The organism is Streptomyces sp. SP17BM10 (assembly GCF_036322405.1).
Classification (GTDB): Bacteria; Actinomycetota; Actinomycetes; order Streptomycetales; family Streptomycetaceae; genus Kitasatospora.
The window spans coordinates 1-57,671 of sequence record NZ_JAQYXB010000343.1; the positions used below are offsets into that span (position 1 = coordinate 1).

A 57,671-nucleotide genomic window follows, 5' to 3' on the forward strand; every position below is an offset into this window, starting at 1 on the left:
ACTTTTGGCACGCTGTTGAGTTCTCAAGGAACGGACGCTTCCTTCGAGCCGCCTTCCAGCGGGCCCTCCGGGCGCTTCGTTCTTTCGTGTTTCCAGCTTATCAGATGATTTCCGCTCCGTTTTCCGGAGTTTCATTCATCGGATTTGCTTTCCGCTTTCGTCGCCCCGGTCTCCCGCGGCGACTCCGGAACTGTACGGGGCCGGGGGCGCCACATGCAAATCGCCCCCGCCCGGGGGCCGGGAGGGGGCGATTGGCGAACGGCCGGTGAACGGCCGGCGGGAACGTCGGGCCGGGGTCAGCGGACCTCGGTGATCTCCGGGCCGCGCGAGAACGGGTCGATGGAGGCGCCGCCGAAGCGGCTCTCACCCTCCGCGGCGGCAGCGGCTGCCCCGCCGCCGTCGGCCACCATCTGCGCGTCCTCGGGGAGCTTCAGGACGATCGGGTCGCGGGGTGCCATCGGGCTCTCGCCGCGCACGACGACCGTCTGCCGGAAGACCTGCTCCAGGATCCCGGCCATCTCCGGCTGCACCGCGGCCTGGCCGGAGATCACGCCGCGCAGGAACCACCGCGGGCCGTCGCAGCCGACGAAGCGCACCAGCTGCACGCCCTGGGTGCCGTCCGGCAGCTGCACGGGGACCTGGGCGCGGAGGTGCCAGCCCAGCGGGCCCTCCTCCTCTTCGATGAGGCCGCCCTGCGCGGTGATGCCGTTGGCGATCTCCTCGCGGACCTCCCCCCAGATGCCCTCCGACTTCGGGGCCGCGAAGGCCTGGAGCTGAATGGCGCTGTTGCCGAGGACGAGGGTCGCGGCGACGATCGCGTCACCGGCGACCTCGACGCGGAGCTCCATGCCCTCGACGCCCGGGACCAGGAGGCCCCCGAGGTCGACACGGCCCTCCTCCGGGTTCTCCAGCTCGGAGTGGTCCCACGGACCGTCCGGCCGCGGGGCCGGCGGCAGGCCGACCCGGTCGGCCGGGTCCAGCTCGGTCACGTTCTCGCTCTCGGCGGAACCTTCGACGTCATCGGCCGTCTCGTCGGCGCTGATGGCGTCGTCGGCGAGCTGCTCGACAGCGTCCTCGCTCTTCTGGCGACGACGGAACACGGTCACTGTCCTTCCCGGTCCAAGACCGATGCGAATACCTGCTCGGCTTCCTGCGAGGCCGCGGGCATGCTAGACCGCGGCGTGGCCACCGGTCGACCCGAACCCACCCTCGGCACGTGCCGACCCAGGCAGCTCGGCCACCTCGTGGAAGCGGGCCTTCTCGACCTGCTGGATGACCAGCTGGGCGATCCGGTCCCCTCGGCGGAAGCTGACCCCCTCGCGCGGGTCCAGATTGACGACGATCACCTTGATCTCTCCACGGTACCCGGCATCGACCGTCCCCGGGGCGTTCACGAGCGCAACTCCGCATCGAGCTGCCAGCCCGGAGCGGGGGTGGACGAAGGCCGCGTAGCCGTCCGGGAGGGCGATGGCGACACCGGTCGGCAGGACGGCCCGCTCACCGGGCGCCAGCTCTGCGTCGACGGCGGTGCGCAGGTCGGCGCCCGCGTCACCGGGCTGCGCGTACTCGGGCAGCGGCAGCTCGGGGTCGAGGCGCCGGATCAGGACGTCCAGCGGCTGGTTGGTGGTGCTCAAGGGTTCACCTCAAAGGCTCGTGCGCGCTTCATCAGGTCGGGGTCGTCGAGGACCTTCCCGATGTCCTCGGGACGACCGTGCGTGGTGAAGTGTTCCAGCTTCACCTGGATGAAGAGCGCCTGCGCCCGCACCGCGACCGGTCCGTCCGGACCGCCGATCCGCGCCTCGGCGGCGCCGTAGATCTTGCGGCCGTGCACGCCGGTGACCCAGGCGCGCAGGTGCAGCACCGAGTCGACCGGAACGGGGCGCAGGAAATCGGTCTCCAGCCGGCCGGTGACGGCGGGGACGTGCAGCAGCCAGTTCAGCGTGCCGAGCGTCTCGTCCATGGCCGTGGTGAGCACGCCACCGTGGGCGAGGCCGGGGCCGCCCTGGTGGACGTCGCGGACGGTGAACTCGGCGGTGACGTCGAGCCCTTCGCCGGCGACCGCGTCGATCCGCAGGCCGCCGGGGTGCTGCGGGCCGCAGCCGAAGCAGTGCTCGTAGTGCGAGCCGAGCCGGGTGCCGGGGGCCGGTGCCTCGGGGGCCCGCGGGGGCAACACGGCGTCCGGCGGCGGGGTGGTCGGGGTCGGCGGCGTCGCGGGCGCCGACCGGTCGGCGGGGGGCGTGGGGGCAGTCGTACCGGTCACGCTTCCCCACCCTACCGAGGCCCTACCGGGCGGTAGCAGGGCGGCGGACGGCCTCCGGACGGCGTGACGGACGCGGCGACGGGCGGGGGTGCCGTCCGGGGCCGGTCGTGAGGGCGCCCACAATGGGGGGCATGTACGACGAACGCCTCACCGTGCCCCGCTCCTGGTGGCTGCTCCCGGTCGTGACCGGGCTCGCGCTCGCGTTGATCCTGCTGCGGGTCAGCGGGCTGGGCGCACTGATCGGGCTGGTCGTCGGGATCGCCGTGGGCGCGGTCGCGATCAGCAGCTACGGCTCGGCCAGGATCCGCGTGGTGCAGGGGTCCCTGGTGGCCGGCCCGGCCCGGATCCCGGTGGACGCCCTGGGCGCCGCGCACGCGCTGAGCCCGGCCGAGGCGGTCGCCTGGCGCGGGCCCAAGGCCGACCCGCGGGCCTTCATGCTGCTGCGCAGCTACGTCCCGACGGCGCTGCGCGTCGAGGTGACGGACCCGACCGACCCGACGCCGTACCTCTATCTGTCCACGCGCTCGCCGATGAAGCTGGCCGAGGCGCTGGAGGAGGCCCGCCGGAGCGCGCGGGCGTAGTGCAGGGCGCGTGCACCGCCGGCGCACGCCGGAAGACGAAGAGGGACGGTTCCGCTGGTGCGGGACCGTCCCTACGACTTTTGTCCTGCCCGGACCTGCCGCCCGGCTCCGCTGCCCGGAGCCGGAAGGGGCTGGGTGCCGGCCCCGCGCGGATCGCGGGTGCCGGGCCGTGTCCGCCGCGGTGCTCAGGCGCCGCAGTCCCGGCAGATCGGGTTGCCGTTCTTCTCGCTGTAGAGCTGGCTGCGGTGGTGCACGAGGAAGCAGCTCATGCAGGTGAACTCGTCGGCCTGCTTCGGCAGGACGCGAACGGCGAGCTCCTCGTTCGAGAGGTCGGCGCCGGGGAGCTCCATGCCCTCGGCCGCATCGAACTCGTCGACGTCGACAGAGCTTCCGCCCTTGTCGTTCCGCCGAGCCTTGAGCTCCTCGATGCTGTCCTCGTTGACGTCGTCGTCGGTCTTGCGCGGGGTGTCGTAGTCGGTTGCCATTTTTCGCTCTCCCCCTCCGGGTTGTGCGGTGTGTGCGGTATCTCCAGCGCACGTAACGCATGGGGGGTCGGTCTTGTGCCCGACCCGAGGCGGAGATTTTGCCTTACTTCAAGCCCTGTTACTCAATCGACACTCAGCCCGGGGTCCGTTGGGGTGATCCGGCAGGGCGCGGGAGGCCTCACGCTGGGCCATCTCAGGCCCCCTTCCGAGCCCGTCGGACGGCGACTCAGAGTGAGCGCGGGCCGTGCGGGCGCCCGCAGAATCCCATGCCCAGCAGGGACGGTCGCCAACCCCGTGCACGCCGCTGGGCCGAAAATCCGGTCACGGACGGCGATCGGAGCCCGAAGGGCCATGATCACTCTCCGAGTTCGACCGGCACCGCGGAGCGACACGGTGTGAGCTTGGTCACGTTCAGAATCTTCCGGGGCAAATCACGGAAAATCCACCCACTCCGAAGCCCTCGACGGCTCCCCGGGAGCACCCGCGCGACCGTGCGCCGCCCCGGAGGGCGGCGCACCGGCGGACGTCGGCCGCGCGGGGCGTGCTAGGAGGCCCGGCGCGCGGCCCGGCGGGCGAGCAGCGCGGCCTGCCGCTCCTCGAACTTGCGGGCCTGCCCGTCCAGGCCGTCGAGGAAGACCCCGAGCTCGTCCTGGGCCATCAGGCCCTCCGCGCCGAGGCCGTCGAGCTCCATCACCCGCAGGTGGCGGAGCACCGGCTGCAGCACGTCGTCGTGGTGGATGCGCAGGTTGTAGACCCCGCCGATGGCGATCTGCGCGGCGGCGCGCTCGAAGCCGGGGATGCCGTGGCCGGGCATCCGGAAGTCCGTCACGACGTCGGCGATGGCCCGCATGGCCTGGTCCGGGGCGATCTCCAGGGCGGCCTTGAGCAGGTTCCGGTAGAAGACCATGTGCAGGTTCTCGTCGTTGGCGATCTTCGCCAGCAACTGGTCGCACAGCGGGTCGCCGGCGTACTTGCCGGTGTTGCGGTGCGAGATGCGGGTCGCGAGCTCCTGGAAGGCCACGTAGGCCACCGAATGCAGCATGCTGTGCGCGTTGTCGGACTCGAAGCCCTCGGACATGTGGGACATCCGGGCCCGCTCCAGCTCCACCGGGTCGACGGCCCGGGTGGCGAGCAGGAAGTCGCGGATGGCTATCCCGTGCCGGCCCTCCTCGGCGGTCCAGCGGTGCACCCAGGTGCCCCACGCGCCCTCGCGGCCGAACATCGTCGCGATCTCGTGGTGGTAGCTCGGGAGGTTGTCCTCGGTGAGCAGGTTGACCACGAGCGAGACCCGGCCGAGCGCCGTCACCTGGGACTGCGCCGGCGACCATGCCTCGCCGCCGAGCACGCCGTCGAAGTCGCGGCCCTGGCTCCACGGCACGAACTCGTGCGGCATCCACTCCTTGGCCACCGCGAGGTGACGGTTGAGCTCCTTCTCGACGACCTCTTCGAGGGCAAGGATCAGCCGCGCGTCGGTCCAGGCGCTCGATCCGAGCGAGGTGCTGCGCTGCACGGGGGCGATGGTCACGGGGCTTACTCCTGGGGGAGGGCACGCGCGGGACGGGCGCGTTGGGCGGACACGTCGGGGGACGCGCGGGGGACGCACTTACGGTTGCGTAGGTTACGACACCGTAAGTTGCCCGGACCGGAAAAGACAAGCCGCCCCCGCCTGGCCTTATGTCGTCTTGACGGGCCTGACGGGGGCGGCCGGGAACGGTCGCTTACGGAGGGCGGTGGCACGGGCGGCGCGGTGGGCCCCGCAGCGGCCCGCGGGCGGGATCAGGGGCCGGGGATGCGCACCCGCATCGTGAGGCCGCCACCGGGGCGCGGAGCGGCCTCGATGACGCCGCCGTGGGCGCGGACCACCGAGCGCACGATGGACAGGCCCAGCCCGACCCCCTTGTCGCTGCGGGTGCGGTCGGCGCCCTTGATCCGGCGGAACGGCTCGAAGATGTGCTCCAGCTCGTACTGCGGCACCATCGGGCCGGTGTTCGAGACGACCAGTTCGCCGCCGCCCGGCACCTCGGCCGTGGTCAGCTCGACCCAGCCGCCGGCGGTGTTGTAGCGCACGGCGTTCTGCAGCAGGTTGAGGGCGATCCGTTCCAGCAGGACGCCGTTGCCCGAGGCCACGGCCGGATCGAGCGTGGAGCGCAGCTCGACCTCCCGCTTGTCGGCCTCGGAGCGGGTCTGCTCCAGCGCCCGGGAGGCCACCTCGGACAGGTCCACCGGGCGGCGCTCGGTGAGCTCGTTGTCGCTGCGGGCGAGCAGCAGCAGGCCCTCGACCAGCTGCTCGCTGCGCTCGTTGGTGGCCAGCAGGGTCTTGCCGAGCTGCTGGAGGTCGGGCGAGGCGGCCGGGTCGGAGAGCTGCACCTCCAGCAGGGTCCGGTTGATCGCCAGCGGCGTGCGCAGCTCGTGCGAGGCGTTGGCGACGAAGCGGCGCTGGGAGTCGAACGAGCGGTCCAGCCGGTCGAGCATGCTGTCGAAGGTGTCGGCGAGCTCCTTGAGCTCGTCGTCCGGCCCGTCCAGCTCGATCCGGCGGTGCAGGTCGGAGGAGGCCACGTCGCGGGCGGTGCGGGTGATCCGGCCGAGCGGGCGCAGCACCCGGCCGGCCATCGCGTAGCCGGCCGCGAAGGCGATCACGGCGAGGCAGACCAGGACGGTGAGGGACTTGCGCAGCAGCGTGTTGGCGGCGACGGCGGACGCCGTCTCGTGCCGGCTCGCGATCAGCTGGTTGAGCTGGTCGCTGTTCATCTTCACGTTGCCGACGTTGAACGTGTCGGAGATGCGGCCGGTGCTGGGGTCGATGACCGTGAAGTCGAACTTCGGCGGCGCGACGTAGTTCAGCGCCTCCTGGACGAAGAAGTACATCACCAGCAGGAGCACGACACCGGCCATCAGGAACATCCCGCCGTAGAGCAGGGTGAGCCGCATCCGGATGGTGGGGCGGAACGGCAGCCAGGCGAGCATGCCGTCGCCGGGGACGTAGCTCTCGTGCGTCGACTGGTGCAGCCGGGGCGCGCGCGGGGGGTGTGCGGGCTTGGGCGGTACGGTGCGCGGGCCGCCGGCGGGCGCGCCGGAGGGCCCGCCGGCCGGGGGCGGGGTGGTCATGATGGTCCTCTCGGGGCGTCCGCCGGGGACGGGCGCTGTTCGGTGGGGGGATCCGCCGGGGATCCGGAGTGGCCCCCGGTCAGATGCGGTAGCCGGAGCCGGGCACGGTGACGATGACCGGCGGGTCGCCGAGCTTGCGGCGCAGCGTCATGACGGTGACGCGCACGACGTTGGTGAACGGGTCGGTGTGCTCGTCCCAGGCCTTCTCCAGGAGCTGTTCGGCGGAGACGACGGCGCCGCCGGCGCGCATCAGGACCTCCAGGACGGCGAACTCCTTGGGGGCGAGCTGGACGGTGCGTCCGTCGCGGATGACCTCGCGGCGGCCGGGGTCGAGCGAGATGCCGGCGCGCTCCAGGACCGGCGGCAGCGGGATGGTCGCGCGGCGGCCCAGCGCCCTTACCCGGGCCACGAGTTCGCTGAAGGCGAACGGCTTCGGAAGGTAGTCGTCGGCGCCGATCTCCAGGCCCTCGACCCGGTCGCTGATGTCGCCGGAGGCGGTCAGCATGATGACCCTGGTCGCCAGGCCCTGTTCGACCACCTTGCGGCAGACGTCGTCGCCGTGGACGAGCGGCAGGTCCCGGTCGAGCACCACGACGTCGTAGTCGTTGACCGCGATGCGCTGGAGCGCGGCCTCCCCGTCGTACACCACGTCGACGGCCATCGCCTCGCGGCGCAGGCCGGTGGCGACGGCCTCGGCGAGCAGCTGCTCGTCCTCGACGACGAGAACCCGCACGGTCGTTGTCCCTTCTCCAGGCCGGCCCCGGAAGCGGACGCGCGGCTCCGAACGTGCCTCCATCCTGCCTGGTCCTTCGGTAAAGCAGCGATAAGCTGCCCCTCCGGGGGGTTCGCCCGACTCCCCGCGGGTCACGGTTCGCATCCGGAGCAGTCCGATTGGACTGTGACACGGGCAGATTTCTCGGCCGGGCAGGTTTCCCGGCCCCCGGGGCGGGGAGGACAGCTGCACACCCGCGATCTGGCCCTTGGCCGGTCGCACCCACCCGCCGTGCGTTCATCCGCGCCGGCCCTGGGGCATGGGACGTCACCGGGAGCGGCCGAGGGGCCGTCTCCGCGCCCGACCGGAGCGGCACACCCGCCGGTCCCGGGCGCTTCCGTCGACCGGACCACCTCTCAGGGCGGAGAACGCACGACCGTGCACGTCCGACACAGTAAGGGGGCCCGTATGGACGCCTTCAAGGCCGGAATCCTGCAGCGCATAGCCAACGCCGAGCAGGACCTGCACCGCGCGATCGAGGCCGGGGACGAGTTCCTCGCCGAGGTGGAGCAGTCCGAGCTGGACGACCTCCGCCGACTCGCCGCCGAGCACGGCGTGGACACCGTGCTCGAGCGTCACCGCACCGCCGCGTGACGCTTCGCAGCACCTGACCCGACGCCGGTCCTCCGGCACCAGCGGCCCTGCGGGGGCCGTGCGAAACCCCAGGCCCTGGCATTCCCCGTGTGCCAGGGCTCTTCGTTTGCCCGGCCCGGGAGGGGCCCGTGCCGGCTGAGGGCAAAATTTCGCCCCTGGGACATGACCTGTCCCAGGGGCGGAATTCCGGTGACGCGCTCAGTCCGCCCAGGCCCGCAGCGCGGCCAGGCGCTCCTGGAGCGGCTCGTACACGCCGGGGGCGGCGGCGACGGTGAGTTCGCCGTCCGGGCCGTGCCCCGGCCGGCCGCCGGTCAGGACGCCGGCCTCGGTGGCGATCAGGCAGCCCGCGGCGCGGTCCCAGGGGGCCAGTCCGCGCTCGTAGTAGCCGTCGAGGCGCCCGGCGGCGACGTCGCACAGGTCCACCGCGGCCGCGCCGCCCCGGCGGATGTCCCGCACCTCGGGCATCAGGGCCAGCAGCACCTCGGCCTGCCGGACCCGCACCGCCTCGACGTAGTTGAAGCCGGTGCCGATCAGCGCCTGCCCCCACGGCGGGGCCGGGCGGGCGGAGATCGGCGCGCCGTCGAGGCGGGCGCCGCGGCCGACGACGGCGTGGAACAGCTCGCCGCGGGCCGGCGCGTGGACGACACCGACGACCGCCCGGCCGTCCACCTCGGCGGCCACGCTCACCGCCCACGAGGGCAGCCCGTAGAGGTAGTTGACCGTGCCGTCGAGCGGGTCGACGACCCAGCGCACCCCGCTGGTGCCGGGCCGCTCGGCGCCCTCCTCGCCGAGGTAGCCGTCCTGCGGGCGGCGCTCGGCGATCAGCTCCACGAGGAGCTTCTCGGAGGCGAGGTCCATCTCGGTGACCACGTCGACCGGGCTGCTCTTGGTGCCGGCCACGCCCAGGTCGGCGGGCCGGCCGTCACGCAGCAGGGTGCCGGCCCTGCGGGCTGCGTCCAGGGCCACGTCGAGCAGGTCGTCCAGCAGCCGGGCGTCGGGCAGGGCGGGGCTGGGCACGGGGATCTCCTCCGGTACGGGTCAGCGCTCGGCGGCGGCCGGGCGGGGTGCGCGCGGGTTGGGGCAGCAGGCCACCGCGCACACGTCGTGGCTGGGCCCGAGCGCCCCGAGGGCGCAGCGGGTGACGGCCTCGCCGCGCTCGGTGGCGGCCCGCTCCAGGACCAGGTCGCGCACGGCGGCGGTGAACCGCGGGTCGGCGCCGACGGTGGCCGCCCGGGCCACCGGCAGGCCGAGCTCGGCGGCCTTGGCGACGGCCTCGGTGTCGAGGTCGTACGTGACCTCCATGTGGTCGGAGACGAAGCCGATCGGGACCATCACGACGGCCGGCGCGCCGTCGGCGTGCTGGGCCTCCAGGTGGTCGCAGACGTCCGGCTCCAGCCACGGGACGTGCGGCGCGCCGCTGCGGCTCTGGTAGACGAGCTCCCACGGCCGGTCGGCCACGCCGGTGCGCTCGGCGACGGCCGCGACGACCAGCCGCGCGACGTCCAGGTGCTGGGCGACGTACGCGCCGCCGGGCTCGCCGCGGGCCGGGTCGTCCGGGGCGCCGGAGGTCTCGGCCATCGCGTCGGGGATGGAGTGGGTGGTGAACGCCAGCCGGGCGCCGGCCCGCACGTCGGCGGGCAGCTGCTCCAGGGCGGCGACGGTGGCCTCGGCCATCGGCCCGACGAAGCCCGGATGGTTGTAGAAGTGCCGCAGCTTGTCGACGCGCAGCTCGGGGCCGCCCTCCTCGGCGAGGACCGCGAGCGCGTCGGCGAGGTTCTCGCGGTACTGGCGGCAGCCGGAGTAGCCGGCGTAGGCGCTGGTGGCGAGGACGGCGATCCGGCGGTGCCCGTCGGCGGCCATCTCGCGCAGGGTGTCGGTCAGGTAGGGCGCCCAGTTCCGGTTGCCCCAGTAGACCGGCAGGTCCAGGCCGTGGTCGGCGAAGTCCTTGCGCAGGGCGGCCAGCAGCTCGCGGTTCTGCCCGTTGATCGGACTGATCCCGCCGAACATGAAGTAGTGCTTGCCCACCTCCTTCAGGCGTTCCTTCGGGATTCCCCTGCCGCGGGTGACGTTCTCCAGGAACGGCACGACGTCCTCGGGGGCCTCGGGGCCACCGAAGGAGAGCAGCAGGAGGGCGTCGTAGGGAGCGGCGCCGGAGAGGGAGGGTTTGCGCGCGTCGGACATGGCACCGATCCTGCCATTGAGGGGCCGGGGCCCGTCGGCGGGGCCGCACGGGGAGCCCGGAAAATTCCGTTTGCCAACATACGTAAGCTGTGTTCAACCGCCATGTTCCTTACCTCTCCGGAGCTTCCGCGTGCTGTCCAGCTACCGCCAGATATTCGCCGCCCCCGGCACGCTGGCCTTCTCCTCCGCCGGGTTCATCGCCCGGCTGCCGATCTCGATGACCGGCATCGGCATCGTGACCATGCTGTCCCAGCAGCGCGGCTCCTTCGGGGTGGCGGGCCTCGTCTCGGCGACGCTGGCGATCGCCGCCGCGGTGCTCGGGCCGGCCGTCTCCTGGCTCGTCGACCGGCACGGCCAGCGCCGCGTCGCGCTGCCCGCCGCCGCGTTCACCATCGCCGCGGCGACCGGACTGCTGCTCTGCGCCCACTTCGGCGCACCGGACTGGACGCTCTTCGTCTTCGCCATCGGCATGGGCGTCATGCCCAGCGCGGGCGCCATGGTCCGCGCCCGCTGGGCCCACCTCTACCGGGACAAGCCCGCCCGGCTGCACACCGCCTACTCCTTCGAGGCGGTGGTCGACGAGTTCTGCTTCATGGTCGGCCCGATCCTCGCCGTCAGCCTGGCCACCAACGTCTTCCCCGAGTCCGGTCTGCTCGCCGCCGGCCTCGCGCTCACCGTCGGGATCGTCCTGTTCACCGCCCAGCGGCGCACCGAGCCGCCGGTCCACCCGGCCGCCGCCCACGACGGCCGCAGCGCGATCCTCAACCCGGGCCTCGTCGTGCTGGTGCTCACCTTCATCGCCACCGGGGCGATCTTCGGCTCGGTCGAGATCGTCACCGTCGCCTTCGCCCGGGCGCAGGACCACGAGGGCCTCGCCGGCACCGTCCTCGCCGTGTGGGCGCTCGGCTCCGGCCTGGCCGGCATGGTCTACGGCGCGCTCAAGCCCACCAGCTCCCTGGCGAATCGTTTCGTCGTCGGCGTCGTGATGATGGCGCTCACCATGATCCCGGTGCTGCTCGTCGCCGAGTCGGTGGGGGGCCTCGGCGGGCTGCTCGCCACCGGCGCCGTCCTGCTGCTCGCCGGCCTCGCCATCTCCCCCACCCTGATCTCCGCGATGGCCCTGGTCGAACGGCTCGTCCCGGCCGCCCAGCTCACCGAGGGCATGGCCTGGACCACCACCGGCCTCGCCCTCGGCGTCGCCCTCGGCTCCTCGGCCGGCGGCTGGGTGGTGGACGGCTTCGGCGCCGCCGCCGGCTACTGGGTGCCGCTGGTCGCCGGCGTTTTCGGCGTCCTGGTCGCCCTCGTCGGCCTGCGCACCCTGCGGGCCGGCCTGCCCGCGGCCGGGCCCGGGGCGCCCGCCGTCGAACCCGTAGACCTCGGACGGTGAACTGACTAATCTCCTCCCTACTCGCGGGCCTACCCGCGGGTAGGGGTCCGCGCGGCCCCGTGCACAGGCCCTACCGGCGCCCCACCGCCCGGACCCCCGCCGACCCCGGTCGGCCACGGAGCAGGAGTCAGCACATGCCCCAGGCCAGTACCGCGACCGCCGTCCGCTGGACCAACTGGGCGGGCAACCAGAGCGCCCGGCCCGCCCGGGCCGCCGCGCCCGGCACCGCGGAGGAACTGGCCAGGGAGATCCGGCGCGCCGCCGAGCAGGGCCGCACGGTCAAGGCCGTCGGCTCCGGCCACTCCTTCACCGCGATCGCCTCCGCCGGCGACGGCGTCCAGATCCGCCCGCACGCGCTCACCGCCGTCCGCGGGATCGACCGCGAGGCCGGCACCGTCACCGTCGAGTCCGGCCTCCCGCTGCACCGGCTCAACCGGCTCCTCGCCACCGAGGGCCTCTCGCTCACCAACATGGGCGACATCGAGGTCCAGACCGTCGCCGGCGCCACCAGCACCGGCACCCACGGCACCGGCCGCGACTCCGGCTCGCTCGCCGCGCAGATCCGCGCCCTGGAGATCGTCCTCGCCGACGGCACCATCCACCGCTGCTCCCCCACCGAGAACCCGCGGCTCTTCGAGGGCGCGCGCCTCGGCCTCGGCGCGCTCGGCGTGATCACCGCGCTCACCTTCGGCGTCGAGCCGTCCTTCCTGCTCACCGCGCACGAGCAGCCGATGCGCTTCGACGAGGTCCTCGAACGCCTCGACGACCTCACCGCCGTCAACGAGCACTTCGAGTTCTACTGGTTCCCGCACACCGACCGCTGCAGCACCAAGCGCAACAACCGCAGCCAGGGGCCGGCCGCTCCACTGCCCCGGTTCAAGGGCTGGCTGGAGGACGACTTCCTCTCCAACACCGTGTGGGAGGGCGCCTGCCGGGTCGGCCGCCGCTTCCCCGGCAGCATCCCCGCCATCGCCTCGCTCGCCAGCCGGGCGTGGTCCGACCGCAGCTACACCGACACCTCGCACAAGGTGTTCACCAGCCCGCGCAAGGTCCGCTTCGTCGAGATGGAGTACGCCGTGCCGCGCGCCGCCGTCGCGGACGTGCTGCGCGAGCTGAAGGCGCTCGTCGAGCGGTCCGACTGGCGGATCAGCTTCCCGGTGGAGGTCCGCTTCGCCCCCGCCGACGACCTCTGGCTCTCCACCGCCTCCGGCCGCGACAGCGCCTACATCGCCGTCCACCTCTACCGGGGCACCCGCGACCAGGGCTACTTCACCGGCGTCGAACAGCTGATGGCCGCCCACCAGGGCCGCCCGCACTGGGGCAAGCTGCACACCCGCGACGCCGAGTACCTCGCCGGGGTCTACCCGCGCTTCGGCGACTTCACCGCCCTGCGCGACGAGGTCGACCCCGGCCGCCTCTTCGCCAACCCGTACCTGCGAAGGGTCCTCGGCGCCTAACCGGCCGGCGTCTGCGCGGCGGCCGCCGGGGCGCCGGACTCCTGGCTCGGCGCGGGCGGCTGCGGGGTGGCCCCGCCGGTCGGCTTCCCGCCGCCCGCCGACGGGGACGCGCCGGAGGTGGGCGTCCCGGTCGGGCTCGGGTCCGAGGTCGGCGTCGGCGTCGGGGACGGCGACCCGCCCGAGGTCGGCGACCCGCTCGGGCTGCCGCTCGGCTCCGGCCGCGGCTTCGACGTCGCACCACTCGACGCGCCGCCCGACGGCGTCCCGTCCGGCCCGTGCCCGCCACCGGACGGACGGCCCGTCGGATCGCCGACCGGCTCCGGCGCCGGCTTCGTCCCCACCGTGCCGCCCAGCGACGTCCCGCTGCCCGACTCGCCCTTCACCGTCGCCGACACCGGCTGCCCGGTCGCCAGCTCGAACGCCACGATCGGCGTCATCGCCAGCACGAACACCAGCCCCGACACCGCCGCGCACGTCCGCCACGTCCACCGCCGCCGCGCCCGCACCACCCGCGGCTCGTTCCACTCCGACGAGATCACCGGCGCCGCCCGCGGGAGGCGCTCGTCCACCGGCACCTGGCGCAGCCCGCTCACCGTCTGGTTCGGCCCCCGGTCCACCGCCTCGCGCAACTGCTCGCCGGTGCGCTTGAACAGGTGCTGGAACACCGCGCCGCCCGTGGTGGCCCCGACGCTCACCACCGCCGCACCCATGATCGTGCCGTAGACCCCGAGTTCGGACGCCAACAAGGCCCCCACCACCGCGGCCAGCGCGCTCGCCACGACCTGAGCGACACTCAGATCGATCCGCCTGCGCTCGTCCTTCCCGCCCTCCTCGACGGGCTCCCGCTCCGGCATCGACATCCCTCGGTCCGTACGACTTTTCTTCGAACAAGACACTCCATCTTGCCCAAAGAAGGACACAAGGGACGAAAATCCGGTTCTTCTCCCCGAGATTGTGTGAAGATGATCACCGTTCATCCGGTGGTGGTCCGCCCCCCGGGGCGCGCGCTCTTGAGATTCCCGTGAATCGCGGGAGACTTGAGCGGCGAGCCGCCCCTCCGGATGCCACGAATGGAGTACTGTTCGTAAAGCCTGAGCCTTGGGTCGACTTGTCGACTGCCAGTACCACGGCAAACTGACGAAGAGCCACGACACAGGCACGCACGGCGACGCCGGTCCCGGATCGTCGCGAACACTCCGCGTGCGAGGACGGCCGGGACACCCAGGCGCGACGTCGACGGATGACGTGGCAAAAAGGCAACCGTGCCACAGCGGTGTGGACGGGCGTGAGCCCGACACGCCGGGGAACTCAGCAAGGTTGTGGCCAGTCGCGAGCGGGCAGGCCACACTCAGTACGGGAGCAGCGACGCAGGTGACGTCGGCAGGCACCACCCGGGAGGTAACCGTGCCCGAACTGCGGGTTGTGGCCGTCAGCAACGACGGCACACGGCTGGTGCTCAAGGCTGCCGACAGCACGGAGTACACCCTCCCCATCGACGAGCGGCTGCGCGCCGCCATCCGCGGCGACCGCCCGCGCCTCGGCCAGATCGAGATCGAGGTCGAGAGCCACCTTCGCCCCCGGGACATCCAGGCGCGGATACGAGCCGGTGCCTCCGCCGAGGAGGTCGCCCAGGCCGCCGGCATCTCCGTCGACCGGGTCCGCCGCTTCGAGGGCCCCGTCCTCGCCGAACGCGCCTTCATGGCCGAGCGCGCCCGCAAGACCGCCATCCGCCGCAACGGCGAGTCCCCCGGCCCGCAGCTCGGCGAGGCCGTCGCCGAGCGGCTCGCGCTGCGCGGCGCCGAGAAGGAGACCGAGCGCTGGGACTCCTGGCGGCGCGACGACGGCACGTGGGAGGTCATCCTCTCCTACCGCGCCGACGGCGAGGGCCGCAGCGCCTCCTGGACCTACGACCCGCCCCGGCGCCTCGTCACGCCCAACGACGACGAGGCCCGCGCGCTGATCGGCGAGAACGTCGAGCGCGAGGAGGACTCGGTCTTCCCGTTCATCCCGCGGATCGCCCGGCTCCCCCAGGACCGGCCGCCCCGCCCGATGATCGACCGCCCCTCCGCCGACCGCATCATGTCCGCCCGCGAGGCGCGCGAGGCCGCGGCCGAGAGCCGGGACTCGCTCACCAGCCTGCTCGACGTCGTCCCCGCCTTCCGCGGTGACCTCGCCGTCGGGCCCGCCCCGGTCGAACCGGTGCCCGCCGAGGTCGCCGAGGAGACCGAGGAACCGGCCGCCGCCGCGGCACCCGCCGTCGGCGCCGGCTCCGCCTACGCCGACATCCTGATGCCGCGCGCCGTCGCCCCGCACCGCGAGCGCCTGGTCGGCACGACCGACCGGCAGGCCGAGGCGGACGGCGTCCGGCCCGGGCGCCGGGCCACCGTGCCCAGCTGGGACGAGATCGTCTTCGGCAGCCGGCGCAAGAAGCAGGAATAGCCGTCCACGCGGAAGGGGCGGGAGGCCGAAGCCTCCCGCCCCTTCCGCACGCCCGCACGCCGGGTGCTCAGCCCGGCTGCTCCGTGACCGCCACCGGACGGCCAGCGTCGCTCGACCACTCGCTCCACGACCCCGGGTACAGCGCGGCCGGCACGCCCGCCACCTCCAGCGCCAGGACCTGGTGCGCCGCCGTCACCCCCGACCCGCAGTACACGGCCGTGTCCCGCTCCCCCGCGCCCAGCGCGCGGAACCGCTCCGCCAGCTCCGCGGCCGGCCGGAACCGCCCGTCCGGGCCGACGTTCTCGGTGGTCGGCGCCGACACCGCACCCGGGACGTGCCCCGCGCGCGGGTCGACCGGCTCCGTCTCGCCGCGGTAGCGCTCTCCCGACCGGGCGTCCAGCAGCAGGCCGTTACGCGCCCACGCCGCCGCGCCGTCCCCGTCGATCGTCGGCAACTGACCCGGGACGGGCTTGAAGTCGCCCTCCTCCTCGGCCGGCACCTCGGCCGTCACCGGGAGCCCGACAGCCGACCACGCCGCGTAACCGCCGTCCAGGACCCGCACGTCACGGTGCCCCGCCCAGCGCAGCAGCCACCAGGCACGGGCCGCCGACAGCGAGGGCCCGCCGTCGTACACCACGACCGGGCGGTCGGCGGCGACACCGAAGCGGCGCATCGCTGCGCCGAACTGCTCCGGGTCCGGCAGGGGGTGGCGCCCGCCACGGCCGGGGGCACCGGGCGGGGCCGCGAGGTCCCGGTCCAGGTCGACGAAGTGCGCGCCCGGCAGGTGCCCGGCCCGGTACTCCTCCGCGGCCGTCGGGCCTCCCGCGGCCGCACCGACCAGCTGGTAGCGCACGTCCAGCAGCACCGGCGGACGCGACGAGGCGAGCGCCTCCCGCAGCCCGGCCGCGGAGATCAGCGGGGAACCGTCGTTGTAGGTGGTCATGCGGGCCATTGTCGCGCAGCGCGGCCGAACCGCCGCTCTTTGTGCGGTCTTTGCCGGAATTTCCGCGCGGCCGCAGGGTTGGTCCCGCGCCGGAGTGGAAGCATCACCCTCGCGTGCGCGAATTCCGTGCGCCAACCGCCCGTGAGGAGGCCCGCATTGCCCGCGGTGAAACTCCGGCTCGCCCAGGGCACGCCCTGCTGGGTCAGCCTGCTGACCGACGACCTGGCCGGCGCCCGCGCGTTCTACGGCGACCTGCTCGGCTGGAGCTACTCCCCAGGACCGGCCCAACTCGGCGACTACGTCCGGGCCGAGCTCGACGGGGAGCCGGTCGCCGGCCTCGGCGTCTCCAGTGCCATCGGCTTCCCGGTGCAGTGGACGACCTACTTCGCCGTGGACAGCGCCGACTCCGCCGCCCAGCTGGTGCGCGAGTGCGGCGGCACCGTCGCCGTCGGGCCCGTCCAGGCCGAACGCGCCGGACGGATGGCCATCGCCGCCGACGTCTCCGGCGCCGTCTTCGGCCTGTGGCAGGGCGAGGAGCACGTCGGCCGCGAAGCCGGCCCCGAACCCGGCGGCCCCGCGTGGGCCGAACTGCTCACCTCCGACGCCGAGGGCGCCGCCGCGTTCTACGGCACCGTCCTCGGCCGCGCCTTCCGGCCCGGCGGCGAGGAATCCGCGCTGCTCGTGGACGGCCGACCGGTCGCGGGCATCCGGCACGGCGCCGAACTGCGCGGCCACCCGCCCCGCTGGCGGATCCACTTCGCCGTCCGCGACACCGCGCTCGCCGTCCGGCGCGCCACCGAACTCGGCGGCCGGGTCCTGGTCGAGCCGCACGACACCGCGCGCGGCCGGGCCGCCCGGCTGGCCGACCCGCAGGGCGGGCGCTTCTCCGTCCTCGAAGTCCTCGAACCCCGCTAGCGCCGGCCGGCGGTACCGCGTTACGACTGGGGCTGCTCGAAGGGGAGCACGTCCGGGGATAGCACCGAAGCGCGGGCGGTCGCCGCGGTCAGCCGGCGGCGGTGGTGCCGGCGGCACAGCACCTCGTAGCCGACCTCGTCCTCCTTCACCGAGATGTCGCCGATCACGACCTGCGCGCCCTCGACGACCATCACGCCGCCGACCGTCCGCGCGTTGTGGGTGGCCCGCGCGCCGCACCAGCACAGCGCCTCGACCTGCAGCACCTCGACCCGGTCGGCCAGCTCGATCAGCCGCTGCGAGCCCGGGAACAGCCGGGTCCGGAAGTCCGTCGTGATCCCGAACGTGTAGACGTCGATGTCCAGTTCGTCCACCACCCGGGCCAGCTGGTCGACCTGCCCGGCCGCGAAGAACTGGGCCTCGTCGCAGATCAGGTAGTCCACCCGGCCGCCGGCCGACAACCGCTGCACCACGTGCGCGTGGAAGTCGAAGTCGTCGGTCACCTCGACGGCCTCGGCGCGCAGGCCGAGCCGGCTGGAGATGGTCGCCGCACCGGCCCGGTCGTGTCGGGTCAGGATGATCCCCTGCCGGCCGCGGGCGGTGTGGTTGTGGTCCATCTGCAGCGCCAGTGTCGACTTGCCGCAGTCCATCGTGCCCGAGAAGAACACCAGTTCAGCCATGGGTGGAGCAAGGGCCTTTCACATCAAGGGACTTCGGGCACCGGGAAAGCGGTGGCAGCGGTGCCGCGGGCGGCATCGGCGGCGTCGTCGGGGTGGGCGGCATCGGCGGCATAGCTCAGGCGCGCACTTCGAGCAACGGCACGAACTGCTCGACCGGGGTCATCGAGCCGTGCAGACCGATCATCGCCGACTCGCCGGGCTCGTTGCGGGAGGCGATGATCGCGACGTCGTCCCGGGCCGCGGCGACCACGTCGCCGATCCGCGCGTGAACGCGCTCGTCCACGACCGGGCCGAACCAGCCCGACGCGATCGCCTCGTCCCGCGTCGCCACCCACATCCGGTCACCGAGCACCTCGCTCCAGACGGTGTGGACGTCGGCCGCGGCGCCCGGCACCGCGTACACGTGCCGGGCGCGACCCTCGCCGCCCAGCAGGGCCACGCCCGCGCCGAGCTCCCAGTCCTCGTCGAAGTCGATCCGGTCCTCCGGCGCGATGTCGATCATGCCGTGGTCGGCCGTGACGTACATCGCCGAGCGCGGCGGCAGCTGCTCGGCCAGCCGCCGGGCCAGCCGGTCCACCGCGTCCAGGGTCATCCGCCACTCGTCGGAGTCCACGCCGAAGCGGTGGCCCGCGCCGTCCAGCTCGCTGACGTACGTGTACACCAGCGCCCGGTCGTGCTCGGCCAGCCAGGCCGCGGCCCGGTCCATCCGCTCCTCGCCGGTGGTCCGGCCCATGAACGTGCCGCCGGACAGCGCCACCCTCGTCAGCGGGGTCTGCGCGAACAGCGGGGACGACACCTGCGCCGTCGCCACCCCGGCCGCGTGGGTCCGCTCGAAGACCGTCGGATACGGCTGCCAGGCGGCCGGGTCCGTCGGCGGCTGCCAGCGCAACTGGTTCATCAGGTAACCGGCGCCCGGCACCGCCACCGTGTAGCCGGCCAGGCCGTGCAGCCCCGGCGCGGTGCCGGTGCCCACCGAGGCCAGCGAGGTCGCCGTCGTCGACGGGAAGCCGGCCGTCAGCGGACGGCCCGTGCCACCCATCGAACTGCCCGCGAGCGAGGACAGGAACGGCGCGTACTCCGGGTGGCGCAGCAACAGCTCCCAGCCGAGGCCGTCCACCAGGAACACCACCACGCGGTCGGCCGGGGCGATCGGCAGCGTCGCCGAGAAGCCCTCGACGCCCAACCCCGCCGCGACCGAGGGCAGCAGGTCGCAGAGCGAGCCGCTGCCGTAGGCGGGCGCGGGGGCGGAGGCGGGATCGAGGATCTCGAAGGCGTCATAGCCGTCGGAAGGTGCGAAAGACATGGATCCGGTTTCGTGGCGGTCGTCGGCGCGGTCGTCAGCGGTCGTGCGGGCGGGCGGTCGCGGCGGTCGGGTGGCGGGGCTCGGACGACGGTGGGACTCAGGCCCGCGGGCCGTTGCTCACCGTCGCGTCCGACAGCGCCCGGGCGAACACCAGCGCCTGCGCGACCGTCTCCGGGCCGTCGCCGGCCTCGCTCACCCGCAGTGACAGGTCGTCAGCCGTCGCCGAACCCGTGTAGCCGTGGTCCGCCTCGCAGTTCGGATCCGAGCAGCCCGCCGGCTCCAGGTCCAGCCGCTGCACCGCACCCCAGCCGATCGTCAGCACGACCTCGCGCGGCAGCGTGCCCGGTGTGTAGGTCTCCGGGTTCGCCACCATCCGGCTCACCACGACCGAACCGATCCGATCCAGCCGGACGCTCTCCGTCGACGTCGTCGCGAGCGGCACCGACGGGCTCGCGGCGTCCCCGGTCTGCTCGTCCGTGTGGCTCACCACGAAGCGGGTCGGGGTCAGCACCAGCACGGTCACGTGGCGGCGCACCTCGTTGGCATCGAACGTCGTCTCCTGGTGCACCAGGTACGAACTGATCGGCTCCGGGCCAACCGCGGACTCCACCGCTTCGGACACCAGGGCCGGGTAGTAGCCGCTGCGCTCGATCGCCGAGCGCAGGTCCTGAGTGGTGGTGGTACCGGTCTTCGCCATAACTCCATCCTGGCATGGTCCGCCGACGAAGCGGGCGGCGCGGCGCCGAGCTTCGGACAACAGCGCCCACGGGCAGGCGCAACCAAGGAAGGTTACAGGCTGCTCATGGCGCGCGGGCCCAGATCACTGCGGACGGGCAGCGGCGCGATGCGCACCCGTGCCCCCAGGATCGCCAGCCCGTGCGGGGCCACGACCACCGGTTCGAGATCCACCGACGCGACCTCCGGCAGGTCGTCCACCAGCCGCGACACCCGCAGCAGCAGTTCCTCCAGCGCGCCCGTGTCCACCGCCTCCGCGCCCCGCCAGCCGAACAGCAGCGGAGCCGCCCGGACCTCCCGGATCAGCCCGGCGACGTCCTGATCGGTGGCCGGAACCAGCCGGTGCGCGACATCGCCCAGGAGTTCGGCCGGAGCCCCCGCCAGACCGAAGGACAGGATCGCGCCCACCGCCGGGTCGACCGTGGCGCCGATCACGGTGTCCACCCCCCGCGGGGCCAGCCGCTGCACCACCAGCTCCGCCTGCGCGGCCCCGCCGAGCAGGGCGTCCAGCTCGCGGTGCGCCCGGCGCAGGCCCGGCTCCCCGGTCAGGTCCAGGCGGACGCTGCCCAGGTCGGGGCGGTGGCGCAAGTGCGGCGCGGTCGCCTTGAGCGCCACCGGGTAACCCAGCGCCGAGGCCGCCCGCACCGCGGTCTCCTCGTCCGGGGCGGGCAGGGTCGGCGAGACGTCGATGCCGTAGTGGGCCAGCAGCGCGCGGGCCTGCGCGTCCGGCAGCGTGATCCGGGCGCCGCCCGGCTGCGTGCGGATCAAGAGCGAGCGGCGCGTGGCGCCTCGAACGAGGGTCGTGGTGGGCGACGGGCGGGAGACAGCGACCCGCGTGTTCAGCACCGCGTCCACCAGCACCCGGGCCCCCGGCTCGTCGATCCGGTCCAGCTCCGGCACCCGGGCCGTCTCCTCCGCCTCCGCCGTCCGGCGCCGCCACTGCGCGTAGTGCACCGCGTGGGCGAGGGCCCGCACCGCCCGCTCGGGCGCCGCGAACGCCGGGATGCCGCCCGGGCGCAGCCGCAGCGGCAGATCGGTCAGCGCCAGGTGCGCCAACACCAGAGGCTTGCCCAACTCCCTTGCCCGCTCGCCGGCTTCGAGCAGCGCGGTGGCGATCTCCGGATCGTCCGAACCCATCTCCGGATCCTCCGGGCCGGCCAGCCGGCCGCCCATGAACGCGTGCGCCGACGTGCCGATCGGCGGGATCGCGACGGCGATCACCGCGTCCACGGCGGGATCGGAGAGCGCGACGTCCAGCGCGATCCGGAAGTTCTCGCCGGTCGCGCCGGTGGTCAGGTCGACGGGCGTCCGGGGGCGCAGGCCCGCGCTCAGGCAGGCGTCGTACGTCAGCAGGCCCAGCGAGTCCGAATTGCCGACCACGGCGACCCGGTCCCCCGGCGGCAGCGGCTGCTGGACCAGCAACTCACCCGTGTCGTACAGCTCGGTGATCGTCTCCACCCGGGTGACCCCGGCCTGCTCGAACAGCGCGTCCACCGTCGCGTCCTGCAGCCCCGTCGCCGTGGCCGGGACGGCGTGGCCCGGCGGCAGGCTCCCGGTGTGGCGCGCGCCCTTCACCACGACCACCGGCTTCGCCTCGGCCAGGCGGCGGGCGATCCGGGTGAACTTGCGCGGGTTGCCGAACGACTCCAGGTAGAGCAGCACCACCTCGGTCGCGTCGTCCTCCGCCCAGTACTGCAGGAAGTCGTTGCCGGAGACGTCCGACCGGTTGCCGACCGACGCGAACGACGAGACGCCCAGCCCCCTGCGGTGCGCCGCCTCCAGCAGCGCCACCCCGATCGCGCCGGACTGGCAGAAGATCCCGAAACCCCCGCGCCGCGGCAGGTGCGGCGCCAGCGAGGCGTTCAACGGCTGCTCGGGATCCGTGTTGATCAGGCCGAAGGCGTTCGGGCCGATCACCCGCATCCCCGCCGCCCGGGCCTGGCGCACCAGCGCCCGCTGGCGGTCGCGGCCCTCCGGACCCGTCTCCGCGTACCCCGCCGTCACCACCACCAGGCCCTGCACCCCGTGCGCGCCGCACTGGGCGACCGTCTCCGGCACCGCGCTCTCGGGAACGGCGATCACGGCCAGGTCCACCGGGCCCGGGACCTCCAGGATCGAGCGGTACACCGGGACGCCGTCCAGCTCCGTCCCGACCGGGGCCTTGCGGTTCACCGCGTAGACCGGACGCACGGCGCGCTTCCCGTCCCCGTTTCCTTCGACCGGCTCACCCTCGAAACGGCGACTGTCGAACTCGGCGTCGAAACTACCGAGCAGATCCCGCAGCAACGCCCGGCCCACCGTCTGCGGATTGCGCGAGACCCCGATCACCGCCACCGACCGCGGCGTGAGCAGCCGCTGCACCGAACGCGCCTCCGCACGGTGCTCCCGCGCCCGCATCACCGCCAGCGAGCGGTCCGTCTGCTCCAGGTCGAACTCCAGGTGCACCACGCCGTCCGCGAAACTCCGGCGCTGCGTGTAACCGGCATCCGTGAAGACCTTCACCATCTTCCGGTTCTCCGGCAGCACCTCCGCCTGGAAGCGACGGATCCCCCGCTCCTGCGCCACCGCCGCGATGTGCTCCAGCAACGCCGACGCCACCCCGCGGCCCTGGTGCGCGTCCTGCACCAGGAACGCCACCTCGGCATCCGTCCCGGTTTCCGACGGACGGCCCTCGGCGTCGATCCGGTCGTACCGCACCGTCGCGATGAATCGGTCCCGGACCACCACGGCCAGCGCCACCCGGTTCACGAAATCGTGGTGCGTGAACCGGCGCACGTCCCTGTCCGAGAGCTTCGGATAGGGCGCGAAGAAACGGAAGTACTTCGACTGGTCCGAGACCTGCTCGTAGAACTCCACCAGCCGTCCGGCATCGGCGGGAGTGATCGGCCGGATCCGGGCCGTGCCACCGTCGCGCAGCAGGATGTCGGCCTCCCAGTGCTGCGGATAGTCCGGATGCCCTGGGTGCTGCGCCGCCGCGGAGTCGTCCACGATCGTCAGGTTATCCGGCGGCGGGCCGAATGGCGCCCGGCGTGCACGCGCGGCAGGGTGGGCAGGGCCGCTGGCCGGGCCTTATGCGCGGAAAATGCCCCGAAAAGAAACAATCACAACTCCCGAACGCGGCGGCTCGCAGAGGTCGACTGCATGCAACACTGGTCTAGACAACATGGCCGCTTCCCCGAGCACGGCCGTGACCAGCTGCACCGGAAAGGCACGTCTCATGGCCGAGCGCCGCGTCACCATCGGTTGGCCCGAGGGCCTGCACGCCCGTCCCGCATCCATCTTCGTCCGGGCCGTCACGGCCACCGGCGTGCCGATCACCATCGCCAAGCCCGGCGGCAACCCCGTCAACGCCGCCTCCATGCTCGGCCTGCTCGCGCTCGGCGCCCAGGGCGGCGAAGAGGTCGTCCTCGCCACCGAGGCCGAGAACGCCGACGAGGCCCTCGACCGCCTCGCCAAGCTCGTCGCCGAAGGCCTCGAAGAGCTCCCCGCCGCCGCCTGAGCGGGCGGACCAGCCCGAGAGGGGTGCACCGCAGCGCGGTGCACCCCTCTCGGCATCGCGACTGCCGATGTCAGCCCTTGACGCAGACGACCTGCTTCAGGTGGGCGACCACCTCGACGAGGTCCTTCTGCTGCTCGATGACCTTCTCGATGGACTTGTAGGCACCCGGGATCTCGTCCACGACGCCGCTGTCCTTGCGGCACTCCACGCCCTTGGTCTGCTCGACCAGGTCGCTCGTGGTGAACCGCCGCTTCGCGGCGGTCCGGCTCATCTTCCGGCCGGCGCCGTGCGAGGCCGAGTTGAACGCCGCCGCGTTGCCGAGGCCGCGGACGATGTAGGAACCGGTACCCATCGAGCCCGGGATGATCCCGTAGTCGCCGGAGCCGGCCCGGATCGCACCCTTGCGGGTCACGAGCAGGTCGACGCCGCCGTAGCGCTCCTCGGCAACGTAGTTGTGGTGGCAGCTGATGACCTCGTCGAAGGTGACCTTCGCCTTCACGAACTCCCGGCGGACGACGTCCTGGAAGAGCGTCATCATCATCGCGCGGTTGTTCGTCGCGTACTCCTGGGCCCAGAAGAGGTCCTGGCGGTAGGCCGCCATCTGCGGGGTCTGCGCGATGAACACCGCGAGATCCCGGTCCACCAGCCCCTGGTTGTGCGGCAGCGAGCGGGCGACGCCCATGTGGTGCTCCGCGAGCTCCTTGCCGATGTTGCGCGATCCCGAGTGCAGCATCAGCCACACAGAACCTGACGTATCGACACAGACCTCCACGAAGTGGTTGCCTCCGCCGAGGGTTCCCATCTGCTGCATGGCTCGTTCCCGGCGCCACTTCACCTCCGGGGCCACACCGTCGAACCGCTGCCAGAAGTCGTCCCACCCCGCCGTCGCGAAGCCGTGGAGCTTGCGCGGGTCGACCGGGTCGGTGTGGAGGCCGCGGCCCACCGGGATGGCCTGCTCGATCTTGGCGCGGAGGCGGGACAGGTCGTCCGGGAGGTCCTTGGCGGTGAGGGAGGTCTTCACCGCACTCATTCCGCAGCCGATGTCCACGCCGACCGCCGCCGGGCAGACGGCGTCCTTCATGGCGATGACGGAGCCGACCGTCGCGCCCTTGCCCAGGTGGACGTCGGGCATGACGGCGAGGCCGTGGAGCCACGGCAGCGAGCTGATGTTGCGCAGCTGCTGCATGGCCTGGCCCTCGACGGTGGCCGGGTCGGTCCACATCCGGATCGGGACCCGGATTCCGGGCACCTCGGTGTACGACATGGGTGTTCGACCTCCAAGGTCGCTCGGTCCAGAAGGAGTTGCCACACGAAAATGAGAATCCCGGTGTGGCGCGGGGAAGTTCAGGGGTGGGGCTCAGACGCCCAGGGCGGCACAGCGGGAGTACGGCCTTGGGGAGCGTCGTCGTATGGTTCGCTCGACCCGCATGGTGACCGCCTCCCTTCGTTCGTCGCAGTTCGCTTCGCACGTGTTGTGTGCCGGGGAACATCTATCCACGGAACGGCCGGGGCCCGCAACGGATTTAGAAACGCGCCAGGCCCGCCGGAGCGGCGAGCGCTCCGGCGGGCCTGGCTGCGGCCGGCGGAAGGGGTCAGCTGACGACCGTGACCTCGCCGATGCCGAGCTTGCGCACGTCGTCCGCGATCACGGCGGCGTCGCCGACCAGCACGGTGACCAGGCGGTCCGGCGGGAAGGCGGCGACGACGGCCTCGGTGGCCTCGGCGGTGGGCAGTTCGGCGAGGCGGCGGTAGACCTCGGCCTGGTAGTCGTCGGGCAGGTGCTGCTCGACCTGGTCCGCGAGGGTGCCGGCGACCGAGCCCGCGGTCTCGTACTTGAGCGGGGCGACGCCGACCAGGAACTGCACGGCCTCGTCGCGCTCGGCGTCGGTGAGGCCCTCGGCGGCGAGGGTGCGCAGGATCGTCCAGGCGTCCTTGAGCGCCGGGGCGGTGGAGGCGGTGTCCACCGAGCCGCTGATGGCGAGCAGGGCGCGCCCGCTGCCGTCGGCGGCCGAGCGCAGCGGCTGGGCGAAGGAGCGGACGCCGTAGGTGTAGCCCTTCTCCTCGCGCAGGACGCGGTCGAGGCGGGAGGTGAGGGTGCCACCGAGGCAGTAGGTGCCGAGGGTCTGGGCGGGCCAGTCGGGGTGGTGGCGGTCGGGGCCGATGCGGCCGATGAGGAGCTGGGTCTGGACGGAGTCGGGCCGGTCGACGATGACGACGCGGCCGTGGTCGTCGGCGGTGACGGGGGCGTGGACGGAGGGCGCGGCGGCGGTGCCGGTCCAGGTGCCGAGGGTGCTCTCCAGGAGCGCGGGCAGGTCGACGCCGGTGAGATCGCCGACCACGACGACGGTGCTGGTGGCGGGCCGGACGTGGGCGTCGTAGAAGGCCTTGACGGCGGCGCGGTCGATGGACTTGACCGTGTCGGCGGTGCCGCTGCGGGGGCGGGAGAGGCGGTCGGCGGCGTCGAAGAGCTCGGCGTAGAGGGCCTTGGCGGCGCGCCGGGCGGGGTTGGCCTGCTCGTGGACGATCTCGTCGAGGCGGTTGGCGACGAGCCGCTCGATCTCGTCCTCGGGGAGGGCGGGGGCGCGCAGGGCGTCCGCGAGGAGGGCGAGACCGCGCTGGAGGCGGGAGGCGGGGACTTCGAGCGAGACGCGGATGCAGGGGTGGTCGGCGTGGGCGTCGAGGGTGGCGCCGGCGCGCTCGAGTTCGCCGGCGAACTCCTCGGCGGTGAGGGTGTCGGTGCCTTCGCTGAGGGCACGGGCGAGGATGGCGGCGACGCCGTCGAGGCCGACCGGTTCGGCGGCGAGCGGGGCGTCGAGGAGGACCTCGACGGCGACGAGCTGCTGGCCGGGGCGGTGGCAGTGCAGGACGGTGATGCCGTTGGCCAGGGCGGTGCGCTCGGGGGCGGGGAACGCCCAGGGGCTGGGGGTGCCGGGCCTGGGCTGGGGGTGGAAGGTCATCGCGGGGACGTAGTCGGTGCTCATACGGCGGCACCCTCCTCTTCGGAAGCGGCGTCGGAAGCGGCGTCGGTGTCGGCCGTGGTCGGCTCGTAGACGAGGACGGCCCGGTTGTCGGGGTGGAGCCGGGCCTTCGCGACCGCCCGGACCTCCTCGGCGGTGACGTCGAGGACCTTGGGGAGGGCGTCGTTGAGCAGCTTGGGGTCCCCGAACAGGACGGCGTAGCGGCAGAGTTCGTCGGCGCGGCCGGCGACGGTGGTGAGCCGGTCGAGCCATTCGCGCTCGATCTGGGCCTGGGCGCGTTCGAGTTCCTCGGGGGTGGGGCCCTCGGCGGCGAAGCGGGCGAGTTCCTCGTCGACGGCGGTGTCGATCTGCTGGACGGTGGCGTCGCCGGAGGTCTTGACGTCGAGCCAGCCGAGGCTGGGGGCGCCGGCGAGGCGGAGCAGGCCGAAGCCGGCGGCGACGGCGGTGCGGTCGCGGCGCACGAGGCGGTTGTAGAGGCGGCTGGATTCGCCGCTGCCGAGGATGGTGAGGGCGAGGTCGGCGGCGTCCGCCTCGCGGGTGCCGTCGTGCGGGAGGCGGTAGGCGGCCATGAGGGCGCGGGAGGGGACGTCCTCGTGGATCTCCTCGCGCAGTTCCCGCCCGATGGTGTCGGGGAGTTCGCCGGAGCGCGGGGGCTGCTTGCCGTCGTGGCCGGGGATGCTGGCGAAGTACTTCTCGACCCAGGCGACGGTCTGCTCGGGGTCGATGTCGCCGACGATGGAGAGCACGGCGTTGTTGGGCGCGTAGTAGGTGCGGAAGAACGTGCGGGCGTCCTCCAGCGTGGCCGCGTCGAGGTCGGCCATGGAGCCGATGGGGGTGTGGTGGTACGGGTGGCCGTCGGGGAAGGAGAGCGCGGTGAGCTTCTCGAAGGCGGTGCCGTAGGGGACGTTGTCGTAGCGCTGGCGGCGCTCGTTCTTGACGACGTCCCGCTGGTTCTCCATGGAGGTCTCGTCGAGTGCGGCGAGGAGGGAGCCCATGCGGTCGGCCTCCAGCCAGAGGGCGAGCTCCAGCTGGTGGGCGGGCATGGTCTCGAAGTAGTTGGTGCGCTCGAAGCTGGTGGTGCCGTTGAGCGAGCCGCCGGCGCCCTGGACGAGCTCGAAGTGGCCGTTGTTGGAGACGTTGGCCGAGCCCTGGAACATGAGGTGTTCGAAGAGGTGGGCGAGGCCGGTGCGGCCCTTGACCTCGTGGCGCGAGCCGACGTCGTACCAGAGGCAGACCGCGGCGACCGGCGTGAGGTGGTCCTCGGAGAGGACGACGCGCAGGCCGTTGGCCAGGCGGTGCTCGGTGATGGCGATGCCTCGGCTGGAGGCGGGGGCCGGGTTGGCCATGCGCTCGGGTCCTTCCCGTCGTCGATGTCGGGGTTCGTGTGGCGTCCCCCATTGTGGTGCAACGCGCGGGGGGCGCGGATGTGTCCGCGCGGAGGGGGCGTTCGCCAGGGGCGGAAGAGGGGCGCTGGCCGGGAGTGTCGGTGCGAGGGTCCACAATGGGGGCGCCGCGCCCTGTCCCCCGTCCTTTCAGACAGGGACAGCCGGCATGACGACAGAGACTGACCGAGACACAGAGCAAGCGAGACGTAAGGGAGCCCCGCCGCGATGGCCCGCCGCAGTTCGCAGACCCCGCCGCCCGGAGACTTCGAGGAGCGGATCCTCGATGTCGACGTCGTGGACGAGATGCAGGGCTCCTTCCTGGAGTACGCCTACTCGGTGATCTACTCGCGCGCGCTGCCCGACGCGCGGGACGGTCTGAAGCCGGTGCACCGGCGGATCCTGTACCAGGCCAACGAGATGGGCCTGCGTCCGGAGCGCGCGCACGTGAAGTGCGCCCGTGTGGTGGGCGAGGTGATGGGCCGGCTGCACCCGCACGGCGACGCGTCGATCTACGACTCCGTCGTCCGGATGGCGCAGCCGTTCTCGATGCGGCTGCCGCTGATCGACGGGCACGGGAACTTCGGTTCGCTGGGCAACGACGACCCGCCGGCGGCGATGCGCTACACCGAGTCGCGGCTGACGGCCGCGGCGATGGCGATGGTGGAGTCGATCCACGAGGACACCGTCGACTTCGGGCCCAACTACGACGGCAGCGAGCAGGAGCCGCTGGCGCTGCCGGCGGCGTTCCCGAACCTGCTGGTGAACGGCGCGACGGGCATCGCGGTGGGCATGGCGACGAACATGCCGCCGCACAACCTGTCCGAGGTGGTGGCCGCGGCGCGGCACCTGATCAAGCACCCGAACGCGGACCTGGACACGCTGATGCGGTTCGTGCCGGGTCCGGACCTGCCGACGGGCGGGCGGATCGTGGGCCTGGCGGGGATCCGGGACGCGTACGAGTCGGGCCGCGGGACGTTCAAGATCCGGGCTACGGCGACGGTGGAGGCGGTGACGGCGCGCCGCAAGGGCATCGTCGTGACGGAGCTGCCGTACAACGTCGGCCCGGAGAAGGTCATCTCGAAGATCAAGGACCTGGTCAACGCGAAGAAGCTGCAGGGCATCGCGGACGTCAAGGACCTGACCGACCGCGAGCACGGGCTGCGGCTGGTGATCGAGGTGAAGAACGGCTTCGTGCCGGAGGCCCTCCTGGAGCAGCTGTACAAGCTGACGCCGATGGAGGAGACGTTCGGCATCAACAACGTGGCGCTGGTGGACGGCCAGCCGCTGACGCTGGGGCTGAAGGAGCTGCTGGAGGTGTACGTCGACCACCGGTTCACGGTGGTGCGGCGGCGCAGCGACTTCCGCCGGCGCAAGCGCGAGGAGCGCCTGCACCTGGTCGAGGGCCTGCTGGTGGCGCTGGTCGACATCGACGAGGTGATCGCGATCATCCGGTCGAGCGACAACGCGGGGCAGGCGAAGGAGCGTCTGATGGAGCGCTTCTCGCTGTCGCAGACGCAGACGGCGTACATCCTGGACACGCCGCTGCGCCGGCTGACCCGGTTCGACCGGGTCGAGCTGGAGCAGGAGCAGGCGAAGCTGCTGTCGGAGATCGCGGACCTGCGGGAGATCCTGGAGTCGGACGCGAAGCTGCGCAGCGTGGTGTCGTCCGAACTGGGCGCGGTGGGCAAGCAGTTCGGGACGGAGCGGCGGACGGTGCTGCTGGAGGCGGGCGCGGTGCCGACGGCGGCGCTGGCGGTGCCGCTGGAGGTGGCGGACGATCCGTGCCGGGTGCTGTTGTCGTCGACGGGTCTGCTGGCGCGGACGGCGGACGGGGAGCCGTTCGAGGTGTCGGAGGCGCGGGCGAAGCACGACGTGATCGTGTCGGCGGTACCGGCGACGGCGCGGGCGGACGTGGGCGTGGTGACGTCGGCGGGCCGGGTGCTGCGGCTGCCGGTGATCGATCTGCCGGCGCTGCCGCCGACGCCGTCGCCGACGCTGGCGGGCGGGGCGGCGGTCGGGGAGTTCCTGCGGCTGGAGACCGGTGAGCGGGTGCTGGCGCTGACGACGCTGGACGAGTCGTCGCCGGGGCTGGCGCTGGGCACGGTGCAGGGCGTGGTGAAGCGGGTGGTGCCGGAGTGGCCCGCGAACAAGGACGAGTTCGAGGTGATCGCCCTCAAGGAGGGTGACGAGCTGGTGGGTGCGGTGGAGTTGCGCACCGGCGAGGAGGACCTGGTCTTCATCACGTCGGACGCGCAGCTGCTGCGGTACCCGGCGGGTCAGGTGCGTCCGCAGGGTCGTCCGGCGGGTGGCATGGCGGGGATCAAGCTGGCGGACGGGGCGCGGGTGCTGTCGTTCACGGCGGTGGATCCGGCGGCGGACGCGGTGGTCGTGTCGGTGGCGGGTGCGTCGGGGACGTTGACGGGCGAGGAGCAGTCGACGTGGAAGGTGACGCCGTTCGAGCAGTACCCGCGCAAGGGGCGGGCGACGGGCGGTGTCCGCTGCCAGCGGTTCCTGCGCGGTGAGGACGTGCTGGCGTTCGCTTGGGCGGGTGCGGTGCCGGCCCGGGCGGCGACGGCGAAGGGTGCTCCGGTGGAGCTGCCGGAGCGGGATCCGCGCCGGGACGGTTCGGGCACGCCGGTGACGACGCCGATCGCGGTGGTCGCGGGTCCGGCGTGACCGGCGGGTCGCTCGTGAGCGCGTGAGCGGAGGAGGGGTGCCCGTCGGGTGCCCCTCCTCCGCCGTTCCGGGGCCGGTGGGCGGTGCCCGTCACGCGCGGGGCGGCCGGGAGGGCTGAGGGTAGCCTTGCCCGCGTGAGCACCTGTGCGACGCGGTCGCGTGAACTTTCGGAGCCGCTGGCCGCCACGGCGGCGGTGGCGACCACCTGGCTGCTGGTGGAGCAGAACGGGCCGTGGGGCGCGAAGGCGCTGGGCGAGAGCCACCTGGACGCGGGGACCGGGCGCGCGTTGGAGGCCGCCACGGCCGGGACGGGCGTGCGGGTGGCCCTGATCCGCCGGCCGGGCCGGCACGCGGACTGCCTGCCGACGCCGCAGCACGAGGTGATCGTGGCGCACACGGTGCCGGGCCGCGGCTGGGTGCGCCGGGGCGCGGTGGCCGATCCGGCGGAGCTGCTGGCGCTGGACTTCGCGGCGCTGGGCGTGGGCGACCACACGGGTTTCGGCGCGGAGCACGTGGGCGGGCCGGTGGCGCTGGTGTGCACGAACGGGCGGCGGGACCGCTGCTGCGCGCTGCTGGGCCGGCCCTTGGCGGCGGACCTGGCGGCGGCGGGTCACAGCGAGGTGTGGGAGGTGACGCACCTGGGCGGTCACCGCTTCTCCCCCACGATGCTGGTGCTGCCGTCCGGTTACGCGTACGGGCGGCTGACGGCGGAGACGGCCAAGGAGGTGCTGGCGGCGACGGCGGCGGGGCACATGGCGCCGCAGTGGTCGCGGGGCTGCTCGGGCTGGGAGCGGCCGGGCCAGGCGGCGGACCACGCGGTGCGGCTGGCGATCGGCGAGACGCGGGTGGACGCGCTGACCGTGGTGCAGCGGCCGGACGGCGAGGGCCGCTGGCTGGTCACGGTGCTGCACGCGGACGGCCGGGCGTGGGAGGTGGACGTGCTGGAGGGCCGGAGCGAGCCGCCGCGTCCGGAGAGCTGCGGGAAGGCGGAGGGCACGCCGTCGCGGATGGACGTGCTGAGCGTGCGGGGCGTCTGAGGCGGACGCACCCGAAAGCTGCGGCCCCGCGCCCGTGGGGGTGAGCGCGGGACCGCCGTTCCGGTCCGGGGTCAGCCGGTGGCCTTGCCGACGAACTCCGTGGTGTAGGTGCGGGAGAGGTCGATCGAGCCCTCCTTGCCCTTCACGTCCGGGTGGAAGGCGGCGAGGACGGCGAGGACGGTCCTGGGCCCGTCGGCCGGCATCACGCCGTCCGTGGTGAACATCGGCAGCGTCGACTTGATCGCGGCCGCGTACTGCTCGGCGCCGCCCTGCGCGTAGTCGGCGGGCATCTTCGCGGCGATCTCCTCGGGGGTGTGCGTGGACATCCACTTGAGGGTCTTCACGAAGGCGTTGGTGAGCTTCTGGGTGGTGTCCTTGTTCTTCTCCACCCAGTCGGTGACCATGTAGAGCGAGGACGACGGGTAGAGGCCGCCGAGCGCCTGGCGCGAGCCCTCGGGGGTGCGCATGTCGTAGAGGACCTTGCCGAGGCCCTTGTCGAGGACGTTGGCGACGGTCGGGTCGGTGGTCATCCCGGCGTCGATGCTGCCCTGCTGGAGCGCGGCGACGAAGGTCTGGCCGGCGCCGACGGCGATCGGGCTGAAGTCGCTGACGGAGGCGCCGTTCTTGACCGCGAGGTACTTGGTGAGGAAGTCGGTCGAGGAGCCGATGCTGGTGACGCCGAGCTTCCTGCCCTTGAAGTCGGCGCCGGACTTGATCGCGTCGGCCTGCTTGGCGGAGACGAGTTCGACCTCGCCGGGGGCCTGGGCGAACTGGACGACGGACTCGACGTTCTTGCCCTTGGCCTGCAGGTCGATGGTGTGGTCGTAGAAGCCGACGGCGCCCTGGACGTCGCCGGCGAGCAGGGCGGTGGTGGCGTTGACGCCGGCGGGCTCGGTGAGCAGCTCGACGTTGACGCCGGCGTCGGCGAAGTAGCCGAGCTGCTGGGTGAGCATCGCGGGGAGGTAGATGACCTTGTCCAGGCCGCCGACCATGATCTTGACCTTGGGGCCGTCGACCTGCCGGCCGGCCGGGGCGGCGGCGCCGTGGGCCGAGGTGGCGGCGTCGTTGGCGCAGGCGGAGAGCGGGAGGAGGAGGGCGGCGGCGAGGGCGGCGGCAGCGGCTCTGCCGGTCGGGTTCGGGCGCATGGGTGGGGGTGCCTCTCTACTGCGGAGGGGGATTCAGCGGCCGTCGCCCGCGTCGGCGGGCTTCCAGCGGAAGAGCTTCTTCTCGGCGAAGGTCAGCAGGCCTTCGGTCAGCAGCGCGACGACGGCGAGGATCGTCATCGCGGCGTACACACCGGCCGCGTTGAAGGTGCCCTGGGCGGCGGCGACGAGCAGGCCGAGGCCCTTGGTGGCGCCGATGTACTCGCCGACGATGGCGCCGATCAGCGCGAAGCCGAAGCTGACGTGGAGGCTGGTGAAGATCCACGTGGTGGCGGCCGGGATGACGACCTGGAGGGTGACCTTGCGGTTGTCCGCGCCGAGGATCCGGGCGTTGTCGACGAGGTTGCGGTCCACCTCGCGGGCGCCCTGGAAGGCGTTGAAGAACACCGGGAAGAACACCAGCACCACCGCGGAGGCGACCTTGGAGGCCGGGCCGAGGCCGAACCAGATCAGGAAGATCGGCGCGAGGACGATGCGCGGGATCGCGTTGAGCACCTTGACGTAGGGCCCGAACACATCGGCAAGGAAGCGGATCCGGCCGAGCGCGATGCCCAGCAGCACACCGGCGACGACGCCGATCACCCAGCCGGTGAGGGCCTCGTAGAGGGTGTAGCCGATCTGCTCGCCGAGCGAGCCCTGGGCGGTGCCGTGGGTGATCCACTGCCAGATCTGGTCCCAGATCCTGGACGGCTGGGAGAAGTTGAACGGGTCGATGACCTTCGTCCGGGCGCACACCTCCCACAGGCCCAGGAAGGCGGCGAGCACCGCGAACCGGGCGGCGTACACGCCCAACCTCCGGTTGCGGGCGGCCCGTTCGCGGGCCTCGGTTCTACTGGTGGGGGCGGCCGGTGCGCCGGGCACGGCCGACGCGGTCTCAAGCGGCACGACCCGCTCCTCTCTCCCGGGTGATGCGCACCTCTTCGCCGAGCGAGGCCCAGATCTCGCGGTACAGCTCGACGAACCTCGGTTCCAGGCGGACGGCCTCCACGGTGCGCGGTCGCGGCAGGTCGACGGTGAAGACCTCCTTGACGGTCGCCGGACCGGCGGTCATCACGACCACGCGGTCGGCGAGCGCGATGGCCTCGTCGAGGTCGTGCGTCACGAAGACGACGGACGCCGCGTTGTTGGAGGAACCGGTACCGGCCCACAGCTCCAGCAACTGGTCGGACATGAGCGCACGGGTCTGCACGTCCAGCGCCGAGAACGGCTCGTCCATCAGCAGGATGTCCGGGTCGTTGACGAAGGTCTGGGCGAGCGCGACGCGCTTGCGCATGCCGCCGGACAGCTGGTGCGGGTAGCGGTCCTCGAAGGCGCCGAGCCCGACCCGGCCGAGCCAGTCGCGGGCCCGTTCCCTGGCCTCGGCGGCGGGCACGCCGCGGAAGCGCGGGCCGGCCATGACGTTCGACAGGACGGTGCGCCAGGGGAAGACGGCGTCCTGCTGGAAGACGAACCCGACCCGGGGGTGGATCCCGTGGACCGGCTCCCCGTACACCCGGGCCTCGCCCTCGGTGGGCTCCTCCAGGCCGCTGACCAGCGTCAGCGTGGTGGACTTGCCACAGCCGGTCGGGCCGACGACGGCGACGAACTCGCCCTGGGCGACGGTCAGGTCGAGATCGCGGACGGCGGTGTGCAGGGCCCCCGAGGGGGTGCGGAACCGTTTGGTGGCGCCGATCAGCTCGATCGCCGGTGTGGTACTCATCGTGACCTCCGGGGTCAGTGCTTGCCCCGAGAAGGTAGGAGCGGGCCGGGCCCCGGCGGGAGGCTTCTCCGCGTAGTGCGACTTCTCCGCATTGAGGGGTGTTCTGCTCGTTTTGCTTCCGCTACAACTGCGGGGACGCGGCTGACAGAAACACGCCGGAAACGTAGGGTGTCCCGACCCCCAGTCCAGCCCCAGTCCAGCCCCGGTCCCCGCCCACACGCCCACGGCCGCCGAGAGGAGGCCCGGATGAAGCTCCCCCGCTGGCCCCGCCGGGTCTTCGCGCAGCTACTGCTCAGCCAGACCGTCGTCACCGTCGGTGTCACCGCCGTGACCGCCGGGCTGTTCCTCGCCCCGGTCAGCAGCGAGCTCGACCACGACGCGATGCAGCGCGCCCTGTCCATCGCCCAGGCCACCGCCACCGACGAGGTGATCGCCCGGGCCGCCGCCGCCCGTGACTCCGCGACGGTCCAGCGCAACGCCGAGCAGATCCGCCTGGCCACCGGCGCGAGCTTCGTCGTGGTCACCGACCTGGACGGGATCCGGCTCTCGCACACCGACCCGGACCGGATCGGCCAACGGGTCAGCACCGACCCGGAGCCCGCCCTCAGCGGGCTCAGCGTCACCGCGATCCAGCAGGGCACGCTGGGCCGCACCGCGCGCGGGAAGGTGCCGCTGCGGCTCGCGGACGGGCGGATCGTCGGCGAGGTCTCGGTCGGCATCAGCGACGACTCGATCCGCCGTCGGCTGCTGAAGATGCTGACCGGGATCCTGCTGTGCGCGGGCGCCGGCCTGGCCGCGGGCACCGTCGCGACGCTGGTGCTGGCCCGGCGGCTCAAGCGCCGGACGCACAACATCGCGCTCGCCGACATCTCGGCGCTGCTGGTGGAGCGGGAGGCGATGCTGCACGGCATCCGCGAGGGCATGGTGGCGCTGGACGAGCGCGGCCGGATCCGGCTGGCCAACGACGAGGCGGTGCGCCTGCTGGGCCTGCCGCCGGACTGCACCGGCCGCCGCACCGACGAGGTGCTGCCGCCGGGACGGCTGGCGGACGTGCTGGCCGGGCGGATCACCGGCCCGGACCTGCCCGCCGTCCGGGACGACCGGGTGCTCGTCGTGAACCGCACGGCGACCGCCGAGGGCGCGGTGGTGACGCTGCGCGACCGCACCGAGCTGGAGTCCCTCGTCCGCGAGCTGGACACGACCCGCAGCCTCACCGAGGCGCTGCGGGCGCAGGACCACGAGCACGCCAACCGGATGCACACGCTGCTGGGACTGCTGGAGCTGGGCCGCCACGAGCAGGCGGTGGCGTTCATCTCGGAGCAGTCCGGCTCCCACGCGGCCGTCGCGGCGCGGATCGCCGAGCAGGTGCAGGACCCGCACGTGGCGGCGCTGCTGGCGGGCAAGTCCGCGGTGGCGGGCGAGCGCGGGGTGCGGCTGGTGCTGGCCCCGGCGGCGCACCTGCCGGACGCGGTGGTGGACGCGCGGGCGCTGGTGACGGTGCTCGGCAACCTGGTCGACAACGCGGTGGACGCGCTGGCGCCGGGCGGGGGCGGCCGGGTGGAGGTGACACTGGCGGCGGCGGGCTCCACGCTGCTGCTCCAGGTCGCGGACAGCGGCCCGGGCGTGCCGGAGGAACTGCGCGAGCAGGTCTTCGAGGAGGGGTGGAGCAGCAAGGACGCGCCCGCGCACCGTCCGCGCGGGCTGGGGCTGGCGATGGTGCGGCGGCTGGTGGAGCGCACCGGCGGCCGGATCGTGCTCGACGCGGGGCCGCTGGGCGGCGCCCGGTTCACGGTCGAGCTGCCGGAGGCCCTGCTCACCACCCGGCTCGTGGAGGCGTGATGATCGACGTACTCGTGGTGGACGACGACTTCCGGGTCGCGGACGTGCACGCCGCCTACGTGGCGAAGGTGCCCGGCTTCCGGGTGACGGGCACGGCGCACTCGGCCGGGGAGGCGCTGGCGGCGCTGGAGCGCCGTCCGGTGGACCTGCTGCTGCTCGACCACCACCTGCCGGACGAGACGGGCCTGGCGCTGGTGCGCCGGCTGCGGGAGCGGCAGGTGGCGTGCGACGTGATGATGGTGACGGCCGCCCGGGACGTGTCGACGGTGCACGCGGCGATGCAGCACGGCGCACTGCAGTACCTGGTCAAGCCGTTCACCTTCGCGGGGCTGCGCGAGAAGCTCACGGCGTACGCGCAGCTGCGGCACGCGCTGGCCGGTCCGGCGGCGCGGGAGGCGGGCCAGGAGGAGGTGGACCGGCTGTTCGCGACCCTGCGCAGTGCCGCGTCCCCGGCCGGCGCGCTGCCGAAGGGGCACTCGGCGCCGACGACGGACCTGGTGCTCGGGGTGCTGCGCCGGGCGGGCCGGCCGCTGTCCGCGCAGGAGGTGGCCGACGGGACGGGGCTGAGCCGTTCGACGGCGCAGCGCTACCTCAAGCAGTTGGAGCGGGAGAGCCGGCTGCGCCTGACGCTGCGCTACGGCGACACCGGGCGCCCGGAGCACCGGTACGGTCTGGCGGCCCGGTCCTGAGCACGGGGGAACCCCGGCGGCCCCAGGCCCGCCGGGGTTCCCCGGGGTGCGGCTCAGACGGCGCCCGCACCGGTGAGGGCGCGCACCTCCAGCTCGGCGAAGCGGTCGGAGTCGGCCGGTTCGGGCGAGGTGAGCGTCCCGATCCAGCCGGCCAGGAAGCCGAGCGGGATGGAGACGATGCCGGGGTTCTCCAGCGGGAACCAGTGGAAGTCGACGCCGGGGAAGAGCGCGACCTTGGTGCCGGAGACTACGGGCGAGAAGGTGACGAGCACGATGGCCGGGATGAGGCCGCCGTACACCGACCAGACGGCGCCGCGGGCGGTGAAGCGCCGCCAGAACAGCGTGTACAGCAGGACCGGCAGGTTGGCGGAGGCGGCGACGGCGAAGGCCAGGCCGACCAGGAAGGCGACGTTGAGATGCTGGGCGAAGAGGCTGATCGCGATGGCCGCCGCGCCGATCCCGACGGCGGCGATCCGGGCGACGACGATCTCCTGGCGGTCACTCACGGGCTCCTCCGGCCGCGGCGCCCCGTCGTCCGTGCGCCGGCGCAGCGACCAGCCGCGGAAGGCGCCGGCCCAGATGTCGTGGGCGAAGGCGGCGGAGGAGGCCAGGGTGAGGCCGGCGACGACGGCGAGGATGGTGGCGAAGGCGATCGCGGAGATCAGCGCGAACAGAACGACCCCGCCGGTGCTGCCGTTGCCGCCGCCGAGCACCAGGGCGAGCAGCGGCACGGCGGTGTTCCCGGCCGAGTTGGCGTGCCGCACCTCGGCCGAGCCGACCAGGGCGGTGGCGCCGAGGCCGAGCGCGATGGCCATCAGGTAGAAGCCGCCGACCAGGCCGATCGCCCACATCGTGGAGCGGCGGGCGGCCCGTGCGGTGGGCACGGTGTAGAAGCGGGACAGGATGTGCGGCAGGCCGGCGGTGCCGAGCACGAGCGCGAGGCCGAGGCTGAAGAAGTCGAGCCGGCTGGTGGAGGTCGCGCCGTACTTGAGCCCGGGTTCGAGGTAGCGCCGGCCGGCGCCGCTGTGTCCGGCGGCCTGGCGCATCAGCTCGAGGAGGTCACCGTGGTAGTGGACCATCAGCAGCACGGTCAGCAGCACCGATCCGGCGATCAGCAGGAAGGCCTTGACGATCTGGATCCAGGTGGTGGCCCGCATGCCGCCGACGGTCACGTAGACGATCATCAGGCCGCCGACCGCGACGATGGTCCAGGTCCTGGCGGAGGCGCTGTCGGTGCCGAGCAGCAGGGCGACGAGCGAGCCCGCGCCGACCATCTGCGCGACGAGGTACAGCAGCGTCACGACGACGCTGGCGCCGCCGGCCGCGGCCCGCACCTTGCGCCGGCGCAGCCGCAGCGCGAGCACGTCGGCGAGGGTGTAGCGGCCGGCGTTGCGCACGAGTTCGGCGACGAGCATCAGGACGACGAGCCAGGCGACCAGGAAGCCGATGCTGTAGAGCACGCCGTCGTAGCCGTAGAGGGCGATCAGCCCGGCGACGCCGAGGAAGGAGGCGGCGGAGAGGTAGTCGCCGGAGAGCGCGAAGCCGTTCTGCAGCGGGGTGAAGTCCCGGCCGCCGGCGTAGAAGTCCTCGGCCGCGCTGCCGCGGCGTCCGACCCACAGGGTGATGCCGAGGGTGACCAGGACGATCACGGCGAAGAGCACGATCGCGAGGTCGTGGTGGTCGCCGGTGGGGGCGACGGGCGGCGGGGTGGCGATCGACGCCGCGGTGGTCATCGGAGCTGGTCCTGGGTGTCCCAGCGCAGGCCCAGGGCGGCGCGGTCGCGCTTGGTGCGGGCGTTGCGGGCGTAGAGCCAGGTGAGCAGGAAGGTGCTGGCGAACTGCAGCAGGCCGAGCAGCCAGGCGATGTTGAGCGGTCCGGCGACCGGGGTGCGCATCAGCTCGGGGGCGGCGGCCTGGGCGGCGACGTAGGCCAGGTACCAGGCGAGGAAGGCGCTGCTGACCGGGAAGACGAACGACCGGTGGCTGCGCCGGATGTCCTGGAAGGCCTCGCTGGCCTGGACCGTCCGGTACACCTCGGTGCTGTCCACGGTGCCGGCCGGCACGGAGGCCGGTACGGCGGCGGGAGCCGCGGCGGGCACGATCGGTGCGGCGGGCGGGACGGGCGGCACCGGCTGCGTCGGCACCGTGCGCTCCGTCCGGGTGGCGGCCGACCGGGTGCCCGGGGTGGGCCGACCGGCGGCGGGCGGGCTCGCGGTGGCCGGAGCGGCCCACCAGTCGAATCTCTGCCCCTGCCCGGGACTGCTCGTCTGCTGCTGTGGCACTGCTGCTCCTGGACCGGCGGGCACTCTGACCCGAACCATCATGGGGGCCTCTGAGCAGCGGATTTGACCATTGCAGATACGTTCACTCGATGAGGTGATCGATGATCCGACAGACACTCATCCGACTACTGGTGCGTACCGGTGATTCCGTGCCGGAAGGCGTACGCGACGGCCTGCGCCCGGTCCCGCACGGCGGTCTTCGCGAAGAGGTTGTTGATGTGCGTCTTCACGGTGGCCGGGCTGACGAACAGCCGCTGGGCGATCTCCGTGTTGGAGAGGCCCTCGGCGATGAGCGCCAGCACCTCGGCCTCCCGGGCGGTGAGCCCGTCGGGCAGTTCCGCGCCCCGGGCGGCGGGCTGCGCGGGGGCCGGTGCGGGCGCGGGCTCGGGGCTCGCCGGGGAGGCCTTCTGCCCCTCCGAAAGCCTTTCCAGCAGCCGGAGTTGGACCTGCGGCGAGAGTCCGGCCGCGCCCGAGCGCACGTCCGCGATGGCCCGGGCGATCTCCTCGCCGCCGGCGTCCTTGGTGAGGTAGCCGCGCGCGCCGGCCCGGAGCGCGGGGAAGAGCGAGTCGTCGTCGGCGTAGGTGGTGAGGACGACGACCTCGGTCTCCGGGTGCGCCGCCCGGATCCGCCTGGTCGCCTCGACGCCGTCGACGCGCGGCATCCGCAGGTCCATCAGCACCACGTCCGGGTGGTGCCGCTCCACCAGGGCGACGGCCTGCTCCCCGTCCGCCGCCGCGCCGACCACCTCGATCCCGGGCAGCAGCCCGAGCAGCATCACGATGCCCTCGCGCACCACCGTCTGGTCGTCCGCGACCAGGACCCTGGTCGTTCCCGCGCTCACGCCGGCACCCGCAGCAGCACGCGCCACCCTCCGTCCTCCTGGCCCGCCAGCAGGGTGCCGCCGAGCAGTTCCGCGCGTTCGCGCATCCCCAGCAGACCGTACCCGCTGCCGCTCGCGGCCAGTTCCCCGGACGCTCCGCCGCGCGGGGACGCGGAGTTGCGCACCTCCAGCTCCACCGCGTCCGGCAGGTAGCGCAGTTCGACCTCGCACCGGGCTCCGGGCGCGTGCTTGCGGACGTTGGTCACCGCCTCCTGGGCGGTGCGCCGCACGGCGAGCGCGGCCTCGGCGGCCAGCGGCCGGGGCGTGCCGGCGACCTTGAGCACCGCCCGTTCGCGTCCGGTCAGTTCGACCAGGAAGTCCCCCACCGGGGTGAGTTCGCCGCGCAGCGCGGACAGCGCCTGCCGGGTCTCGGCCAGCCCGTCCTGCGCCATCCGCCGGGCGGCGACGACGCGTTCGCGGACCTGCTCGCGGTCGGTGCCGGCGTCCAGCATCAGCCGGGCCGCCTCCAGGTGGACGAGCTGCGCGGAGAGGCTGTGGGCGAGCACGTCGTGGATCTCCCGGGCGATCCTGGCCCGTTCGGCGAGCGCCGCGCTCTCCGCCTCGGCGGCCCGGGCGGCCCGCTCCTGCGCGAGCAGGCGGCGGGCGGTGCCGCGGGCCTCGATGTCCAACCGCAGCAGGAAGCCGAGGAGCCCGAGCCCGCCGACCGACGTCACGACGCTGAGCCAACTCGCCCAGCTGGCCGCGGTGTACGAGCCAAGTGCCGCCACCGCGACGAGGACCGCGGGCGCGGGCGGCAGCCGGACCAGCGCCATCACGGCCAGCCCGAGCCAGGTGAGGTCCGCCAGCACGAGGGCGTGGCCCCAGTTGGCCAGCCAGGCGAGGACCACCAGGGCGGCGGCCGCGGCGAGCGAGGGCACGAGCCGCTGCGCCCGGCTGGTGTTCAGGTAGACGGTGCTCAGCCCGACCATGGCCACCAGGCCGCCGGCCGCGGCGGCCGCCGCCCAGCCGGTGAAGCGACCGTCGGCGAAGGTCCCCCAGGTGACGCTGATGAGGATCACGATCCGGCCGAGCACGGTGAGGACCCGCCGCGGGCCGCTCTCGGCCTCGCGCTCCAGTCCCTCGCGGGACGGCCAGCGGGTCCAGTACCCGGTCACGGGCTCCTCCTCGGGGGTGTCGTACACGGCGGCTGCTCGATCGCGGCGGCGGCGCGGCGGCGCGGTCAGCCGATCGCGGCGACCTGCCGGGGCAGCTCGGCGGTCCGCGCCCTCCAGTTCACCACGAGCGAGCGGACCAGCAGCATGACCGCGAGGCCGAGCATCAGGGCGCTGCCCGCCTGGTGGACGTGCATCGCCGAGCCGATCCCGTACAGGCCGAGGCGGATGGCGATCATGCCCACCCAGGCGGCGACGGTGGCCCTGGTGCCCTTGGCCCAGATCGAGCCGTCCGCGGCCCGCCACAGCCGGACGGTCCAGCCCCAGACGGAGCCCATGGCGAGCACCGCGACGAGGGAGGCGCCGAGCAGGACGGCGGAGAGCGCAGCGTGGTCGTGGTCGATCAGCTGCGGGTCGCGCAGCGCGAGCGCCCCGAGGATCAGCGGCAGCAGCCAGAAGCGGCGCTCGGTGTCCAGGCGCTGCGCGCGCATCTGGCGCTGGACCACCAGGACCAGTACCGCGATGATCACGACGATGTTGACGAGGGCGGTCATCGGATTCTCCGTCCCGACGGGGGCTGTGTGCTGACCTCACCGACGCTACGGATCCGGCGCCGCCCGGTGATCGGAGCCGGGGTGGACCGGGGGTGGAAGCGCAAGCGCGAGGGCCCTCCACCCGTGGGTGGAGGGCCCTCGCGCGAGCGAACGGGTCAGGTGGGGTCAGGCGTCGATGCGGGAGCGGTCCAGGGTGGCCGCCGAGTCCACGATGAACTCCTTGCGCGGGGCGACGTCGTTGCCCATCAGCAGGTCGAAGATCTTCTCGGCCTGCTCCAGGTCGCCCAGGTTGATCCGGCGCAGCGTGCGGTGGCGCGGGTCCATGGTGGTCTCGGCCAGCTGGTCGGCGTCCATCTCGCCGAGGCCCTTGTAACGCTGCACCGGCTCCTTCCAGCGCATCCCCTTGCGCTGGAACTCCAGCAGCGTGGAGCGCAGTTCGGCGTCGGAGTAGGTGTAGTGGTACTTCTCCTGGCCGCGCTTGGGGGCGGTGAGCTCGATGCGGTGCAGCGGCGGCACCGCGGCGAACACCCGGCCCTGCTCGACCATCGGCCGCATGTAGCGGTGGAAGAGGGTCAGCAGCAGGGTGCGGATGTGCGAACCGTCGACGTCGGCGTCGGCCATGAAGATGACGCGGCCGTAGCGGGCCTGGTCGATGTCGAAGGTGCGCCCGGAGCCGGCCCCTATCACCTGGATGATCGCGGCGCACTCGGCGTTCTTGAGCATGTCGCTCACCGAGGCCTTCTGGACGTTGAGGATCTTGCCGCGGATCGGCAGCAGCGCCTGGAACTCGGAGTTGCGGGCGAGCTTGGCGGTGCCGAGCGCGGAGTCTCCCTCGACGATGAACAGCTCGCTGCGCTCGACGTCGTCGCTTCGGCAGTCGGCGAGCTTGGCCGGCAGCGAGCTGGTCTCCAGCGCGGTCTTGCGGCGCTGGGCCTCCTTGTGCTGGCGCGCGGCGACCCGGGTGCGGGCCGCGGCGACGACCTTCTCCAGGACGGCCCTGGCCTGCAGCTTGTCGTCCTTCCTGGCCGAGGTGAGGAAGGCCTTGAGCTCCTTGGCGACGACGGCGGCGACGATCCGGTTGGCCGCCGAGGTCCCGAGCACCTCCTTGGTCTGGCCCTCGAACTGCGGCTCGGCGAGGCGGACGGTGACGACGGCGGTCAGGCCCTCGGTGGCGTCGTCCTTGGTGATGTCGTCCTCGGCAACGCGCAGCAGCTTGCTGGCGCGCAGCACCTCGTTGACGGTCTTGGCGAGCGAGCGCTCGAACCCGGTGACGTGGGTGCCGCCCTTGGGGGTGGCGATGATGTTGACGAACGAGCGCAGGGTGGTGTCGTAGCCGGCGCCCCAGCGCAGCGCGATGTCGACGCCGAGGTGGCGGGTGACCTCGGTGGGCGTCATGTGGCCGAGCTCGTCCAGGACGGGCACGGTCTCCTTGAAGGTGCCCTCGCCGCGCAGCCGCAGCACGTCGCAGACCGGCTTGTCGGGGGCCAGGAACTCGCAGAACTCGGCGATGCCGCCGTCGTAGCGGAAGACCGTCTCCTCGACCTTCTCGCTCTCGGTGAGCCGCTCGTCACGCACGACGATGGTCAGGCCGGGGACGAGGAAGGCGGTCTGCCGGGCCCGGTTGTGCAGGTTCTCCAGGGAGAGGCGGGCGTCCTTGAGGAAGATCTGCCGGTCGGCCCAGTAGCGGATCCGGGTGCCGGTGCGGGTCTTGGGCACCTTGCGGGTCTTGGTCATGCCGTTGGCGGCCTCGAAGGGCGCGTCCGGGCCGGCCTCGGTGAAGATGCCGGGGGTGCCGCGGCGGAAGCTCATCGCGTGGGTGTGGCCGCCGCGGTCGACCTCGACGTCCAGGCGGGCCGAGAGGGCGTTGACGACGGAGGCGCCGACGCCGTGCAGGCCGCCGGAGGCCGCGTAGGAGCCGCCGCCGAACTTGCCGCCGGCGTGCAGCTTGGTCATGACGACCTCGACGCCGGACAGCCCGGTCTTGGGCTCGACGTCGACCGGGATGCCGCGCCCGTTGTCGCGGACCTCGACCGAGGAGTCGGGGTGCAGGAGGACCTCGATGCGGTCGCAGTGGCCGCCCAGGGCCTCGTCCACCGAGTTGTCGATGATCTCCCACAGGCAGTGCATCAGGCCGCGGCTGTCGGTCGAGCCGATGTACATGCCGGGGCGCTTGCGGACCGCCTCCAGCCCCTCCAGGACGAGCAGGTGCCGAGCGGTGTAGTTGGAGCCGTCGTCACCGGCCAGCAGTGCGGACGGCACGGTCGTTTCGGCACTCACGCGGCACTCTCCTCGGTGAAGTTCTGTCTCATGGGTCACATCCGGAACGCGTCCGGACCGTCCGCCAGTGCAGCACGCCGCACCGACAGCCGTCGCCCGGCGTGTGCGCACCCCTCCGCTGGGTGCCCAGCACGGCGGCCCCGTCCCGCGCAGCTTGTACGCGCTGCGCGAACAAGGGCTGGGCCGCGGTCCGGGGCTCCGGGGCGCCATCTCCTCCCGGTACCACCGGTCCTGGCGGTTCGTGGGGTCCGGCGCAGGCTCCGGAACTGCCGTTATGCAGGCTACCGGGGCCTGGGACGGGGCTTATGCTCCAACCCGGCAGAGGATTATGCTACGCGGACCTCGCACCCGGTCCCGATCGGGCGTTCGAGCGACGGGCGGATCCTGGGATCCCGGTACGCATGAACCACCGGCCCCCGGGGCACGTCCTCATCAACACAGCAGAATCCTCAGAGAAGAAAAGCCACGAGCGGGAACGTTTTCGGCCTGGTTGGATGTTGACCCTGGTACGACAGCTCGTCGAGCTAGAGAAGAGGCGACGTGACTACTGTTCTGACACCTGCGAGCCCGCTGACCGCGGCTGACCGCTGCGACCGCTGCGGCGCCCAGGCCTACCTGCGCGTCGTACTCGCCAGCGGCGGAGAGCTGCTCTTCTGCGCCCACCACGGCCGGAAGTTCGAGCCGGAGCTCAAGAAGATCGCCGTTGAGATACAGGACGAGAGCGGCCGCCTGAGCAGCACCACCGCCGCGGCGACCGCCGACGACGAGCGCTGATCCCGGGCGCCACCAGCAGCCAGCGTCGAGCTGTGTGTCCGGTCGCGCACCGAGCGCGACCGGTGGGCCGGGCGACCACCCCCTTCGGGGCCGGTCGCCCGGCTCTGCTGTTCCCCGAGGCGCCCGCCCCTTCCGACGTCACGTCAGAACGTGATCGCGCGGTCACTTTGCGACGTCACAGCGCCGAATGCACCGCGTCCGAGAGGGCGGCGATCCTCGTGTACACCCCTGGGTGATGCGCCTCGGCGCAGCCCGTCCCCCAGGACACCAGGCCGGCCAGCCGCCCGCCGATGACCAGCGGCCCGCCGCTGTCCCCCTGGCAGGCGTCCTTGCCGCCCTGCTCCTCCTCGCCCGCGCACACCATCGCCCGGGCGTCGAACTTCCCGTCCTGCCCGCCCGGGTAGTCGCGCGCGCACACCGAGTCCGCGACGACGGGCACGTCCACCATGCGCAGCGGGGCCGAGTAGTCGCCGTGGCCGGTGGTGTCGCCCCAGCCGTACACCTGTGCCCTGGTCCCGGCCGCGTACGGCTCGGTCTCGCCCTGGTTGAGCAGGTCGATCACCGGCCGCGAGCCCTGGGACTCGCCGAGCGTGACCACGGCCACGTCGTTCATGTTGGCGGCCCAGCTGTAGTCGGGGTGGATCCAGATCTTCCTGACCGGCACCTCGCGCCCGGCCGTGCCGCGCATGTCGTCCCGGCCGACGATCACCTTGAGGCCGGGCCGGTCCACCCGGACGCCCTTGGGCTCGTCGAAGAAGCAGTGCGCGGCCGTCACGACCTTGGTCGGGGTCACGAGGGCTCCCCCGCAGAACTGCCCGGAGCGCCCGGACCCGAACTGCTGGCGGCTGGACAGCGCCACCATCCAGGGGTGGTCCGCGGTGTTCGCCACCTCACCGCCCACCACCCGGCGCTGGGCCTCGGCGGGCGCGGCGGCACCGAAGGCCGCCAGCGGGACGGGCACGGCCACCAGCAGCGCCAGTACCGCGGCGCGCCTTCGGCGGCCCGGACGGGCGGCGGCCGGGGTCGCCGGGGGCGGGGCGGCGGTCGTCAGGTCCGCGCGGTCCGGGTTGGGCAGCACCGTTTCTCCAGGTGGCTCGGCAGCAGGCAACCGGCACAGCGTAGGTGAACGGCTACACTGTGCGACCGCTTCCCGCAGGACGGCCACCCGGACGAGCGACAAGCACCACTCGGACGGTGACGAACCCCCTCCGGACGGCCGAGAAGGCCCGGAGCCATGGGGCTCCGGGCCTTCTCGGGAGTGCGTGCGCGGCAGGGTTCCCGCGCGGCGTCGGATCAGTCCAGGTAGTCGCGCAGCACCTGGGACCGCGACGGGTGGCGCAGCTTCGACATGGTCTTCGACTCGATCTGGCGGATGCGCTCACGGGTGACCCCGTACACCTTGCCGATCTCGTCGAGGGTCTTCGGCTGGCCGTCCGTCAGGCCGAAGCGCATCGAGACGACGCCGGCCTCGCGCTCGGACAGGGTGTCCAGCACCGAGTGCAGCTGCTCCTGGAGGAGGGTGAAGGAGACCGCGTCGGCCGGCACGACCGCCTCGGAGTCCTCGATGAGGTCACCGAACTCGCTGTCGCCGTCCTCGCCGAGCGGGGTGTGCAGCGAGATCGGCTCGCGGCCGTACTTCTGGACCTCGATGACCTTCTCGGGGGTCATGTCGAGTTCCTTGGCCAGCTCCTCCGGGGTGGGCTCGCGGCCCAGGTCCTGGAGCATCTGACGCTGGACGCGGGCCAGCTTGTTGATGACCTCGACCATGTGCACCGGGATGCGGATGGTGCGGGCCTGGTCGGCCATGGCGCGGGTGATCGCCTGGCGGATCCACCACGTGGCGTAGGTGGAGAACTTGTAGCCCTTGGTGTAGTCGAACTTCTCGACCGCGCGGATCAGACCGAGGTTGCCCTCCTGGATCAGGTCCAGGAAGAGCATGCCGCGGCCGGTGTAGCGCTTGGCCAGCGAGACCACGAGGCGGAGGTTGGCCTCCAGCAGGTGGTTCTTGGCGCGGCGACCGTCCTCGGCGATGATCTCCAGCTCGCGCTTGAGCTTGGGGGCGAGCTTGTCGGCGGCCGAGAGCTTGTCCTCGGCGAACAGGCCGGCCTCGATGCGCTTGGCGAGCTCGACCTCCTGCTCGGCGTTGAGCAGCGGGACCTTGCCGATCTGCTTCAGGTAGTCCTTGACCGGGTCGGCGGTGGCACCGGCGACCGCGACCTGCTGGGCCGGCGCGTCGTCCTCGTCGTCGTCGGAGAGGACGAAGCCCTCCGACTCCTCCTCGGGACCGGTGGCCTCGGTCTCGGCCTTGTCCCCGGGCAGGGCGACGTCCTCGAGCAGCTCCTCCTCGCCGAGGATCTCCTCCTCGCCGCCCTTGGCGCTCTTGGCCGCGGTGGTCTTCTTGGCGGCGGTCTTCTTGGCCGGCGCGGCGGCCTTCTTGGCCACGGCCTTCTTGGCCGGGGCGGCCTTCTTCGCCGGAGCGGCCTTCACCTCGGTGACGACCGTGGTCGTCTCCGCTGCGGTGATCTCGGCGGACACGGTCGGCGCGGGCGCGGCGGCGGCCGCCACGGCCGGGGCCGCGACGGGGGCGCCGGGCGCGATGCGCACGGGCGGCTTGGTCGGGGCCGACGGCGCGGCCGGGGTCCGGGTGGTGACAGCCTTGGTGGCGGTGCGCTTCGCGGGGCTCTTGGCGGCAACGCTCTTGCGCTTGGCGCCGGCCGGCTCGGCCGCGCTCACCATGAGGTCCACCCCCTCCTCAATCAGCACCTGATTGAGGCTGCGCATGACGTTCTTCCACTTGGTGACCGGGATCTGGTCCGCCTCGAACGCCTGGCGCACGTCGTCACCGGCGATCTGCCCCTGGGCCTTGCCCCGCTCGATGAGCGCCAGCAGAGCCGCGGACTCGGCGATCTCGGGGGGAAGCGAACGGGATGTGCTGGCCGACACGAACAACCTCTCGGACGATGAGTGGACTCGAACCCGTACCGGCCGCCCGAGCGGGCGGGGAAGGAAATCGCGCGTCGGACGCGCGGTGTCGATTCCGACCGACTCGGGCTTGAGGACAGGGTTTGCAGGACGGCAGCAGCGCCGCGGACCAACACAGCCACGTGGCGTGCTGGAAAATTCCGGAGCTGCTTCCGCTCAGGACACATCGCTGCTACTCGTCAAGTGTTACGCATGGCCTTCGTGTCGCGGGTCACACCGCTCGGGCGCCCGCGGCCCGGGGCCGGACTCCATCATCGCGCACTCGCGCCGCAACCTGACGCCATGGACATGCTCACCCCCCGGAAAGCCCCCTGCCCATCTCGCGGAACGGCCCTCCGGCTACACCTGGCGGTGCGACCGGAGGGCTGTCGGCGGGCGTCCCGAACCAGACCGTTCAGTGCTCCCGGGGAGCCGGGACGGACGGCTCGATCTCGGGGTGGACGGTGAGCAGCGCCCGCATCGCGGCCTCGCCCGCGGTGCCGTCGCCGGTGCCGAGCGCGTCCACCAGCCGGGAGTGCAGGCTGACCGAGGCCTCCGAGGGGCGTTCGCAGGCGGTCGTCGGGCCGCCCGAGACCTGGAGGGCGCAGGAGACGATCCCCGAGAGGTGCTCCAGCATCCGGTTCCCGGCCATCTGCAGCACGAGGCCGTGCAGCTCGGCGTCGGCCCTGGTGTAGGTCGAGTGGTCGGCCTGGGCGGCGGCGTGGCCCATGATCTCGACCAGCTCGACCAGGCGCTGCTGGACGTCCTCGCGGCCGTGGCCGGCGGCCAGCCGGGCGGCCAGCGGCTCGATGGCCCAGCGCAGCTCGAAGAGCTCCCGGCGCTGCTCGTCCCGCTGGGGACCGAAGGCGCGCCACTCGATGATGTCCGGGTCGAGCAGGTTCCAGTCGCCGACCGGACGGACCCGGGTGCCGACGTTCGGCCGGGCGCTGACCAGGCCCTTGGCCTCCAGCACGCGCAGCGACTCGCGGACGACCGTGCGGGAGACCTCGAAGCGCTGGCCGATCTCCTCGGGCACCAGCGGGCGGTCGGCGCCGAGGTCGCCGGAGACGATCATCTGACCGAGCTGCTGGACCAGCTGGCCGTGCAGACCTCGACCGCGGCTGCTGGTGGTCTTGCGGCCGACCCGGCCGAGCTCGGACTCGGCGCCCTCCCAACGGGGCGCCGGCGGGGTCGGCCGGTCGGCGTACGAGAAGCGGTCCAGGTCGCCGGGGCCGTGGATGGGCCCGTCGGCGGAACGGGCGGGGGTCATGGTGGGGTGCGCAAGGGTACTCACAGGTCCTTTGTCGGCGATCGGCGGGCGCAGCTTGAGAATTCTCGTGAAAAGCACACGAAAGGGTGATCGGCCGTGACTGGATAATTGACTTCTTATCAGGAAGAACCGCGCATTGCGGTCACTGCTGGTCGATCTTGGTGGTTCGGGACGGCGGCCCGGGGATCACAGCGCGCGGCGCCGGGACTGGACCACCAGCGCCGCCGCCAGCAGGACGGCCGCCGGGGCGGCCACCGCCGCGAGGAGCGCCGGGTCCGTCAGCGCGGTGCCCCCGGGCGCCACCCGCCGGTCGCCGCCGTAAACCCACCCGTACGCCCATTCGACGCCGGACTGGAACGGCAGCAGTTCGGCCGCCCGGGTGGGCCAGGGCGTGCCGGTCTGCCGCAGCACCAGCGCCACGCCCGACTCCAGCAGTGGCGGCAGCGCGCACAGCACGAGCACGCCGGCGACGGCACTGCGGGTGAGCGAGGCCGTCAGGACGCCGGTCCAGCCCGCCACGACCGTCAGCAGGACGAAGGCCAGCAGTGCGCCCGGCACCCCGTGCCCGGCGACCAGGGCCACCGGCCCGAACGCTCCCGGCAGGTCGGCGAGCCCGGACAGCCCGGCGGAGGCCAGCGCCCCTGCCACCCGCCCGGACAGCGCGGACGGGTCCGCCCAGGCCGCGACCGTCACCCCGGCGGGCAGCGCGAGGTGCACGGCCGCCGTGTCGACCAGCAGGGTGGCCAGCGCCAGCAGGGCCGCCACCGGGCCGATCACCAGCAACTTGGCCACCAGCATCCGCACCCGGCGCGGGTACGACACGCACGCGGCCGGCAGCCCCGGGAAGCGCACCTCGTGGCCGTACGCGACGGCGCCCAGCACCCCGGCCCCCAGGGCCGCGAACGGCAGCGGCAACAGCGGGAAGGCCGCGGTGAGCAGCCGCACCCCGGCCGGGCCGGGCAGCGGGCCCTCCGGCCGCTGGCTCGCCAGGACGGCGGCCACGACGGCGTCGCAGAGCAACACGGCGGCGAGGAGCAGCCAGGTGGAACGGAGGCCGCGCAGCCGGCGCAGCTCGTAGGCCAGGACGCGCACGGTTCACTCGCTCCGGAGGTCGTCGGGGGTGGCGGTAGCGGAAATGGAGGGGGCCGCCTCGGACGTCACGCGGCCGAGCCGGACGGTGTCGTCCGACAGCAGGGCGGCCGGAGCCGCGGGCCCGGTCCGGAAGGGCCGGTCCACGGCCACGGTCGTCGCGGAGCCGTCGGCGGAACGGAGATCGGGCTTGGGCACGAGCCCGGAGCGCACGGGCTCCGCTGCGGGCTCGTGCGCGGAGTCGCACTCGTCGGAGCGGGTGTACGCGTCCGAGGGGCCACCCGTGGGCGGGGGCTCGGCCGACCGCTCACGGGTGGCCCCGGCGACGGCGAGGGCGGAGAGGGCGGTCGCCACGGAGGTGACGGAGGTGACGGAGGTGACGGAGGCGGCGGAGGCGGCGGGCAGGTGGGCGGTGGGCAGGTGGGCGGTGGGCAGGGCGCGGGTCGGCAGGGCGGCGTCGCCCTGGGGTTCGGCTTGTTCGACCACCTCGGTCGGCCCACCCTGCTCGGCCGGCTCGACGGACGCCTGGGGCCGCGTGGCGGGCTTGCGCCCGTCGGCGGGCTTCGGCTGGACGTGGATCTGGCCGGAGCGGCCCGAGGCGGCCGGCAGGACGGCCTTCGGGGCGGGCTGCTCGACCACGCGGTCCGCCAGCTCGTGCAGCAGGATGCCGTGCCGGTAGGCGAGTTCGCCGATCTCGGTGCGCCCGATGCCGGCCACGGCGAGACCGGCGCCGCCGTCCCGGCGCACCTGGGCGCCCTGGCTGGCCAGGAGGTCGGCGAGGCGCGCCATCTGCGGCCCGCGGACGGCCACTTCGGGGCTGAGCCGGGTGCGGCGGAACTCGGCCACGGGCTGGTCGGCCACCAGCCTGCCGCGGTCCAGCGTGATCACGCGGTCGGCCAGCTGCGACGCCTCCTGCGGGGTGCGGGTGGTCACCAGGACCGTCCCGCCCGCGACGGCGAAGGACCGGAGGAAGGCGTGGAACCACTCCACGTTGCGCGGGGACAGTCCGTCGGTCGGGGCGTCGAGGAGCAGCGTGCCGGGGTCGCCCAGCAGCGCGGCCGCGAGCGCCAGCCGCCGGTGCATGCCGGGCGAGAAGGTGCGCAGCCGCTGCCCGGCGACGGTGGCCAGCCGGGTCTGCTCCAGCAGTTCGTCGGCGCGCCGGGTGGGCACGCCGACGGCCGCGGCGAGCATCCGCAGCTGACCGCGCGCCGTGCGGCCCGGGTGTCCGGCCACGGCCGAGTGCCCCTCCCCCCGCCCCTGCAACAGCACGCCGACCTCGCGCTCGGGGCGGCGCAGGCGGCGGTAGGTGCGGCCGTGGAAGAGCGTGACCCCCTGGCCTCGTTCGAGTTCGACCATCAGCCGCAGCGCGGTGGACTTGCCGGCGCCCTCGGGGCCGAGCAGCGCCGTCACGAGGCCGGGTCTGGCGTCGAAGGTCAGGTCCAGCAAGACCGGCGGAGCGCCCTTGCCGCGGACCTTGGTCAGTCCGGTGATCTGGATCATCGCTGCCTGCTCCCATGCCCTCGACCGGCCCCGCGCCAGCACATTAGGGGTCGGCGGAGGAGATTCCGGGCATTACGGGAGCGGCGCGGGCCCGCGGGCCGCCCGCCTCACCCGATCAGGGGACAATCCGATCCTGCGATTCCCCGGTCGGCCGGTCGGAGCGGTCCGGGGGGCACGCGAGCGCGCGGCGTCAGGACTCCGGGCGGAGCATGGGCGGGTTGAGCACCGTCGCGCCGCCCGCGGTGAACAGCTGGGCCGGGCGGCCGCCCTGACGGGTCGTCGTGCCACCGGAGGGCAGCAGGAAGCCCGGGGTGCCGGTGACCTTGCGGTGGAAGTTCCGCGGGTCCAGGACCACGCCCCAGACGGCCTCGTAGACCCTCCGCAGCTCGCCGACGGTGAACTCGGCCGGACAGAAGGCGGTGGCGAGCGAGGAGTACTCGATCTTGGAGCGGGCTCGCTCGACCCCGTCGGCCAGGATCAGTCCGTGGTCGAAGGCGAGCGGGACCCCGTCGGCCGGGCTCTTCCCGAGCAGTTCGGCGACCGGCGCCCAGCGGGCGCTGCTGGCGTCGCCGCCGGCCCGCGGCGTGGGCAGGTCGGGCGCGAGGACCAGGTAGGCGACGCTGACCACCCGCATCCGGGGGTCGCGCTGCGGGTGGCCGTAGGTGGCCAGCTGTTCCAGGTGGGCACCGGCCGCGCCGGGGCCGACGGCGTCGTGCCCGGGCGCGGAGTGCGCCCGCAGCCCGGTCTCCTCGGCGAGCTCGCGGGAGGCCGCCTCGGCCAGGCCTTCATCCGGCCGCACGAACCCGCCGGGCAGCGCCCAGTACCCCTGGAACGGAGGCTCGCCCCGTCTCACCAGGAGGGCGCACAGTTCGTGGTCGCGCACCGTCAGCACCACCAGGTCAACCGTGACTGCGAACGGGGGGAAGGCCGACGGGTCATAGCGCGACATGGCGACGATCATAGTCGTCTCTCTGACGATAAGCACAGGCCCGTGTACAACCCGTGCCCGGGGCTCGCGGACGGGCCCCGGTCAGCGCGCCACGAGCTGGAGGTCCGCGGGCGCCTCCTCGACCATGGCCACGCCGATGCGGCTCACCCGGACGGAGAAGCGCTCTCCGGCCACCCGCAGGTTGGTCAGTTCCAGCTCGCCGAGCGGGGCCGTGCTCGCCGGGCGGACCTTGACCCGGCCGCCGGGGACGTCCGGGCGGACCCCGGCGAGGGCGAAGACCGCGTGGGCGGCCCCGGCGGCCGAGAGCGCCGCCGGACGGCACGCGGCCGGGTGCGGGACGGGCGGGCAGCCCGGGATGCGCTGCTCGCCGGCGTACATCTCGGGCACGCGGCCCTCGAAGTGGGTGGCCGCGGCGAGCAGGCCCTCCAGCAGGGTGCCGGCCTCGTTCTCGTGGCCGGCCTCGGCGAGCCCGGCGATCGCGAGGGCGGTCTCGTGCACGCGCACGGTGCCGCCCCGGTGGCCCAGCGGGTTGAAGCGGGGCGACTTGGCGCTCAGGGTGCGCAGGCCCCAGCCGCTGTCCAGCTCCGGCGCCACGAGGCGCTGGGCGAGCAGCCGCGTCTGCTCGCGGTCCAGCAGGCTCTCGTGGCGGCCGCCGTCGACCGCCAGGCCGGTGTCGAGCAGGTGGACGAAGGAGGAGGCGACGGCCGGGAGCGGCTGCCCGCCCGGGGCGAGACCCGCGGCGGGGCGCCCGCCGGAGAGGTCGTCGATCCAGAACCGCTCGCGGAACCGCCCGCGAAGCCCGGCGGCCCACGCGCGCCACTCCTCGGCGCCAGCGCGGCCGAAGGCCTCCAGGAGCTCGGCGCCGTGCAGGGCGGCGCGGTGCGCCTGGGCCTGGACCTCGGCGCGGGCGGCCACCGGGTGGGCGGCGCGGTCCTCGGCCGGACGGCTCAGGTCGGTGACGAAGCCGTCGACCAGGCCGTCGCGCAGGGCCCCGAGGGCCCGTTCGGCGGCCGGGAGCAGGTCGGCGACCTCGGTCCTGGGCAGGCCCCAGCGCCAGGCCTCGGCCAGCACCGTGACGAACAGCAGGGTGGCCTCGGTCGCGGTGCAGGTGGGCGGGAGCTCGGGACCACCGTGCCGCAGCGCGCCGGGCAGCAGCCCCTCGGTGCGGCCGGGCGCCGGGGCGAGCTGCTGGCGCCGGGCCAGCGCCCGCAGGGTGCCGGCGGCGAGCCGGGTGCCGAGCGGGAGGGTCAGCCGGGCGGCCCACAGCGCGTCGGCCGGGGCGAGGACGAAGCGCCAGGGCGCACCGGAGGCCGAGTAGAGGTCGGTCGGGCGGTCCGGGTCGCAGAAGAGCAGGCCGCCGAGGGCGTCGAGGGAGCGGGTGACCAGCAGCGCCGCCCGGTCGTCGTCGGCGCGGACCTCGGGTTCGGACCAGGGCAGCGGGACGCCCGTGCCGCGGCCGCCCGGCGGACGCGCGCCGGGCACCGTGCTCTCCAGCTCGGCGCGCAGCTCGACCGACCAGCGGGCGCCGGGCTGCACCTCCAGGTCCCAGCGGAGCACCCCGGCGCCGGCGAGGACGGCGTGCGGGGACGGCTTCGCGGACACCACCGCGCTGTGCGCGGGACCGGCCCAGCGCAGACCCGCGGACTGCACCTGGCCCGGCAGGTCCGGCGGGCGGTGCCCGGCGGCGATCTCGCCGACCGGGCCGAGGTCGGTGCCGAGCGCGATCTCCAGCGGGAGCCGCGCGGGCCGGGAGCCGGCGTTGCGCACGATCACCGTCTCCACGCCGTCCGCGTGGCGCAGCCGCTCCACGGTGAGCGCCGGGTCCGGGTCGAGGTCGCCGGGGAGGCGGACGGCGCCGAGGAACCGGGCCTCCGCGGCGCTCGTCTGGGCGCCCTGGAGGGGCACCGGCTCCATGCCGCCGAGGCGCAGCTCCATCCGTGCGACGACCCGGACGCCGTTGCGGTAGAAGCCGTGCAGCCCGTGCCCGCGCAGCTGGCCGTCCGCTCCGGAGGCGGCCATCCCGGGAGCCTTGACGCAGAGCACCGCGTGGTGGACGGCGGCGGGCTGCGGCCGGGGCGGGCCGGCCGGGACCTGGTCGGCACGGCCGACCGGTCGCGGCGCGCCGACCACGCTCTCGGCCGGCGCGGCCTGGGGCGGCCTTATGGCGGTCACCGGACTCTCCTCCCCTCGGCGGTCCGGTGGCCGGGTCAGGCCGGTGGGCCGCGAGCATGCTCGATCGCGTGCTGATGGTGCCGGGCCGGCGGGGTGTCCCGTCGGCGGTTTTGCCGTGTCTGGCCGTACCCGGCGCCGGGTCGTGCCATGCGGTGCGCGGTACCGGGCCGGCACCGCGCGCCCGGTCGTCGCGCCGGGCACGTCGGTGTGCCCGGCCCGCCGTCAGGCCTCGCGCACCGGTGGACCGGTGGCGCCCCTCGTGGCCCGGCGCCCCGTTCCGCCACCCGCGCGCAGCAGCCGGTCGCGGTGCCGTGTACGGCCGCTCGCGGTCCGGGGCCCGCGGCGCCGGGGCGCGGGTCCCGCCGCGGTGCGCGCACAGGGCCCCCAGATTCAACGCCGCACACCGGCCCCAGGTCACGCCCCGCCGGAGCCCCGGGGCTCCGGCGCACCCGCCGCGCCGCGCCCGGACGGTCGGTGTCGGGCCGTCACCGCGACCCCGGCGACGTACCGCGCGACCCCGGCGGCGGCCGGTCCCGGGCGCGCCCCGGGGAGGAGCACGGCCGTCGAACCGGTGCTCGACGGCGGCCAGGATACGGTGCGGGTGTCGCGGTGCCCGCACCCGGTGAGACCGTGAACGGCGTCGTGACCGCTGTGACCTGCAGAGACCGAGGAGTTGTATGTCCACCGCCAGCCGGCTGCCCGGGATTGTCACGACCGACCACGTCTTCCAGCTCCCGCTGGACCACGCCGCCCCCGAGGGCGAGCAGATCTCGGTGTACGCCCGCGAGGTGGTGGCCGCCGGCCGCGAGCGGGACGACCTGCCGTGGCTGCTCTTCCTGCAGGGCGGCCCGGGCGGCAAGGCGGCCCGCCCGCTCGGCCGGGACGCCTGGCTGGACCGGGCCCTGGACGACTACCGGGTCCTCCTGCTCGACCAGCGCGGCACCGGGCGCTCGACGCCCGCGACCCGCCGGACCCTCGCCCTGCGCGGCGGCGCCCGGGAGCAGGCGGACTACCTGGCGCACTTCCGCGCGGACTCGATCGTGCGCGACGCCGAGCTCATCCGGCGCCACCTGATCGGCGCGGACCGGCGCTGGAGCGTGCTCGGCCAGAGCTTCGGCGGCTTCTGCACCCTCACCTACCTCTCGATCGCCCCCGAGGGCCTGACGGAGGCCTTCATCACCGGCGGCCTCGCCGGCCTGCGGGGCTCGGCCGACGACGTCTACCGGGCCGCGTACGCGCGGGTGGTCCGCAAGAACGAAGGGCACTACGAGCGGTTCCCGCAGGACGTCGAAGCGGTGCGGCGGATCGCCGCGCACCTCGCCGCCGCTCCCGCGACGCTGCCCGACGGCGGCCTGCTCACCGTCGAGGCCTTCCAGTCCCTCGGGATGATGCTGGGCGGCGGAAGCGGCTCGGGCTCCCTGCACTACCTGCTGGAGGAGGCCTGGGTGGAGGGCCCGGACGGACCCGAGCTCTCCGACACCTTCCTCTACGGCGTCCAGGCCAGGACCTCCTTCGCCGAGGGCCCGCTGTACGCCGTGCTGCACGAGTCGATCTACGGCCAGCGGTCGGTGGACGCGGGCGGCACCGCCTGGTCGGCCGAGCGGGTCCGCAAGGAGTTCCCGGAGTTCGACGCCCGGGCCGCGCTGGACTCGGACGCCCCGGTGCTGTTCACCGGGGAGATGATCTACCCCTGGATGTTCGACACCGACCCGTCGCTGCGGCCGCTGAAGGAGACCGCGGAGCTGCTGGCCGCCCGGGCCGACTGGCCCGATCTCTACGACCCGCAGCAGCTCGCCGCCAACGAGGTGCCCGCGGTGGCGGCCGTGTACCACGACGACATGTACGTGGAGACCGCCCACTCGTTGGAGACCGCCCGCGCGGTGCGCGGCATGCGGACCTGGATCACCAACGAGTGGGAGCACGACGGCCTGCGGGTGAGCGGCGGAAAGGTGCTGGACCGCCTGATCAAGATGGCGCACGGCGAGCTGTAGCCCGGCCCGACCCCGGGGAGCCCGGAGCGGGCGGACGAGGACGTCAGCGCGCATGACGGGCTCCCCTGGACGACCGGCCGGTGCAGCGGTGAGCCCCGCTCCCGAGCGGCACCACCCGCCCGGTGCACGCCCGGCCGCGGCCCAGCCGCAGGCTCCCGTCGGAGCGCTCAACCCGGCGGCGACCCGGCTCCGTGACCAGGGCGGTCGGCCCGGAGCCGTCCGCCTCCGGCGCGGCCTGCGCGGGCCCACCGGGAGCACCGCCCGCAGGGCCGGGACCGACGGCCGAGGCCGCCCGACGGCCGCCCCGGCGCCGGCGCCTGGCCTTTCCCCGCCCGGGTGCCCCGTCCCGGGAGCCGCCCGGCGGGCCGTCCGGCGTCCCGTCCGGCCCTCCACCCGGACCCGCGGCCGGGCCGCCGCACTCCTCGTCGGTCGGCTCCGCCGCCGCCTCGCCCGCCTCGCCCGCCTCCTTCGCGCGCTTCGCCTCCCGGCGGAGCCGCTGGCCCTCGACGGCCGCAAGCAGCGCCTCCGGGGTCATGCCGTCGTTGAGCGACTCGTGCAGCAGATCGGCCAGCAGGTAGGACGGGTCGAGGTCGAGGGCGCGGCCGAGCACGACCCGGGCCGTCGCGGTGTCCCCCGCGACCCAGGACGCCCAGGCCAGCAAGGTCAGCGGGGCGACCGCGCAGTTCTCGTGGGGCGGCACGGCCCGCCGGGCCAGGAAGCGCCAGAGCCGCTCGGCGGGCGCCAGCTCGGCGGGCCGGACGTACTCGGCGCCGCGGTCGCGGGTGCGCCGGTCCCGCAGGGCCAGCAGCAGCCGAGCCGTGCGGTCCTCGTCGAGCTCGCGGGCACCGGCCGCGAACTCGGCGAAGGCCTGGTCGAGCAGGGCGATCCCGGGCGCCGACGGATCGGCCGTCCCGGCCCGCGCGAGGGCCGCCCGCTGGGTGTCGGCGGCCGGCGGCCCGATCGGGGCCAGCCCGGCGACGATCGCCTTCCGGCTGCCGCGCGGGGCGAGGCCCGCGAACGTCGCCGCGGCGGCGGCCGGACCGGGGGCGGGGGCGCGGCGG

The 57,671-nt window shown here is 73.6% G+C and carries 48 protein-coding genes (1 of these 48 running past the window's edge); 14 read left to right on the plus strand and 34 right to left on the minus strand.

The window, feature by feature from the left end:
• Positions 1-296: 296 nt before the first annotated feature.
• From PUR71_RS02380 to PUR71_RS02390, 3 genes are all read right to left on the minus strand, one after another.
• Entirely contained in the window at positions 297-1,100 is an 804-nt protein-coding gene (locus PUR71_RS02380) for a DUF3710 domain-containing protein (RefSeq protein ID WP_329924612.1), read from the minus strand.
• Between the two features lie 69 nt (positions 1,101-1,169).
• A complete protein-coding gene (gene dut, locus PUR71_RS02385) occupies positions 1,170-1,634 on the minus strand; it encodes a dUTP diphosphatase (protein WP_329924613.1) in 465 nt (154 codons plus the stop codon).
• A complete protein-coding gene (locus PUR71_RS02390) occupies positions 1,631-2,260 on the minus strand; it encodes a PaaI family thioesterase (RefSeq protein WP_443077325.1) in 630 nt (209 codons plus the stop codon). Before PUR71_RS02390 ends, dut begins: the two co-directional genes overlap by 4 nt.
• 131 nt (positions 2,261-2,391) lie before the next feature.
• Here PUR71_RS02390 and PUR71_RS02395 point away from each other — a divergent pair, with 131 nt between their 5' ends.
• Complete coding sequence (locus PUR71_RS02395; protein ID WP_443077326.1) at positions 2,392-2,841, plus strand: DUF3093 domain-containing protein; 450 nt, start codon at positions 2,392-2,394, stop codon at positions 2,839-2,841.
• Between the two features lie 185 nt (positions 2,842-3,026).
• On the opposite strand, the gene PUR71_RS02400 is transcribed toward PUR71_RS02395, so the two are convergent.
• The 4 genes from PUR71_RS02400 to PUR71_RS02415 form a co-directional block, all read right to left on the minus strand.
• Complete coding sequence (locus tag PUR71_RS02400; protein WP_329924615.1) at positions 3,027-3,326, minus strand: DUF4193 domain-containing protein; 300 nt, start codon at positions 3,324-3,326, stop codon at positions 3,027-3,029.
• A gap of 544 nt (positions 3,327-3,870) precedes the next feature.
• Positions 3,871-4,851, minus strand: coding sequence for an acyl-ACP desaturase (locus PUR71_RS02405; protein ID WP_329924616.1), 981 nt, complete (start codon positions 4,849-4,851; stop codon positions 3,871-3,873).
• Between the two features lie 251 nt (positions 4,852-5,102).
• Positions 5,103-6,431 carry a sensor histidine kinase gene (locus PUR71_RS02410; protein ID WP_329924617.1) on the minus strand — a complete coding sequence of 443 codons (1,329 nt, stop codon included), beginning with the start codon at positions 6,429-6,431 and terminating at the stop codon, positions 5,103-5,105.
• A gap of 79 nt (positions 6,432-6,510) precedes the next feature.
• A complete protein-coding gene (locus PUR71_RS02415) occupies positions 6,511-7,164 on the minus strand; it encodes a response regulator transcription factor (protein WP_030057689.1) in 654 nt (217 codons plus the stop codon).
• A 447-nt stretch (positions 7,165-7,611) separates the two neighbouring features.
• Here PUR71_RS02415 and PUR71_RS02420 point away from each other — a divergent pair, with 447 nt between their 5' ends.
• Positions 7,612-7,797 (plus strand): hypothetical protein, encoded by a 186-nt coding sequence (locus PUR71_RS02420; RefSeq protein WP_030057688.1) that lies wholly within the window; start codon positions 7,612-7,614, stop codon positions 7,795-7,797.
• Between the two features lie 198 nt (positions 7,798-7,995).
• Here the strand turns inward: PUR71_RS02420 and PUR71_RS02425 are convergent, their stop codons facing one another.
• A complete protein-coding gene (locus PUR71_RS02425) occupies positions 7,996-8,814 on the minus strand; it encodes an inositol monophosphatase family protein (protein WP_329924618.1) in 819 nt (272 codons plus the stop codon).
• 21 nt (positions 8,815-8,835) lie between these two features.
• Positions 8,836-9,978, minus strand: coding sequence for a ferrochelatase (locus tag PUR71_RS02430; protein ID WP_329924619.1), 1,143 nt, complete (start codon positions 9,976-9,978; stop codon positions 8,836-8,838).
• Between the two features lie 130 nt (positions 9,979-10,108).
• Between PUR71_RS02430 and PUR71_RS02435 the strand changes: the two genes are divergently transcribed.
• The 4 genes from PUR71_RS02435 (at position 10,109) to sepH (ending at position 15,261) form a co-directional block, all read left to right on the plus strand.
• Positions 10,109-11,365, plus strand: a complete 1,257-nt coding sequence (locus tag PUR71_RS02435) for an MFS transporter (RefSeq protein ID WP_329924620.1) — start codon at positions 10,109-10,111, stop codon at positions 11,363-11,365.
• A 134-nt stretch (positions 11,366-11,499) separates the two neighbouring features.
• Positions 11,500-12,822 carry a D-arabinono-1,4-lactone oxidase gene (locus PUR71_RS02440; protein ID WP_329924621.1) on the plus strand — a complete coding sequence of 441 codons (1,323 nt, stop codon included), beginning with the start codon at positions 11,500-11,502 and terminating at the stop codon, positions 12,820-12,822.
• A 66-nt stretch (positions 12,823-12,888) separates the two neighbouring features.
• The gene (locus PUR71_RS02445; RefSeq protein ID WP_329924622.1) at positions 12,889-13,545 is read left to right on the plus strand and encodes a hypothetical protein; all 657 of its coding nucleotides are present in this window, start codon (positions 12,889-12,891) and stop codon (positions 13,543-13,545) included.
• Positions 13,546-14,193: 648 nt separating this feature from the next.
• The gene (sepH, locus tag PUR71_RS02450; RefSeq protein ID WP_329924623.1) at positions 14,194-15,261 is read left to right on the plus strand and encodes a septation protein SepH; all 1,068 of its coding nucleotides are present in this window, start codon (positions 14,194-14,196) and stop codon (positions 15,259-15,261) included.
• Positions 15,262-15,328: 67 nt separating this feature from the next.
• On the opposite strand, the gene PUR71_RS02455 is transcribed toward sepH, so the two are convergent.
• Positions 15,329-16,204 (minus strand): sulfurtransferase, encoded by an 876-nt coding sequence (locus tag PUR71_RS02455; RefSeq protein WP_329924624.1) that lies wholly within the window; start codon positions 16,202-16,204, stop codon positions 15,329-15,331.
• A gap of 165 nt (positions 16,205-16,369) precedes the next feature.
• Here PUR71_RS02455 and PUR71_RS02460 point away from each other — a divergent pair, with 165 nt between their 5' ends.
• Positions 16,370-17,119: a VOC family protein gene (locus PUR71_RS02460; protein WP_329924674.1), complete on the plus strand. Its 750-nt coding sequence runs from the start codon at positions 16,370-16,372 to the stop codon at positions 17,117-17,119.
• 20 nt (positions 17,120-17,139) lie between these two features.
• On the opposite strand, the gene PUR71_RS02465 is transcribed toward PUR71_RS02460, so the two are convergent.
• The 4 genes from PUR71_RS02465 to PUR71_RS02480 all read right to left on the minus strand — a co-directional run bounded on the left by PUR71_RS02465 (position 17,140) and on the right by PUR71_RS02480 (position 22,822).
• Positions 17,140-17,796 carry a thymidine kinase gene (locus tag PUR71_RS02465; RefSeq protein WP_329924625.1) on the minus strand — a complete coding sequence of 219 codons (657 nt, stop codon included), beginning with the start codon at positions 17,794-17,796 and terminating at the stop codon, positions 17,140-17,142.
• A gap of 115 nt (positions 17,797-17,911) precedes the next feature.
• Positions 17,912-19,099: an alkaline phosphatase family protein gene (locus tag PUR71_RS02470; protein WP_329924626.1), complete on the minus strand. Its 1,188-nt coding sequence runs from the start codon at positions 19,097-19,099 to the stop codon at positions 17,912-17,914.
• A 97-nt stretch (positions 19,100-19,196) separates the two neighbouring features.
• Positions 19,197-19,796: a DUF5998 family protein gene (locus tag PUR71_RS02475; protein ID WP_329924627.1), complete on the minus strand. Its 600-nt coding sequence runs from the start codon at positions 19,794-19,796 to the stop codon at positions 19,197-19,199.
• 92 nt (positions 19,797-19,888) lie between these two features.
• Positions 19,889-22,822: a bifunctional acetate--CoA ligase family protein/GNAT family N-acetyltransferase gene (locus PUR71_RS02480; protein ID WP_329924628.1), complete on the minus strand. Its 2,934-nt coding sequence runs from the start codon at positions 22,820-22,822 to the stop codon at positions 19,889-19,891.
• A gap of 229 nt (positions 22,823-23,051) precedes the next feature.
• On the opposite strand from PUR71_RS02480, the gene PUR71_RS02485 reads away from it, so the two are divergent.
• Positions 23,052-23,333 carry an HPr family phosphocarrier protein gene (locus PUR71_RS02485; RefSeq protein ID WP_329924629.1) on the plus strand — a complete coding sequence of 94 codons (282 nt, stop codon included), beginning with the start codon at positions 23,052-23,054 and terminating at the stop codon, positions 23,331-23,333.
• Between the two features lie 70 nt (positions 23,334-23,403).
• On the opposite strand, the gene PUR71_RS02490 is transcribed toward PUR71_RS02485, so the two are convergent.
• The 3 genes from PUR71_RS02490 to PUR71_RS02500 form a co-directional block, all read right to left on the minus strand.
• Positions 23,404-24,597, minus strand: coding sequence for an RtcB family protein (locus tag PUR71_RS02490; protein ID WP_329924630.1), 1,194 nt, complete (start codon positions 24,595-24,597; stop codon positions 23,404-23,406).
• Positions 24,598-24,925: 328 nt separating this feature from the next.
• Positions 24,926-26,290, minus strand: a complete 1,365-nt coding sequence (locus PUR71_RS02495) for a M16 family metallopeptidase (protein ID WP_329924675.1) — start codon at positions 26,288-26,290, stop codon at positions 24,926-24,928.
• A 20-nt stretch (positions 26,291-26,310) separates the two neighbouring features.
• Complete coding sequence (locus PUR71_RS02500) at positions 26,311-27,657, minus strand: M16 family metallopeptidase (protein WP_329924631.1); 1,347 nt, start codon at positions 27,655-27,657, stop codon at positions 26,311-26,313.
• A gap of 264 nt (positions 27,658-27,921) precedes the next feature.
• Between PUR71_RS02500 and PUR71_RS02505 the strand changes: the two genes are divergently transcribed.
• On the plus strand, positions 27,922-30,372 hold the full coding sequence (locus tag PUR71_RS02505; protein ID WP_329924632.1) for a DNA gyrase/topoisomerase IV subunit A: 2,451 nt from the start codon (positions 27,922-27,924) through the stop codon (positions 30,370-30,372).
• Positions 30,373-30,506: 134 nt separating this feature from the next.
• On the plus strand, positions 30,507-31,409 hold the full coding sequence (locus PUR71_RS02510; RefSeq protein WP_329924633.1) for a sucrase ferredoxin: 903 nt from the start codon (positions 30,507-30,509) through the stop codon (positions 31,407-31,409).
• A gap of 71 nt (positions 31,410-31,480) precedes the next feature.
• Here PUR71_RS02510 and PUR71_RS02515 read toward each other — a convergent pair whose 3' ends face one another.
• Genes PUR71_RS02515 through PUR71_RS02525 form a run of 3 tightly spaced genes read right to left on the minus strand, consistent with a single transcriptional unit; the run spans position 31,481 to position 34,271 of the window.
• Positions 31,481-32,554 carry an ABC transporter substrate-binding protein gene (locus tag PUR71_RS02515; protein WP_329924634.1) on the minus strand — a complete coding sequence of 358 codons (1,074 nt, stop codon included), beginning with the start codon at positions 32,552-32,554 and terminating at the stop codon, positions 31,481-31,483.
• 33 nt (positions 32,555-32,587) lie between these two features.
• Entirely contained in the window at positions 32,588-33,457 is an 870-nt protein-coding gene (locus PUR71_RS02520) for an ABC transporter permease (protein ID WP_443077327.1), read from the minus strand.
• Positions 33,447-34,271, minus strand: coding sequence for an ABC transporter ATP-binding protein (locus tag PUR71_RS02525; RefSeq protein WP_329924635.1), 825 nt, complete (start codon positions 34,269-34,271; stop codon positions 33,447-33,449). The genes PUR71_RS02520 and PUR71_RS02525 overlap by 11 nt, the downstream gene beginning before the upstream one ends.
• Before the next feature lie 246 nt (positions 34,272-34,517).
• Here PUR71_RS02525 and PUR71_RS02530 point away from each other — a divergent pair, with 246 nt between their 5' ends.
• Positions 34,518-36,110, plus strand: a complete 1,593-nt coding sequence (locus PUR71_RS02530) for a sensor histidine kinase (protein WP_329924636.1) — start codon at positions 34,518-34,520, stop codon at positions 36,108-36,110.
• Positions 36,110-36,799 carry a response regulator gene (locus PUR71_RS02535; protein ID WP_329924637.1) on the plus strand — a complete coding sequence of 230 codons (690 nt, stop codon included), beginning with the start codon at positions 36,110-36,112 and terminating at the stop codon, positions 36,797-36,799. The genes PUR71_RS02530 and PUR71_RS02535 overlap by 1 nt, the downstream gene beginning before the upstream one ends.
• 53 nt (positions 36,800-36,852) lie before the next feature.
• Here PUR71_RS02535 and PUR71_RS02540 read toward each other — a convergent pair whose 3' ends face one another.
• The 6 genes from PUR71_RS02540 to PUR71_RS02565 all read right to left on the minus strand — a co-directional run bounded on the left by PUR71_RS02540 (position 36,853) and on the right by PUR71_RS02565 (position 43,904).
• Complete coding sequence (locus PUR71_RS02540) at positions 36,853-38,532, minus strand: solute symporter family protein (protein WP_329924638.1); 1,680 nt, start codon at positions 38,530-38,532, stop codon at positions 36,853-36,855.
• Positions 38,529-39,080 carry a DUF485 domain-containing protein gene (locus PUR71_RS02545; protein WP_329924639.1) on the minus strand — a complete coding sequence of 184 codons (552 nt, stop codon included), beginning with the start codon at positions 39,078-39,080 and terminating at the stop codon, positions 38,529-38,531. Before PUR71_RS02545 ends, PUR71_RS02540 begins: the two co-directional genes overlap by 4 nt.
• A gap of 125 nt (positions 39,081-39,205) precedes the next feature.
• A complete protein-coding gene (locus tag PUR71_RS02550; RefSeq protein ID WP_329924640.1) occupies positions 39,206-39,922 on the minus strand; it encodes a response regulator transcription factor in 717 nt (238 codons plus the stop codon).
• The gene (locus tag PUR71_RS02555; RefSeq protein WP_329924641.1) at positions 39,919-41,103 is read right to left on the minus strand and encodes a sensor histidine kinase; all 1,185 of its coding nucleotides are present in this window, start codon (positions 41,101-41,103) and stop codon (positions 39,919-39,921) included. Before PUR71_RS02555 ends, PUR71_RS02550 begins: the two co-directional genes overlap by 4 nt.
• A 38-nt stretch (positions 41,104-41,141) precedes the next feature.
• Positions 41,142-41,627 carry a DUF1453 domain-containing protein gene (locus tag PUR71_RS02560; protein ID WP_329924642.1) on the minus strand — a complete coding sequence of 162 codons (486 nt, stop codon included), beginning with the start codon at positions 41,625-41,627 and terminating at the stop codon, positions 41,142-41,144.
• A gap of 165 nt (positions 41,628-41,792) precedes the next feature.
• A complete protein-coding gene (locus tag PUR71_RS02565; protein WP_329924643.1) occupies positions 41,793-43,904 on the minus strand; it encodes a DNA gyrase/topoisomerase IV subunit B in 2,112 nt (703 codons plus the stop codon).
• Positions 43,905-44,444: 540 nt separating this feature from the next.
• Here PUR71_RS02565 and PUR71_RS02570 point away from each other — a divergent pair.
• Positions 44,445-44,678: a DUF7455 domain-containing protein gene (locus tag PUR71_RS02570; protein WP_329924644.1), complete on the plus strand. Its 234-nt coding sequence runs from the start codon at positions 44,445-44,447 to the stop codon at positions 44,676-44,678.
• Between the two features lie 175 nt (positions 44,679-44,853).
• On the opposite strand, the gene PUR71_RS02575 is transcribed toward PUR71_RS02570, so the two are convergent.
• The 7 genes from PUR71_RS02575 to PUR71_RS02605 all read right to left on the minus strand — a co-directional run bounded on the left by PUR71_RS02575 (position 44,854) and on the right by PUR71_RS02605 (position 54,619).
• Positions 44,854-45,648, minus strand: a complete 795-nt coding sequence (locus tag PUR71_RS02575) for a S1 family peptidase (RefSeq protein ID WP_443077328.1) — start codon at positions 45,646-45,648, stop codon at positions 44,854-44,856.
• Positions 45,649-45,971: 323 nt separating this feature from the next.
• Entirely contained in the window at positions 45,972-47,627 is a 1,656-nt protein-coding gene (locus PUR71_RS02580) for an RNA polymerase sigma factor (protein ID WP_329924646.1), read from the minus strand.
• Between the two features lie 427 nt (positions 47,628-48,054).
• A complete protein-coding gene (locus PUR71_RS02585) occupies positions 48,055-48,933 on the minus strand; it encodes a FadR/GntR family transcriptional regulator (protein WP_329924647.1) in 879 nt (292 codons plus the stop codon).
• Between the two features lie 162 nt (positions 48,934-49,095).
• Positions 49,096-50,001: a hypothetical protein gene (locus PUR71_RS02590; RefSeq protein WP_329924648.1), complete on the minus strand. Its 906-nt coding sequence runs from the start codon at positions 49,999-50,001 to the stop codon at positions 49,096-49,098.
• Positions 50,002-50,004: 3 nt separating this feature from the next.
• On the minus strand, positions 50,005-51,498 hold the full coding sequence (locus PUR71_RS02595) for an ATP-binding cassette domain-containing protein (RefSeq protein WP_329924649.1): 1,494 nt from the start codon (positions 51,496-51,498) through the stop codon (positions 50,005-50,007).
• 190 nt (positions 51,499-51,688) lie between these two features.
• Positions 51,689-52,447, minus strand: coding sequence for an NUDIX hydrolase (locus PUR71_RS02600; RefSeq protein WP_329924650.1), 759 nt, complete (start codon positions 52,445-52,447; stop codon positions 51,689-51,691).
• Positions 52,448-52,528: 81 nt separating this feature from the next.
• Positions 52,529-54,619 carry a glycogen debranching N-terminal domain-containing protein gene (locus PUR71_RS02605; RefSeq protein WP_329924651.1) on the minus strand — a complete coding sequence of 697 codons (2,091 nt, stop codon included), beginning with the start codon at positions 54,617-54,619 and terminating at the stop codon, positions 52,529-52,531.
• A 677-nt stretch (positions 54,620-55,296) separates the two neighbouring features.
• Here PUR71_RS02605 and PUR71_RS02610 point away from each other — a divergent pair.
• Positions 55,297-56,610, plus strand: coding sequence for an alpha/beta fold hydrolase (locus PUR71_RS02610; RefSeq protein WP_329924652.1), 1,314 nt, complete (start codon positions 55,297-55,299; stop codon positions 56,608-56,610).
• Between the two features lie 43 nt (positions 56,611-56,653).
• On the opposite strand, the gene PUR71_RS02615 is transcribed toward PUR71_RS02610, so the two are convergent.
• Positions 56,654-57,671 carry the 3' portion of a DUF4192 domain-containing protein gene (locus PUR71_RS02615; RefSeq protein WP_329924653.1) on the minus strand. It continues 545 nt past the right edge of the window, so only the last 1,018 of its 1,563 coding nucleotides appear in the window; its start codon lies off the right edge, out of view; the stop codon is at positions 56,654-56,656.

Coding starts and splice junctions, on each gene's coding strand:
- PUR71_RS02395 (WP_443077326.1), top strand. CDS start 2,392: ATGTACGACGAACGCCTCACCGTGCCCCGCTCCTGGTGGCTGCTCCCG.
- PUR71_RS02400 (WP_329924615.1), bottom strand. CDS start 3,326: ATGGCAACCGACTACGACACCCCGCGCAAGACCGACGACGACGTCAAC.
- PUR71_RS02410 (WP_329924617.1), bottom strand. CDS start 6,431: ATGACCACCCCGCCCCCGGCCGGCGGGCCCTCCGGCGCGCCCGCCGGC.
- PUR71_RS02420 (WP_030057688.1), top strand. CDS start 7,612: ATGGACGCCTTCAAGGCCGGAATCCTGCAGCGCATAGCCAACGCCGAG.
- PUR71_RS02430 (WP_329924619.1), bottom strand. CDS start 9,978: ATGTCCGACGCGCGCAAACCCTCCCTCTCCGGCGCCGCTCCCTACGAC.
- PUR71_RS02440 (WP_329924621.1), top strand. CDS start 11,500: ATGCCCCAGGCCAGTACCGCGACCGCCGTCCGCTGGACCAACTGGGCG.
- PUR71_RS02455 (WP_329924624.1), bottom strand. CDS start 16,204: ATGACCACCTACAACGACGGTTCCCCGCTGATCTCCGCGGCCGGGCTG.
- PUR71_RS02465 (WP_329924625.1), bottom strand. CDS start 17,796: ATGGCTGAACTGGTGTTCTTCTCGGGCACGATGGACTGCGGCAAGTCG.
- PUR71_RS02470 (WP_329924626.1), bottom strand. CDS start 19,099: ATGTCTTTCGCACCTTCCGACGGCTATGACGCCTTCGAGATCCTCGAT.
- PUR71_RS02475 (WP_329924627.1), bottom strand. CDS start 19,796: ATGGCGAAGACCGGTACCACCACCACTCAGGACCTGCGCTCGGCGATC.
- PUR71_RS02485 (WP_329924629.1), top strand. CDS start 23,052: ATGGCCGAGCGCCGCGTCACCATCGGTTGGCCCGAGGGCCTGCACGCC.
- PUR71_RS02490 (WP_329924630.1), bottom strand. CDS start 24,597: ATGTCGTACACCGAGGTGCCCGGAATCCGGGTCCCGATCCGGATGTGG.
- PUR71_RS02495 (WP_329924675.1), bottom strand. CDS start 26,290: ATGACCTTCCACCCCCAGCCCAGGCCCGGCACCCCCAGCCCCTGGGCG.
- PUR71_RS02500 (WP_329924631.1), bottom strand. CDS start 27,657: ATGGCCAACCCGGCCCCCGCCTCCAGCCGAGGCATCGCCATCACCGAG.
- PUR71_RS02505 (WP_329924632.1), top strand. CDS start 27,922: ATGGCCCGCCGCAGTTCGCAGACCCCGCCGCCCGGAGACTTCGAGGAG.
- PUR71_RS02515 (WP_329924634.1), bottom strand. CDS start 32,554: ATGCGCCCGAACCCGACCGGCAGAGCCGCTGCCGCCGCCCTCGCCGCC.
- PUR71_RS02525 (WP_329924635.1), bottom strand. CDS start 34,271: ATGAGTACCACACCGGCGATCGAGCTGATCGGCGCCACCAAACGGTTC.
- PUR71_RS02530 (WP_329924636.1), top strand. CDS start 34,518: ATGAAGCTCCCCCGCTGGCCCCGCCGGGTCTTCGCGCAGCTACTGCTC.
- PUR71_RS02535 (WP_329924637.1), top strand. CDS start 36,110: ATGATCGACGTACTCGTGGTGGACGACGACTTCCGGGTCGCGGACGTG.
- PUR71_RS02540 (WP_329924638.1), bottom strand. CDS start 38,532: ATGACCACCGCGGCGTCGATCGCCACCCCGCCGCCCGTCGCCCCCACC.
- PUR71_RS02560 (WP_329924642.1), bottom strand. CDS start 41,627: ATGACCGCCCTCGTCAACATCGTCGTGATCATCGCGGTACTGGTCCTG.
- PUR71_RS02595 (WP_329924649.1), bottom strand. CDS start 51,498: ATGATCCAGATCACCGGACTGACCAAGGTCCGCGGCAAGGGCGCTCCG.
- PUR71_RS02600 (WP_329924650.1), bottom strand. CDS start 52,447: ATGTCGCGCTATGACCCGTCGGCCTTCCCCCCGTTCGCAGTCACGGTT.
- PUR71_RS02610 (WP_329924652.1), top strand. CDS start 55,297: ATGTCCACCGCCAGCCGGCTGCCCGGGATTGTCACGACCGACCACGTC.